At 56.8% G+C, this 57,049-nt stretch carries 53 protein-coding genes and 1 tRNA gene (1 of these 54 cut by a window edge); 35 read left to right on the forward strand and 19 right to left on the reverse strand.

Annotation, left to right across the window (positions count from 1 at the left end; translation table 11 throughout):
* Positions 1–1,151: 1,151 nt before the first annotated feature.
* The 13 genes from L8V01_RS00005 to L8V01_RS00065 all read left to right on the forward strand — a co-directional run bounded on the left by L8V01_RS00005 (position 1,152) and on the right by L8V01_RS00065 (position 12,868).
* Positions 1,152–1,961, forward strand: a complete 810-nt coding sequence (locus L8V01_RS00005) for a tetratricopeptide repeat protein (protein ID WP_269945143.1) — start codon at positions 1,152–1,154, stop codon at positions 1,959–1,961.
* On the forward strand, positions 1,961–2,944 hold the full coding sequence (locus L8V01_RS00010; RefSeq protein ID WP_269945144.1) for an HAD-IIA family hydrolase: 984 nt from the start codon (positions 1,961–1,963) through the stop codon (positions 2,942–2,944). The genes L8V01_RS00005 and L8V01_RS00010 overlap by 1 nt, the downstream gene beginning before the upstream one ends.
* Entirely contained in the window at positions 2,935–3,096 is a 162-nt protein-coding gene (locus tag L8V01_RS00015; RefSeq protein WP_269945145.1) for a hypothetical protein, read from the forward strand. Before L8V01_RS00010 ends, L8V01_RS00015 begins: the two co-directional genes overlap by 10 nt.
* Complete coding sequence (locus tag L8V01_RS00020; RefSeq protein WP_269945146.1) at positions 3,096–3,902, forward strand: TlyA family RNA methyltransferase; 807 nt, start codon at positions 3,096–3,098, stop codon at positions 3,900–3,902. The genes L8V01_RS00015 and L8V01_RS00020 overlap by 1 nt, the downstream gene beginning before the upstream one ends.
* Positions 3,899–4,783, forward strand: coding sequence for an NAD kinase (locus L8V01_RS00025; RefSeq protein ID WP_269945147.1), 885 nt, complete (start codon positions 3,899–3,901; stop codon positions 4,781–4,783). The genes L8V01_RS00020 and L8V01_RS00025 overlap by 4 nt, the downstream gene beginning before the upstream one ends.
* Positions 4,783–6,453 carry a DNA repair protein RecN gene (recN, locus tag L8V01_RS00030; protein WP_269945148.1) on the forward strand — a complete coding sequence of 557 codons (1,671 nt, stop codon included), beginning with the start codon at positions 4,783–4,785 and terminating at the stop codon, positions 6,451–6,453. The genes L8V01_RS00025 and recN overlap by 1 nt, the downstream gene beginning before the upstream one ends.
* A 19-nt stretch (positions 6,454–6,472) precedes the next feature.
* Positions 6,473–7,624 carry a putative cytokinetic ring protein SteA gene (steA, locus tag L8V01_RS00035; RefSeq protein ID WP_269945149.1) on the forward strand — a complete coding sequence of 384 codons (1,152 nt, stop codon included), beginning with the start codon at positions 6,473–6,475 and terminating at the stop codon, positions 7,622–7,624.
* Between the two features lie 3 nt (positions 7,625–7,627).
* Positions 7,628–8,530, forward strand: coding sequence for a copper transporter (locus tag L8V01_RS00040; RefSeq protein ID WP_269945150.1), 903 nt, complete (start codon positions 7,628–7,630; stop codon positions 8,528–8,530).
* Positions 8,531–8,533: 3 nt separating this feature from the next.
* Complete coding sequence (locus L8V01_RS00045; RefSeq protein ID WP_269945151.1) at positions 8,534–9,172, forward strand: NUDIX domain-containing protein; 639 nt, start codon at positions 8,534–8,536, stop codon at positions 9,170–9,172.
* Positions 9,169–10,056: a site-specific tyrosine recombinase XerD gene (gene xerD / locus L8V01_RS00050; protein WP_269945152.1), complete on the forward strand. Its 888-nt coding sequence runs from the start codon at positions 9,169–9,171 to the stop codon at positions 10,054–10,056. The genes L8V01_RS00045 and xerD overlap by 4 nt, the downstream gene beginning before the upstream one ends.
* A gap of 12 nt (positions 10,057–10,068) precedes the next feature.
* Positions 10,069–11,082, forward strand: coding sequence for a hypothetical protein (locus L8V01_RS00055; RefSeq protein ID WP_269945153.1), 1,014 nt, complete (start codon positions 10,069–10,071; stop codon positions 11,080–11,082).
* Positions 11,083–11,191: 109 nt separating this feature from the next.
* Positions 11,192–12,064 (forward strand): ParA family protein, encoded by an 873-nt coding sequence (locus L8V01_RS00060; RefSeq protein ID WP_269945872.1) that lies wholly within the window; start codon positions 11,192–11,194, stop codon positions 12,062–12,064.
* A 6-nt stretch (positions 12,065–12,070) separates the two neighbouring features.
* Positions 12,071–12,868: a segregation and condensation protein A gene (locus L8V01_RS00065; RefSeq protein ID WP_269945154.1), complete on the forward strand. Its 798-nt coding sequence runs from the start codon at positions 12,071–12,073 to the stop codon at positions 12,866–12,868.
* On the opposite strand, the gene L8V01_RS00070 is transcribed toward L8V01_RS00065, so the two are convergent.
* Positions 12,865–13,431, reverse strand: a complete 567-nt coding sequence (locus L8V01_RS00070; RefSeq protein ID WP_269945155.1) for a GNAT family N-acetyltransferase — start codon at positions 13,429–13,431, stop codon at positions 12,865–12,867. The genes L8V01_RS00065 and L8V01_RS00070 overlap by 4 nt on opposite strands.
* 88 nt (positions 13,432–13,519) lie before the next feature.
* On the opposite strand from L8V01_RS00070, the gene scpB reads away from it, so the two are divergent.
* From scpB to L8V01_RS00095, 5 genes are all read left to right on the forward strand, one after another.
* The gene (scpB, locus tag L8V01_RS00075) at positions 13,520–14,074 is read left to right on the forward strand and encodes an SMC-Scp complex subunit ScpB (protein WP_269945156.1); all 555 of its coding nucleotides are present in this window, start codon (positions 13,520–13,522) and stop codon (positions 14,072–14,074) included.
* Positions 14,075–14,129: 55 nt separating this feature from the next.
* Entirely contained in the window at positions 14,130–15,041 is a 912-nt protein-coding gene (locus L8V01_RS00080) for a pseudouridine synthase (protein ID WP_269945157.1), read from the forward strand.
* Positions 15,041–15,736 (forward strand): (d)CMP kinase, encoded by a 696-nt coding sequence (cmk, locus tag L8V01_RS00085; protein WP_269945158.1) that lies wholly within the window; start codon positions 15,041–15,043, stop codon positions 15,734–15,736. Before L8V01_RS00080 ends, cmk begins: the two co-directional genes overlap by 1 nt.
* Complete coding sequence (der, locus tag L8V01_RS00090) at positions 15,729–17,309, forward strand: ribosome biogenesis GTPase Der (RefSeq protein WP_269945159.1); 1,581 nt, start codon at positions 15,729–15,731, stop codon at positions 17,307–17,309. Before cmk ends, der begins: the two co-directional genes overlap by 8 nt.
* 157 nt (positions 17,310–17,466) lie before the next feature.
* Positions 17,467–18,852 carry an anaerobic C4-dicarboxylate transporter gene (locus L8V01_RS00095; RefSeq protein ID WP_269945160.1) on the forward strand — a complete coding sequence of 462 codons (1,386 nt, stop codon included), beginning with the start codon at positions 17,467–17,469 and terminating at the stop codon, positions 18,850–18,852.
* Here L8V01_RS00095 and L8V01_RS00100 read toward each other — a convergent pair.
* Positions 18,849–19,655, reverse strand: coding sequence for a class I SAM-dependent methyltransferase (locus tag L8V01_RS00100; RefSeq protein ID WP_269945161.1), 807 nt, complete (start codon positions 19,653–19,655; stop codon positions 18,849–18,851). The two genes, L8V01_RS00095 and L8V01_RS00100, sit on opposite strands and share 4 nt — an antisense overlap.
* Before the next feature lie 37 nt (positions 19,656–19,692).
* Between L8V01_RS00100 and L8V01_RS00105 the strand changes: the two genes are divergently transcribed.
* The 3 genes from L8V01_RS00105 to L8V01_RS00115 are packed head-to-tail and all read left to right on the forward strand — an operon-like array spanning position 19,693 to position 23,821.
* Positions 19,693–21,123, forward strand: coding sequence for an ABC transporter transmembrane domain-containing protein (locus tag L8V01_RS00105; protein ID WP_269945162.1), 1,431 nt, complete (start codon positions 19,693–19,695; stop codon positions 21,121–21,123).
* Positions 21,123–22,865, forward strand: a complete 1,743-nt coding sequence (locus L8V01_RS00110) for an ABC transporter ATP-binding protein (protein ID WP_269945163.1) — start codon at positions 21,123–21,125, stop codon at positions 22,863–22,865. Before L8V01_RS00105 ends, L8V01_RS00110 begins: the two co-directional genes overlap by 1 nt.
* Entirely contained in the window at positions 22,862–23,821 is a 960-nt protein-coding gene (locus tag L8V01_RS00115) for a CE1 family esterase (RefSeq protein ID WP_269945164.1), read from the forward strand. Before L8V01_RS00110 ends, L8V01_RS00115 begins: the two co-directional genes overlap by 4 nt.
* On the opposite strand, the gene L8V01_RS00120 is transcribed toward L8V01_RS00115, so the two are convergent.
* Positions 23,818–25,077 (reverse strand): site-specific DNA-methyltransferase, encoded by a 1,260-nt coding sequence (locus L8V01_RS00120; protein WP_269945165.1) that lies wholly within the window; start codon positions 25,075–25,077, stop codon positions 23,818–23,820. The two genes, L8V01_RS00115 and L8V01_RS00120, sit on opposite strands and share 4 nt — an antisense overlap.
* 299 nt (positions 25,078–25,376) lie before the next feature.
* Between L8V01_RS00120 and L8V01_RS00125 the strand changes: the two genes are divergently transcribed.
* Positions 25,377–25,550 (forward strand): antitoxin, encoded by a 174-nt coding sequence (locus tag L8V01_RS00125; RefSeq protein WP_269945166.1) that lies wholly within the window; start codon positions 25,377–25,379, stop codon positions 25,548–25,550.
* A gap of 195 nt (positions 25,551–25,745) precedes the next feature.
* Positions 25,746–27,134: a hypothetical protein gene (locus tag L8V01_RS00130; protein ID WP_269945167.1), complete on the forward strand. Its 1,389-nt coding sequence runs from the start codon at positions 25,746–25,748 to the stop codon at positions 27,132–27,134.
* A 30-nt stretch (positions 27,135–27,164) separates the two neighbouring features.
* Here L8V01_RS00130 and L8V01_RS00135 read toward each other — a convergent pair whose 3' ends face one another.
* From L8V01_RS00135 to L8V01_RS00150, 4 genes are read right to left on the reverse strand one after another with little or no spacing between them, the layout of a single operon-like run.
* Complete coding sequence (locus L8V01_RS00135; protein WP_269945168.1) at positions 27,165–27,773, reverse strand: response regulator transcription factor; 609 nt, start codon at positions 27,771–27,773, stop codon at positions 27,165–27,167.
* Complete coding sequence (locus L8V01_RS00140; RefSeq protein ID WP_338081032.1) at positions 27,766–28,974, reverse strand: sensor histidine kinase; 1,209 nt, start codon at positions 28,972–28,974, stop codon at positions 27,766–27,768. The genes L8V01_RS00135 and L8V01_RS00140 overlap by 8 nt, the downstream gene beginning before the upstream one ends.
* The gene (locus tag L8V01_RS00145; RefSeq protein ID WP_269945169.1) at positions 28,911–29,702 is read right to left on the reverse strand and encodes an ABC transporter permease; all 792 of its coding nucleotides are present in this window, start codon (positions 29,700–29,702) and stop codon (positions 28,911–28,913) included. Before L8V01_RS00145 ends, L8V01_RS00140 begins: the two co-directional genes overlap by 64 nt.
* Before the next feature lie 39 nt (positions 29,703–29,741).
* Complete coding sequence (locus L8V01_RS00150; RefSeq protein ID WP_269945170.1) at positions 29,742–30,665, reverse strand: ABC transporter ATP-binding protein; 924 nt, start codon at positions 30,663–30,665, stop codon at positions 29,742–29,744.
* 92 nt (positions 30,666–30,757) lie between these two features.
* Between L8V01_RS00150 and L8V01_RS00155 the strand changes: the two genes are divergently transcribed.
* Both L8V01_RS00155 and L8V01_RS00160 read left to right on the forward strand, forming a co-directional pair.
* Entirely contained in the window at positions 30,758–31,330 is a 573-nt protein-coding gene (locus L8V01_RS00155; RefSeq protein WP_269945171.1) for a cadmium resistance transporter, read from the forward strand.
* 343 nt (positions 31,331–31,673) lie between these two features.
* Positions 31,674–32,384, forward strand: coding sequence for a DUF3800 domain-containing protein (locus L8V01_RS00160; RefSeq protein ID WP_269945172.1), 711 nt, complete (start codon positions 31,674–31,676; stop codon positions 32,382–32,384).
* Between the two features lie 368 nt (positions 32,385–32,752).
* Here the strand turns inward: L8V01_RS00160 and L8V01_RS00165 are convergent, their stop codons facing one another.
* The 3 genes from L8V01_RS00165 to L8V01_RS00175 all read right to left on the reverse strand — a co-directional run bounded on the left by L8V01_RS00165 (position 32,753) and on the right by L8V01_RS00175 (position 38,207).
* Positions 32,753–35,350, reverse strand: coding sequence for a DEAD/DEAH box helicase (locus L8V01_RS00165; RefSeq protein ID WP_269945173.1), 2,598 nt, complete (start codon positions 35,348–35,350; stop codon positions 32,753–32,755).
* A 3-nt stretch (positions 35,351–35,353) separates the two neighbouring features.
* A complete protein-coding gene (locus L8V01_RS00170; RefSeq protein ID WP_269945174.1) occupies positions 35,354–37,357 on the reverse strand; it encodes a site-specific DNA-methyltransferase in 2,004 nt (667 codons plus the stop codon).
* A 181-nt stretch (positions 37,358–37,538) separates the two neighbouring features.
* Complete coding sequence (locus L8V01_RS00175; RefSeq protein WP_269945175.1) at positions 37,539–38,207, reverse strand: hypothetical protein; 669 nt, start codon at positions 38,205–38,207, stop codon at positions 37,539–37,541.
* Between the two features lie 614 nt (positions 38,208–38,821).
* Between L8V01_RS00175 and L8V01_RS00180 the strand changes: the two genes are divergently transcribed.
* Entirely contained in the window at positions 38,822–39,817 is a 996-nt protein-coding gene (locus L8V01_RS00180) for a tyrosine-type recombinase/integrase (protein WP_269945176.1), read from the forward strand.
* Positions 39,818–40,086: 269 nt separating this feature from the next.
* On the opposite strand, the gene L8V01_RS00185 is transcribed toward L8V01_RS00180, so the two are convergent.
* Positions 40,087–40,398 (reverse strand): helix-turn-helix domain-containing protein, encoded by a 312-nt coding sequence (locus L8V01_RS00185; RefSeq protein WP_167315508.1) that lies wholly within the window; start codon positions 40,396–40,398, stop codon positions 40,087–40,089.
* Positions 40,399–40,563: 165 nt separating this feature from the next.
* Between L8V01_RS00185 and L8V01_RS00190 the strand changes: the two genes are divergently transcribed.
* Together L8V01_RS00190 and L8V01_RS00195 are read left to right on the forward strand one after the other, a co-directional pair.
* Positions 40,564–41,448, forward strand: a complete 885-nt coding sequence (locus tag L8V01_RS00190) for a hypothetical protein (RefSeq protein WP_269945177.1) — start codon at positions 40,564–40,566, stop codon at positions 41,446–41,448.
* Positions 41,449–43,182, forward strand: coding sequence for a hypothetical protein (locus L8V01_RS00195; protein ID WP_269945178.1), 1,734 nt, complete (start codon positions 41,449–41,451; stop codon positions 43,180–43,182).
* A 223-nt stretch (positions 43,183–43,405) separates the two neighbouring features.
* On the opposite strand, the gene L8V01_RS00200 is transcribed toward L8V01_RS00195, so the two are convergent.
* The 3 genes from L8V01_RS00200 to L8V01_RS00210 all read right to left on the reverse strand — a co-directional run bounded on the left by L8V01_RS00200 (position 43,406) and on the right by L8V01_RS00210 (position 45,091).
* Positions 43,406–43,479, reverse strand: a tRNA-Pro gene (locus L8V01_RS00200).
* A gap of 71 nt (positions 43,480–43,550) precedes the next feature.
* Entirely contained in the window at positions 43,551–43,940 is a 390-nt protein-coding gene (locus tag L8V01_RS00205) for a YchJ family protein (RefSeq protein ID WP_269945179.1), read from the reverse strand.
* Positions 43,940–45,091: an alpha/beta hydrolase family protein gene (locus L8V01_RS00210; RefSeq protein ID WP_269945180.1), complete on the reverse strand. Its 1,152-nt coding sequence runs from the start codon at positions 45,089–45,091 to the stop codon at positions 43,940–43,942. Before L8V01_RS00210 ends, L8V01_RS00205 begins: the two co-directional genes overlap by 1 nt.
* Before the next feature lie 87 nt (positions 45,092–45,178).
* Between L8V01_RS00210 and secA2 the strand changes: the two genes are divergently transcribed.
* The 5 genes from secA2 to L8V01_RS00235 all read left to right on the forward strand — a co-directional run bounded on the left by secA2 (position 45,179) and on the right by L8V01_RS00235 (position 50,179).
* A complete protein-coding gene (secA2, locus tag L8V01_RS00215) occupies positions 45,179–47,470 on the forward strand; it encodes an accessory Sec system translocase SecA2 (protein WP_269945181.1) in 2,292 nt (763 codons plus the stop codon).
* A gap of 85 nt (positions 47,471–47,555) precedes the next feature.
* Positions 47,556–47,990: an oxoglutarate dehydrogenase inhibitor Odhl gene (gene odhI, locus L8V01_RS00220; protein WP_269945182.1), complete on the forward strand. Its 435-nt coding sequence runs from the start codon at positions 47,556–47,558 to the stop codon at positions 47,988–47,990.
* A gap of 100 nt (positions 47,991–48,090) precedes the next feature.
* Positions 48,091–48,837 carry a transcriptional regulator FtsR gene (ftsR, locus tag L8V01_RS00225; protein WP_259887139.1) on the forward strand — a complete coding sequence of 249 codons (747 nt, stop codon included), beginning with the start codon at positions 48,091–48,093 and terminating at the stop codon, positions 48,835–48,837.
* A gap of 38 nt (positions 48,838–48,875) precedes the next feature.
* The gene (locus tag L8V01_RS00230; RefSeq protein ID WP_269945183.1) at positions 48,876–49,469 is read left to right on the forward strand and encodes a bifunctional nuclease family protein; all 594 of its coding nucleotides are present in this window, start codon (positions 48,876–48,878) and stop codon (positions 49,467–49,469) included.
* Positions 49,470–49,615: 146 nt separating this feature from the next.
* Entirely contained in the window at positions 49,616–50,179 is a 564-nt protein-coding gene (locus tag L8V01_RS00235; RefSeq protein WP_269945184.1) for a MerR family transcriptional regulator, read from the forward strand.
* Positions 50,180–50,453: 274 nt separating this feature from the next.
* Here the strand turns inward: L8V01_RS00235 and L8V01_RS00240 are convergent, their stop codons facing one another.
* From L8V01_RS00240 to gndA, 4 genes are all read right to left on the reverse strand, one after another.
* Entirely contained in the window at positions 50,454–51,296 is an 843-nt protein-coding gene (locus tag L8V01_RS00240; RefSeq protein WP_269945185.1) for a VWA domain-containing protein, read from the reverse strand.
* Positions 51,297–51,336: 40 nt separating this feature from the next.
* The gene (locus L8V01_RS00245) at positions 51,337–52,185 is read right to left on the reverse strand and encodes a 3-methyladenine DNA glycosylase (protein WP_269945186.1); all 849 of its coding nucleotides are present in this window, start codon (positions 52,183–52,185) and stop codon (positions 51,337–51,339) included.
* Positions 52,186–52,204: 19 nt separating this feature from the next.
* Entirely contained in the window at positions 52,205–53,503 is a 1,299-nt protein-coding gene (locus tag L8V01_RS00250; protein ID WP_269945187.1) for a DEAD/DEAH box helicase, read from the reverse strand.
* Between the two features lie 107 nt (positions 53,504–53,610).
* On the reverse strand, positions 53,611–55,062 hold the full coding sequence (gndA, locus tag L8V01_RS00255; protein WP_269945188.1) for an NADP-dependent phosphogluconate dehydrogenase: 1,452 nt from the start codon (positions 55,060–55,062) through the stop codon (positions 53,611–53,613).
* Positions 55,063–55,121: 59 nt separating this feature from the next.
* Here gndA and L8V01_RS00260 point away from each other — a divergent pair, with 59 nt between their 5' ends.
* Positions 55,122–55,568, forward strand: a complete 447-nt coding sequence (locus tag L8V01_RS00260; protein ID WP_269945189.1) for a PaaI family thioesterase — start codon at positions 55,122–55,124, stop codon at positions 55,566–55,568.
* 82 nt (positions 55,569–55,650) lie between these two features.
* Here the strand turns inward: L8V01_RS00260 and L8V01_RS00265 are convergent, their stop codons facing one another.
* On the reverse strand, positions 55,651–56,724 hold the full coding sequence (locus L8V01_RS00265; protein WP_269945190.1) for a magnesium and cobalt transport protein CorA: 1,074 nt from the start codon (positions 56,722–56,724) through the stop codon (positions 55,651–55,653).
* 108 nt (positions 56,725–56,832) lie between these two features.
* Here L8V01_RS00265 and L8V01_RS00270 point away from each other — a divergent pair, with 108 nt between their 5' ends.
* On the forward strand, positions 56,833–57,049 hold the 5' end (the start) of the coding sequence (locus tag L8V01_RS00270) for a class I SAM-dependent methyltransferase (RefSeq protein WP_259887149.1). It continues 386 nt past the right edge of the window; the window shows 217 of its 603 coding nt (coding positions 1–217); its start codon is at positions 56,833–56,835; its stop codon lies beyond the right edge, outside the window.

Here is a 57,049-nt window from a genome sequence, read left to right on the forward strand (position 1 = left end):
ACACAACAAAATAAAGGAAGAATGAAGCCGTAGTCGAGCACACCGAAAGGTGCAGCAACCACTACGGCTTAATTTTTGGTTTTGTGGCCATTTTCCTAGATACAAAGTTTATGCATTATTCCGACCGTATGGGATTGATAGATTAGCTATCCTGAATGACAGTTCGCCCTGGCTGTCAGTTCTTTATGATGTACCAAGGGACAGACTTTTTCGTTTTATCTTCGATACCCTGCATACTTGAAAGCCTGGGAGGAATCTCATGCGGTTCGATGGATATGATCAACAGTTTGGTAATCGTCTAGAGGTCTTTCATGCGGTCGTGATTCCCGCGATGTTGGCGGAGCTTTCGCCGGAGCAGTAAGAACAAGTTACCAAGGGGATCAAAGAATTTCCGTTCGAAGCGGTGCTAGGTGTCTTGAACTCCAGGCACAGTCACGAGGAGAAGGTTTCCCGAATACTGGCTATCAGCGGTACATGGATGAATGCTGCTTCCGGTAGTCAGGGGGCACTAGGCCCATTGAGCAGCACACCGTGCTCCGAACGGTTAGGCATAGGCATTAGATGGGGTGAGATTGCTTTTTCACCATTATTGAATTTTGCAGAGAAACTTATTGGTGGATTTCCGACTTGGCCAGGCGTGCTCAGGGAATTTGCTGACAATCAAGAATTTAACCGTGACCATTTTTCGCAGCGGCTTAAGGAGATTTCGCGGTGTCTGACTTCGTTTCTGATAGACCGCTAGATGTTTCTGGATCTAGGGTCTTATTCGGTATCGGTACTGCGCTGCCGGGCTCTTTGCTCTTGTCTATTTCGTGTGATGGTGACAATGAAGGCTGGTGAGACGTTGCGCGACCGGCGTGGTTTTGATTGCGTTTGCGGTGGTGTTTCTCGGTGGGGCTGCATTGAGGAAGTCGGGGCGTCGTCAAGCGCTGTGGGGACTGCTGTTTGTTGCCTACAGCGTTCTAGGCGCGCTGCTTGTCCCTAGTGGTACCAACCGCTTTTTACGGTTTGTGTTTGGGCTGGTGTGATGGGCAATATTTGGCTCACGCTGCGGCAGCCCGACAGGATCTAAATTCCGGCTTTTTGTTTGAGGGTTGTAGAATAGGGCCGGTATTTCTGTGCTAGTTCCAACCAAGAAAGGGTAGGGCTGAATGTCGGAGCGCAATCACAACGGGCAAGGCGGCCGTGACCGCAAGCCACGCAATAACAAAGGCCGTGATTTCAAAGGCGGGTCTCGGAAGAAGAAGTCTTTTTCGCCGCAGCGCTCCGGTTACCGTGAGGAACGTATTAATCGCCGCATGAGTGATCCTGATATTCCCGCGGAAGTTGACGTAAACGACCTGGACCCGATGGTTTTGCAGGACTTGAAGTCTCTGTCGAAAGAGAACTCCGAGGCCGTCGCCAAGCATATGATTATGGCTGCAACGTGGATGGAAGATGATCCTAAGCTGGCCCTGCGCCACGCACGCGCTGCCAAGGATCGTGCAGGCCGTGTGGCAATTGCCCGCGAGGTCAATGGAATCGCTGCGTATCGCGCCGGCGAGTGGAAAGAAGCATTGGCTGAGCTGCGTGCCGCGCGCCGCATTTCCGGTGGGCCTGGAATGCTAGCGGTGATGGCTGATTGCGAGCGTGGCCTCGGTCGTCCCGAGAAGGCCGTTGAGCTGGGTCGCACGGATGAAGCGGCAGATCTCGACGAGGAATCCAAGATTGAGCTAGCTATTGTTTTAGCCGGCGCCCGTCTCGACATGGGACAAGCTGAGTCCGCGGTTGTCACCATCCAGCGCGCTAACCCGGATCGTGATGCCCGCGGGGTGAGCGCATGTCGCCTCGCTTATGCCTACGGTAATGCTTTGTTGGAAGCAGGCCGAAAGGATGAGGCCAAAGAGTGGTTTGAGCACGCGGTTTCGATTGATGAAGGCGACTGGACCGATGCTGGCGAACGTCTAGAGGAGTGCAAATAGTGACGGTTTTAAGCAAGCATGACGCTCTTCTTCTTGATTTGGATGGGACTGTGTGGGAAGGCGGCCGACCCCTTTCCAACGTAGTGGACGTTATCAATACGTGCGGAGTGCCGGCGGTGTACGTAACCAACAATGCTTCGCGTAGCCCAGAGGCAGTGGCGAAGATGCTGGCGGACATTGGGCTAAAGGCCGGCACTGAGCAGATAGTTACCTCTGCTCAGGCGGTACTTCAACTAGCGGCGGAAGAGGTTCCAGCTGGCTCAAAGCTCCTCATTATTGGCGCAGATTCCTTCCGTGATTTGGCTGGAGAGATGGGCTTCAAAGTCGTCTCCAGTGCTGATGATAAACCTGCTGCCGTCTTGCAGGGCTTTGATCGGACTGTTGGCTGGGAACAGCTTACGGAAGGGGCCTTGGCCATCCGCCAAGGGGCTAAGTTCTTTGCCTCGAACCTAGATACCTCTCTGCCTATTGAGCGGGGATTGGCTGTGGGTAATGGTTCCTTGGTGGCTGCAATCCAGTCCGCGACCGGCGTAGAGCCGGCGTCCGCGGGGAAACCGGAGCCGGCCATGTTTACCTTTGCCGCGAAGCAGATCGGCGCGAAGAAGCCGCTTGCTGTGGGTGACCGCTTGGATACTGACATCGCAGGTGGCAATACCGCTGCAATGGATACATTCCATGTCCTCACCGGCGTTTCAGGCGAGTTGGAGCTTATTGAGGCTCCTGTAGAGGCTCGCCCTAACTTTATTGGCGCGGGCTTGCACGAGCTGGCCTTACCGGTATCCGTTGCCCGGCCCGGAGCACAGGGCGGATTTACGGCGCGGTGTGATGGTCACGATCTCCTGTTGGAGGGCGGCGAGGAAAAATCTACTTCGGTGCAGGCACTGCGTACTGTGCTGGAGGTAGCGTGGGCAATGCCGAAACCGCCGCGTTATATCCAGCCACGCAGTGAGTATGCAGAAAAGGCAGTGGCTCAATGGCGGTAAAGCCCCATGACTTTCGAGCAGTCAAGGAACCGGCAGCCATCGATGTTGAGGTAGCTGAGATTCTTGGAGAAGACGCAACTGACTTGGCCGCTGAGGTGGACCAGCTTGACCGCGCCCACAATGTGTTGCGAGATGCTTTGCAGGAGAATTAATGCCCCCACAACGTCGTAGGCTAGACGCGGAGCTCGTGCGCCGAAAGATTGCGCGCTCTCGTGAGCAGGCCCGAGAGATGATTAAGTCCGGCCGTGTGACGGTAGCCGGCTTCAAAGCGCAGAAGCCGGCGTCAATAGTCGAGCCCGAGGTCTCCATCAAGGTAGAGGAAGCCGAAGAGGACAAGTGGGCTTCCCGCGGCGCGCATAAGCTTTTGGGCGCCTTGGCGGCGTTCGACGTCGACATGAATGGCCGCATCCTCGATGCCGGCGCTTCTACTGGTGGTTTTACTGACGTGTGCCTGGAACACGGTGCGCAGGAAGTGCTGTCTGTTGACGTGGGCTATGGGCAGCTGCTCTGGCGGCTGCAAAATGATGATCGCGTGACAGTTTTAGACCGCACCAATATCCGGAATTTGACGCTCGAGCTTACCGACGGCCCCTGCGACGGCATGGTAGGCGATCTGTCATTCATTTCCCTCCGCCTAGTATTGCCAGCCATTGTGGATTGCCTGAAGGACGGCGCCTGGTTGCTGCCAATGGTGAAGCCGCAGTTCGAGGTCGGTAAGGAGCGCCTCGGAAGCGGCGGCGTGGTTCGTTCACCGGAACTGCGCAAAGAAGTAACCAAAGAAGTGGCGGAATTTGCTCTGTCCTTGGGCCTGAGCATGCATGGAGCTGTAGCGTCCCCGCTGCCTGGGCCGAGCGGCAATGTGGAGTACTTCCTGTGGCTGAAAAAGGACGGCCAGCCCACGGATCTGTCTAAAGTGGAAGAGATGATTGACCGCGCAGTCGAGGAAGGCCCACAATGAACCGTGAGATTCTATTGGTTCCCCATGCCAACCGCCAAGAGAATCTGCGGGCGACCTCGCGCGCGGCAGAGCTATTGCAGGATGCCGGCATTACCGTCCGGGTGTGCGCCGACGATAAGGTGCTTCCAGGGCTCAAGCACGTTCCACATACCGAAAAAGCGGCAGCGGGCTGCGAATTGGTGCTGGTACTGGGCGGCGACGGAACATTCCTCCGCGCAGCCGATATGGCGCGCGCCGTGGATATTCCGGTGTTGGGCATCAACCTAGGCCACGTGGGTTTTCTGGCCGAGTGGGAGGTTGAATCCCTCGATCAAGCCTTGGTGCGGGTCATCGAAAAGAGGTACCGCATCGAGGACCGGCTTACCATCGACGTGTCCATTTTCGATGAGGAAGGGACCCTTCTGAACCGTAGCTGGGCGTTGAACGAAGCCTCGGTAGAAAACCAAAACCGGTCCGGCGTATTGGACGCAATCTTGGAAATTGACCGCAGGCCGGTATCCTCCTTTGGCTGCGATGGCGTGTTGATTTCTACCCCGACCGGGTCGACTGCCTACGCGTTTTCTGCGGGCGGGCCGGTGTTGTGGCCGTCGCTTGATGCGATCTTGGTGGTACCGAATAATGCGCACGCGCTGTTTACCAAGCCACTGGTTGTTTCGCCTAACTCTTTGGTGGCGGTCGAATCAACGATGCGTACAACGCCAGCCGCTGTGATTCTGGACGGCTTCCGTGAGTTCGCGATGCCACCAGGGGCACGCGTGGAGGTAGTGCGGGGCGAGCGTCCAGTGCGGTGGGTACGCTTGGATGACCAACCTTTTACTGACCGTTTAGTGTCGAAGCTGCGCCTGCCCGTAGAAGGGTGGCGCGGGCCGAAGGAGAAGTAGTGCTCGTCGATATTTCCATCAATGATCTGGGCGTCATAAGCCAAAGCTCCGCGGAGCTATCCGCCGGGTTGACCGTGCTTACTGGTGAGACCGGTGCAGGTAAGACCATGGTGGTTACCGGACTGCGACTCTTAGCAGGCGGACGCGCAGATGCTTCGCGTGTACGTGACGGCGCAAAGAAGGCCGCAGTGGAGGGGCACTTTTCTTCGGCGAAGGACTCTATCAGCGAGCTGGTGGAATCGGTAGGCGGGGAGCCCGACGAAAATGGAGAATACATCGTCTCCCGCACGGTTTCTGCCGCAGGAAGATCGAGAGCCTATTTAGGCGGTCGGGCGGTCCCCGCGGCAACCTTAGGCGAGTTCGCGCGCGAGCTCATTACGGTGCATGGGCAAAATGATCAGCTGCGGTTGCTAGCGCCGGAGGAACAATTGGGCGCGGTTGATCGTGCGGATCCGAAGTTGGCGGGCGTGCGCCAGCGCTACACCGAGGCATTCAAGAAATGGCGCGGCCTCGCCAAGGACTATAAGCGGCGCACCGAGCAGCGCCGTGAACTCGCACAGGAAGTCGACCGCCTGCAATTCGCAGTCGATGAGATCGATGGTATCGACCCAGAACCTGGCGAGGATGAAGAACTAGTGCAGCTGGTTCGCAAGCTGCAGGACGTCGATGGGCTGCGAGAGTCCGCGGAAATTGCGTTGGCGGCCATTGACGGCACCGAGGAGCTGGAGGAGGCTGCCTCGGCCTTGCTGGGCCGGGCGGTTTCTGCATTGGCGGGTTCCACCGATAACGAACTGGCGGCCTTGGGAGAGCGGCTCAGCGAGATCACTTCGCAGCTGGGCGATATTTCGGGTGAGCTTGGTGGATATCTGGCTGGGCTGCCGGCGGATCCACACCTATTGGAAAAGTCCCTGCAGCGGCAGCAAGAATTGCGCACTTTGACCAGGAAGTACGCGGGGGATATTGATGGCGTCGTGGCCTGGCGCAATGAGGCGGCGGCAAAGCTCGAGTCCATGGATACCTCCACAGAGGCCCTAGAGGAACTAAAGAAGCAGGTTAAGGACGCTGAATCGGTGATGATTGAGCGGGCGGGGGAGCTTACAAAGGGGCGTCGGAAAGCGGCGAAAGCTTTGGGGGAGCAGGTGACGCAGGAGCTCCATGGCTTGGCCATGCCGAATTCGACGTTGACGGTTGAGCTTACGGAGGCAAAGTATTCTAAAACTGGCGCGGACGCGGCCGAACTGCAGTTGAATGGCAAGCCGATTGCGTCTGCTGCCTCGGGTGGCGAGCTTTCCCGTGTCATGCTGGCCCTAGAAGTGGTGCTGGCGGATGAAGACGGCGCCACCTTGGTCTTCGATGAGGTAGACGCCGGCGTGGGCGGGCGCGCGGCGGTGGAGATTGGTCGCCGCCTAGCTCGCTTGGCGGTACACAACCAGGTGATTGTGGTGACGCACTTGCCGCAGGTAGCGGCGTATGCTGATGCGCATCTTCATGTGTCAAAAGAGAAATTCACCTCTGGCGTGGCTGAGCTATCACAGGAGGAACGCGTGGAGGAACTGGCCCGCATGCTGGCAGGTTTGGATGATACCGAAACCGGCCGCGCGCACGCGCAGGAGCTTTTTGACCGCGCACAGGAAGAAGCTTCCGCGCGCCTCACCCACTCGAAACGATAATCACGCCACAATAGGGTCCATGGCTCTGTTTTCCCGTAACCCCGAGCAGCCTGGTGCACTGCGTGATTGCACTCCAGGCGCTAAGGGGATGAAAAAGTTTAGTGAAGGCGATGTCGCCGTAATTGATGCGGCCAATATCTCTCGCCACGAGGCCCAGACTCTCGTAGACCTCAAGCCTTCCGCCGTAATTAATGTGGCGGAGTTTTCTACCGGTTCGATCCCTAACTACGGGCCGCACATGCTTCTCGACGCCGACATTACTCTCCTTGAAGGCGTTGGCCAGTCCTTTGTCTCCGAATTTAAGGAGGGAAAGAGGGCGTGCATCGGGGAGGATGGCACCGTCTTCAGCGGCGATAAGGCCCTTGGCACCGGCCGTATGGTTACCCGCGAACGAGCAGAGAAGAACTTCGCTTCGGCTCAGGGCGCATTGATTGATCACATGGAATCCTTCTTTGGCAATTCCATCGATTTTATTAACTCGGAGGGGCCTCTGCTTATCGACGGCCTCGGCGTCCCCGCCTCTGGGTCCGAGATAGCCGGCCGCAAGGTAGTCCTGTTTTCGCCGACGGATAAGCACCGCGAACAGCTCAAGCAGCTGCGGAACTTTATCCGCGAGTATGAGCCACTGCTTATCGCTGTAGGAGCGGCAGCAGATTCGCTGCTGGCCCAAGGATATAAGCCAGATTTCATTATCGGCGATCCCAATAGCGTAAGCGACGAAGCACTGCGTTGTGGCGCTCGCGTTATCGTGCCCGCCGATCCTGAAGGTGAGGTAGAAGGCCTTGATCGCATTCAGGACCTTGGCATCGGCGCCATGACCTTCCCCGCAGCAACGCATTCTGGCACCGACTTGGGCCTGCTCTTTGCTGATTATCACGGCGCGGATCTCATTGTGCAGGCCGGCGGTGGGGTAGATCTCGACGATATTTTCGAGGACCGCACCAACCCCTCGGCCGTGCTTTCCCGGCTCAAGGCCGGCACCAAGGTGGTCGACGCGGATGCAGTGATCAACCTCTACAGTGCGCCTTCCTCCAACCTTGGTTGGCTGTGGGCGCTGCTAGGAATCTTGGTTGCTATTGCGGTGGTTATCCTCATCGTCGGTTTCGGCGGCAACCAGGACTTTGCTAGCAACCTCAGCGAAACCTGGTCTAGCCTTTTTGGAGGCGCATAGGGCATGGCAAAGGCTGAGCTTGTAGCAGGCTTGGGTTTCGGTGCCGCGGTAGGCGTCGCGTTAGGTGCACTGGTGATCGCGCCTAACCTGACGACCAGTATGGCTGATGACGATCCCATCCGCGAGGAGCACCGCAAGGTGGTCCAAGACAATAAGATTCTGCAGACCCAAAATGAAGCTAGCGATAAGATCGTTGGGGATGTTGGTGCAGAATTGGTCGACGGCACTTTGTCGCAGCGCCCCGTGCTCATCGTCTCCACCGATGATGCCAACGGTGGAGACGTGAACGCGATCAAAAAGCTCTTGGAGTCTTCTGATGCCATCGAGGCTGGCGAAATTAAGCTGACCAAGGACTTCTTGCGCCCTGAAACCAAAGACGAGCTGCTGCCTATCTTGAAGGATACTGCGCCAAAGAAAGCAGACACCAAGGACCTAGATTCCACAGGAGCCCTCAGCGGCGAGGTACTGGGTACTGCATTGTCTATGGACCCGGAGAGCACCAAGCCGCTGGCATCGGTAGAAGAACGCGCAGATTTGCTCCATAAGCTGCGCGATGAGGGCTTCATTGACTACGAAGACGGCACCATCGTGCCTGCCCAGGCCATCATCGTGGTCTCCGGCAATGGCCTGCGCGGCTATCCTTCAACCGCCTTGGCGGAATTTGCCACCGGCTTGGATGATGTCAATGGCTCCGTAGTGTTGAGCGGGCGCACCAAGCAGACTCAGGATGATAAGGCGCTAGCCCAAGTGCGCGACCAGGATGCGAAACTGTCTACGGTCGACGGCACCGAACGGGCAGTGGAGCGCATCGCTGTTATTTTGGCTACCCAGGAACAACTCGATGGTGGCCAAGGCAATTATGGTTCCACCGAGACCGCAGATTCTGCCTTGCCCGGAAAGGAATAGACCATGGCGCATGACTTCAAGGTGCTCGGTTCGCAGCTGCTTGTCGACGCCCCCATTCTCGCTCTCCGCCGCGATGAAGTTCTCATGCCCGGCGGCGTTTCTGCTTCCCGCGAGGTAGTCGAGCACCTGGGTGCGGTGGCCGTAGTGGCGATAGACCCAGACGAACGTATTGCGATGGTGTATCAGTATCGCCATAGCGTGGGCAGGCGCCTGTGGGAGCTGCCGGCAGGTTTGCTTGATGTGCGAGGAGAAGATGAGCTGACCGGTGCGCAGCGCGAACTGCAGGAGGAAGCCGGGCTCAGTGCACAGACTTGGTCCGTGCTGACGGATTTGGTGACTTCTCCGGGCTTCTGCGAAGAGGCGGTGCGAGTATTCCTTGCCTCGGACCTTTCCGAGGTTCCGCGGATGGATGCCACTGGGGACGAAGAAGCCGATATGGAGGTGGCTTGGGTAGCACTGGACGATGCCGTCGATAAGGTGCTGCGGGGTGAAATCGTGAATTCGATTGCCTGCAGTGGCATCTTGGCTGCCTACGCGGTGCTTCGCGGCGGCAAACCGACCCGCAGCGTGGAGGAGCCATTTGAGCTGCGTCCGACGTCGATGAGCTCCCGCCGCTCAGGTGCGGATCTGAAGAAGCAGTGACCGCCGAAGATATAGCGCAGACTTGGCTCAATCACCTCGCGGTTGAGCGAGGAGTCTCTGCTAATACGCTGAGCAACTATCGCCGCGATGTCCGCCGCTACGTTGGCTGGTTGCAGGACAACGGGGTAGAGGATCTGCGCGCGGTGACGCGGCCGATGGTGGAGGCCTACCTCAAAGACTTACGGTCAAAACTGGCCACCTCCTCAGCCAATCGTGCGCTTATCGTGGCGCGCGGTCTGCATAAATTTGCCGTGGCGGAGGGCGTCGTGGACGTAGACGTCGCGGCTGAGGTAACCCCTCCGTCAACCGGACAGCATCTGCCAGAGACACTATCGGTGGATGAGGTTACCCGCCTTATCGAGGCGACTCCCACCGAAACACCGGTGGATGTGCGCGACCGTGCATTGCTGGAGATGCTCTACGGTACCGGTGCGCGAATCTCAGAAGTTATCTCTCTCAATGTCGATGACGTTTCCTCCGCACAAGAAGTAATTCGCCTCCGAGGCAAGAGAAATAAAGAGCGGATTGTGCCATTGGGCTCGCACTCCCGACAGGCTCTCGATGCGTATTTGGTGCGGGCACGGCCGGCGCTCAATAAAGGTAAAACCCCGGCACTATTTTTGAATACTCGCGGCGGAGCTTTATCCCGTCAAAGCGCTTGGGCAGTGCTGAAGACGGCTGCTCAGCGCGTTGAGCTTGGCAAGTCTATTTCTCCGCACACCCTCCGGCATTCTTTTGCGACGCACCTTCTGGAAGGCGGCGCAGATGTGCGCACCGTGCAAGAATTGCTGGGGCATTCATCCGTGACGACAACGCAAATATATACTCACGTCACTGCCGATTCCTTGCGTGAGGTCTGGCGTACTGCGCACCCTCGCGCCTAAGAAAGGACCTATATGCATTCAACTCGATTGGCCGGTGCGGTGCTTTCTACCGCATTACTTTTTCCAGCAGCGGCGCACGCACAGTTGCCGCCCGAGGTGGAAGCCGCTATTGCTTCTCCCATCTCGGTTCCTGCAGGCCAGACTACGACCGTGAGCCTGCCTGTGCCAGCCGAGGCTAACTACTCGGGCGATGGGTGGAAAGTCTCAGCGTCCGGGACCTCCGCTACCATTACCGCCCCAGCAGAGGGCGGCCAAATCTCAGTGCCTGTGTCTGCTGAAGGTATGAACGCAACTCTCACGCTCGTCGCCGATGGTTCAGTCGCGCAGGAGGATATTCAAGAAGAAATTGACGGCGCGGACGGCGGCCCAGCACCAGCCCCGGATCCGAACAAGCCGGCTGGAGGCGGAAATGCCCCAGCAGGCAAAGATGTCGAAGAAGAGGAAGGGAAGCCTGCTCCAGCACAGGAAAAGGGAAACCTACCGGTAGTCCCTGGGAATAAGCCTGAGCGCCAGCCGGCCGGGGAAGCCAATCTTGATGGTGCGGAATACGTCAACCTTGAGTCCCATATCGAAGGAAATACAATTACCGCGAAGATGGGCCTCAAGCAGGCCTATGATCTCTACCAGCAGTTCAAGGACACGGAAGAAAACGACGTCAAGCTGCGCTACCTCGATGGCGAAGGCAATATTATCCAGGGCGTAAAGCGTGATGTGGATGCGACCTCGCGGACCCTCACCTTGACCTATCCGGAGGGTGAGGCGCCTGATAATCCCTTCATTATGCAGTTGCTGCGCAACGATGGTTCTGGTGCTGCGCTAATCATCACTTTGCAGGATCCCAACTATAAATCTGCGGCGAAAAACCTCGACGAGCGGCAACGAGAAGCCCCCAAAGAAGAGGACGGGGATTCACATTTGGGCTGGATCATTGGCGGAGCAGCCGTAGCGGTACTGATTACGCTCATAGCTCTAGCGGCGGCGCTCAAACGCCATTCTAGTCAACGCCAAAAGCTTGATATAGACTAAGTCTCTGTACTTTTAAGCTGTAGCGGGTACGCTTTAATGACAACGTTGTAATCAACCCTAAGCCAAGTGTCATGGTCCGGAACTTGGCGTCAAGGAAGCAGGTGTGACTGTGAGCGAAGAGGGTCTCTTTTCTGCCTCTGACGTAGAGGTGGGGCTGACCGGTCGTCCTATCCGCGAGTTACCAGAACCCGCCCTCTTGGAAAAGCATGGACCGGCGACCATCATTTCGATGTGTAATCAAAAGGGTGGCGTCGGCAAAACCACCTCTACCATCAATATGGGCGCCTGCTTGGCCGAGTATGGTCGTAAAGTCCTCTTGGTTGACCTTGACCCTCAGGGTGCGCTTTCGGCGGGTCTCGGCCTCACGCATGATGATATCGAGGACACGATCTATGACGTGATGCTCGATAGTCACACCTCAATTCACTCCGCTATCCAGCACACTGGCGTTTCGGGGTTGGATTTAGTGCCGGCGAATATTGACCTTTCCGCTGCGGAAATTCAGATGGTCAATGAGGTCGGTCGCGAGCACACCCTTGCTCGGGCCTTGCGTCCGGTGCGCCGCGATTATGATTTCATCATCATTGACTGCCAGCCCTCCTTAGGGCTGCTTACCGTTAACGCTCTAGCTTGCTCTCAGGGCGTAATCATCCCCATGGAGTGCGAGTTCTTCTCCCTGCGCGGTTTGGCGTTGTTGACCGATACTGTGGAAAAAGTTTCTGATCGCATCAATTTCGACCTTGAGGTAATGGGCATCTTGGTGACCATGTTTGATCGCCGCACAAAGCATGCCCGGGAAGTTATGTCCCGAGTGGTGGATTACTTTGGCGATAAGGTCTTTGACACCGTCATCACTCGGACGGTACGTTTCCCCGAAACTTCAGTAGCTGGGGAGCCGATTACCACGTGGGCGCCTAATTCCCCGGCTACGCAGCAGTATCGGGATCTGGCCAAAGAGGTCATTGAACGCTCTACCGTCTAAGGCATCGTGACCCAGCCGGAGATTACGGGCTTTCGCATTGCCCTGCGAAATTTTGAGGGCCCTTTTGACCTGCTTTTGCAGCTTATCCAGTCCAAGAAGATGGACGTAACTGACGTTGCGCTATCAGAGGTAACGGATGAGTTCGTTGCTTATACACGTCAGCTGGGTGAATCCGCGGATCTAAACGAGATCACTGATTTTTTGCTGGTGGCAGCTACACTTTTGGATCTGAAGGCGGCACGGCTTTTGCCGCGCGGTGATGTCGACGATATTGAAGATCTAGAGCTGCTGGAATCGAGAGACCTCCTTTTTGCCCGGCTTTTGCAGTACAAGGCTTATAAGCAAGCGGCGGACCAATTCGCGGTACGGCAGCGCGAAGCGCAGCGCAGCTATCCGCGTGCGGTAGCAATCGAGGAGAAGTTTGCAGAACTCTTGCCACCAGTCTCGCTCGGTCATACGCCAGCCAGTTTTGCCGAACTTGCAGCGGGGGTTTTCCGCCCGAAGCCGCCGGAGGAAGTAGCTACTGGTCACGTGCACGCCGTCGCGGTATCCGTGCCAGAGCAGGCCGGCAAGATCCTAGAGACTCTCAAGCTACTAGGAGCTGGCCAATGGACTAGTTTTGGCGCGCTCACCCGCGATTGCACGGTATCAATGCAGGTAGTTGGGCGCTTTCTTGCGCTATTAGAGCTGTACAAGGCCAAGGCTGTGGATGCCCAGCAAGAAGAAGCGCTGGGCCAATTGGACCTATCGTGGACGGGCCTCGATGTCGACCCAGCGGTAGTGGCTGCCGCGAACTGGGATTAAGGGCGCTGCTGGATGAATTCCAGCGTCTCGGGGGAAAGCTCGCGGTCAGAGTAGACGCGTACATCTGGTTCCTCTGGGTTGTCCGCGGTGCCAACGCGGCGCCCTTCCCATACCTGTTGGAGCCCTTGCTTTTCGATGACCCGGATGGACGCCGGGTGGTTTGTCGTAACGCGGGCCGTGATGGGGGAGCCGGGATCAACTTGGCGGATACTCTTTAACGCCGCCGAGGTGATCTCTGTGGCTAAGCCTGAACCCCAATGGGCGGGGCGCAGGCGGTATTTGATGTCCCAGAAGTTTCCATCTTCGACGAAGATGGCGCCACCAACACCGACGAATTCCGAAGGATTGTGGCGCATGTAGGCGGCCCAGGGGCCGAAGTGGTGAGCATCCCACGACTGGGAGGATGCCTGTGCGAGTGCACGCGTGGTGCGGATATCGGCGAAGCGCCCGTTGGGTCGGTGGCTCCAAATTCGTCCGTCACTGTAGACCTTGTGGGTCTCTTCGGTATTGGCGGCGGACAATGGGATGAGAATGAGTCTGTCGGTGCGTGTGATAGTTTCCATAGCAATATGTTAGCCGAGTCACACCCCGGATTGAAAGTGATCTGGGAAAATCCAGTCAGCATTCTCTCCTGCAGTAAGCTTGGCTGCTATGGATCTTCCCCTCATCTCGCAGCTGCGTTCCCGCCTTGAGTCAATCCTGCTCGTGCTCGACTCCCCCGCTTCGGTGGAGTCCTTAGCGCGTGCGCTGGGAGCAGAAAGGGACGTCGTCAGTGATTGCCTGCGTGCAATTCAGAGAGAGTTGGACAGCCGCGGCTCTGGCATTGAGCTGCGCGAGACCCACGAGGGGTGGCGGTTTTATACGCGCACCGCGAATGCCGGTGCGGTTGAAGAATTTCTTTTGGATGGCGCCCAGACAAAGCTGTCACGCGCTGCCCTAGAGACGCTAGCGGTAGTGGCTTACCGCCAGCCCGTAACGCGCCAGCAGGTGGCAGCGGTTCGTGGAGTTAACGTCGATGGTGTCATGCGTACCCTGAACCTGCGCGGGTTGGTCCGGGAGTTGCCGCAGGATGATTTTGAAGGCGCCGCGCACCGGTATGAAACGACGGAATTGTTCTTAGAGCTTTTGGGGATTGATTCCTTGGAGCGTCTGCCGGATCTAGCGCCGCTGCTTCCTGACGTGGAGGCGATCGACGAAGAGTACTAACGTGGGGTAGGATTGCCCAGGTAATTTCATATCTTCGAGAGAAAAGGACACGTACGTGACTCCTCCCGCTCGCCGTGACGGCACACCGGAAAAGAAGCAGCGAGACAGTGACATCATTGTCTCCAATGCCAAACCGGCCCGCCACCAGCATGTGTCAAAGAAAAAGCAGAAGGCCACCGCGGAATCCGTAGCCCGCGATTTGGGTGCCGATTGGCTGGTAGATGGAGACAAGCCCAAGGGAGAGCGCCTCCAGAAGGTGCTCGCCAAGGCTGGCGTCGCTTCTCGTCGCCACGCAGAAATCCTCATCGATGCCGGTCGTGTTGAGGTCAATGGCAAGGTAATCACCAAGCAAGGCGTCAAGGTAAACCCATCTGTAGATGTCATCCGCGTAGACGGTGTACGCGTCAACGTCAATGAAGAGCAGGAATATTTCGTGCTCAATAAGCCACGCGGCATGCAGTCCACCATGTCTGATGACCTAGGCCGCCCGTGTGTGGGCGATGTGGTTTCAGAAAAGGTCGCTGCCGGCCAGCGGCTTTTCCATGTTGGTCGCCTCGACGCCGATACTGAAGGCCTGCTCATCCTCACTAATGATGGCGAGTTGGCTAACCGCTTGATGCACCCCAAGTACGAGGTGACTAAGACCTATCTCGCCACCGTTCTGGGTGAGGCCGATAGGAAGCTCGTGCGCAAGCTCAAGGAAGGTATTGAGCTGGACGACGGCCTAGCGAAGGCCGACTTTGCACAGGTCGTTGATACCAACCAGGGCTATTCCTTGGTGCGGCTCGAGCTCCATGAGGGACGCAAGCACATTGTGCGTCGCATGTTGAAGGAGGCGGGATTCCCCGTGCAGCGTTTGGTGCGCACCAAACTGCATACGGTGCAGCTGGGCGATATGAAGCCTGGTGGCCTGCGTGCGCTCAATTCCAGCGAGTTGACTAGTTTGTACAAGGCGGTGGAAATGTAATGATTTCTAATTTGCCAAACGAAGGCCTCATCCTAGCGGTAGATGGCCCTTCTGGAACTGGAAAATCGACTACTTGCCGTGCCCTAGCCAAGCAGCTGGAGGCAAAATACGTCGACACTGGTGCAATGTACCGTGTGGCAACGCTTGCCGTGCTGCGCAAAGGCGTGGACCCTGCGGACACCGCCGCGGTCATTGCAGCTACCGCGGATTTGCCATTGCAGGTATCCGATGACCCAGATTCCACCGAGGTTCTACTCGGCGGCGAGGATGTCTCGCGCGTTATTCGGGAAGACGAGGTTACTCGCAATGTGTCCGCCGTATCCGCCATTCCGGAGGTGCGTGAGAACCTAGTAGCCCTGCAGAGAAAGCTTGCCCGCGAGGCTCACCGCGCGATTGTAGAAGGGCGCGATATTGGCACTGTAGTGCTTGCCGACGCCCCCGCTAAGGCATTCATGACTGCTTCTGCCGAGGTCCGGGCTCGTCGCCGCCAAGCGCAAAACGAAAAGGCTGGGATCGCCTCGGACTATCAGACGGTGCTCGCAGACGTGCAGCGTCGAGATGCCGCGGATTCTTCCCGGGAAACCTCCCCGCTGCGCCCAGCGAATGATGCGACCCCAGTCGATACCTCTGATATGAGCCCAGAAGACGTCCTGCAGGCTCTGATTAACGTGGTAAAGGAGTCAGCCAATGACTAAACACGATCCCCAGGAAGAGTCAGAGACTCAATTCCACTATCCGGCCGGAAAGTTTGATGACGAGGTAGTGGAAGCCTCACCGGCATGGGCCGCCGACGATTTCAACACCGAGGAATTCGACTATGACTTTGATGAGTCAGAATTCGGTGAGGCTGATTATAGCGATGACGCACAGACCGAAGACGCACTGAGTGAAGAGGAATGGGAAGAGCTCTCCCGCGCATTTGGTGTGGAGTCTGACGATCACACCGAAGAAGCTTTGTGCACGGTGGCTGTGGTTGGGCGCCCCAACGTGGGTAAGTCTTCACTAGTCAACCGGTTCCTCGGCCGCCGCGAAGCGGTGGTAGAAGACCACCCAGGCGTTACCCGAGACCGAATCTCTTATGTTGCGGACTGGAACGGGCAGCGCTTTTTGGTGCAGGACACCGGCGGCTGGGATCCCAACGTGAAGGGCATCCATGCGGCAATCGCTCGTCAGGCAGAGGTGGCGATGGAAACCGCTGATGTCATTGTCATGGTGGTGGATACCAAGGTGGGTATCACCGAAACGGATGAGGTCATGGCCCGCCGCCTGCAAAAGTCCCCTGTGCCCGTGATTTTGGTATCGAATAAGTTCGATTCCGATAACCAGTATGCGGATATGGCGGAGTTTTATGCGCTGGGTCTTGGCGATCCGTGGCCTGTATCCGCCCAGCATGGCCGGGGTGGTGCGGACGTGCTCGATGAGATTTTGCGCATCTTCCCTGAAGAGCCCCGGCAAACCGCGATTACCTCGGGGCCACGCCGAGTAGCACTGGTGGGCAAGCCTAACGTGGGCAAGTCCTCGTTGCTGAATAAGCTCACCAGCGAAGAACGCTCCGTGGTGGACAATGTCGCAGGCACGACCGTGGATCCAGTGGACTCATTGGTACAGCTGGATGAGCAGCTGTGGAAGTTTATCGATACCGCGGGCCTGCGCAAGAAGGTAAAGAACGCCCAGGGGCATGAGTACTACGCCTCCTTGCGTACGCGCGGCGTTATCGATGCTGCCGAGGTGTGCATCATGCTTATTGACGCCTCTGAAGAGATTTCCGAGCAGGATCAGCGCGTGCTTAATATGGTGTTAGAAGCCGGCAAGGCCTTGGTGATCGCATTCAATAAGTGGGATCTCATGGATGAGGATCGCCGTTACTACTTGGACCGCGAAATCGATGAGCAATTGAGCCACTTGCCGTGGGCAACGCGCGTTAATATTTCAGCAGAAACTGGCCGCGCCCTGCAGAAGCTAGAACCGGCTATGATAGAGGCGCTGGAGAGCTGGGATCAGCGTGTCTCCACGGGCCAGCTGAATAACTGGATGCGTGAGGCTATCGCGGCTAATCCACCGCCAATGAAGAATAATCGCCTGCCGCGAGTGTTGTTTGCCACCCAGGCATCTACGCAGCCGCCGACCATTGTTTTGTTCACGACAGGCTTTTTGGATGCGGCGTATCGCCGCTACCTGGAGCGCAAGTTCCGCGAGCGCTTTGGCTTCCATGGAACGCCTATTCGCATTGCGGTTCGAGTAAGGGAGCGCCGCGGTAAAAAGCGCTAGCAGTATGCCCGTTACTCTGGGAGTATAGCACCGAGTCGAGCGAATCTGGCACCGGACACGGTGTGAGAATTCGCTCGCCTTTCCGTTTATGTCCGTTCATGTGAGCCTGGTTAGGATATAACCAGTTAATTGTTCTCTTTGTGACGAAAGGCGCAGTATGTTAGCTAGCGTAATTGCGCCAGACTCAATTCTGGCCATTGTCCTTCAAGTCATCATTATCCTGAGTGCCCTGCTATTGGGCACCCGCTATGGCGGCATTGGGCTAGGCCTGATTTCCGGCATCGGTTTGATGCTCATGGTCTTTGTCTTCGGCCTCGCCCCGGGTGAACCGCCAGTGTCCGTGATGCTGACCATCATTGCGGTTATCGGGTGTGCGGCTACCTTGCAACAGGCTCGCGGCCTAGAAGTGATGATGCAATTTGCCGAGAAGTTTCTTCGCGCGCACCCAGAACGCATTACCATTTTGGCGCCGCTGACCACGTGGTTCCTGACGGTATTGTGCGGTACGGGTCACGTGGTCTACACCATGTTTCCCATCATTGAGGATATTGCGCTGAAGAAGGGTATTCGTCCGGAACGTCCTATGGCGGTGGCATCGACATCGGCCCAGATGGGTATTACGGCCTCGCCAGTATCTGTGGCAACCGTGTCCTTGGCGTCTATCATCGCGGAAAATGCCGGCGCTATCGATCACGCCTATTCCATTCCGCAAATCCTGATGGTTGCTATGCCCGCCTCGCTAGCCGGCGTCATTCTAGCTGCGCTCTGGTCGCTGCGCCGTGGTAAGGATTTGGATGAGGATCCGGCATTCCAGGAGCGTATGAAGGATCCGGAGTTTGCAGAGAGCATCCACCAGTCCACCGGATCGCTTATGGATGAGGAATTTTCGCCAGAGGCAAAGCGCGCGGTGGTCATCTTCCTCGTGGCGATTGCCAGCGTTGTGGCCTTGGGAGCCTTTGAGTTCCTTCGCCCGTTAGTACCAGGGGAGGATGGCGAGTTGAGCCCGCTATCTATGAATCTGGTTATTCAGATGGTCATGTTGGTTGCTGGCGCAATCATCTTGTTGAGCTGTAAGGCTGATCCCAAAAAGATCGCGTCTACTCCCGTATTCAAAGCTGGTATGACCGCCGTGTTCTCGGTCTTCGGTGTGGCGTGGATGGCAGATACCTTCTTCGAAGCCCATATTGATGCTTTGGAGTCCAACTTGGGTTCTGTTGTTGAGGCTGCTCCATGGGCCTATGCCGTGGTTCTGGTCATCGTATCCAAGTTGGTTAACTCCCAAGCTGCAGCGTTGGTCGCGATCGCGCCTATCGGTTTGCAGTTGGGTATCGATCCCGCGATCATCGTCGGATTCTACGGCGCGGCCTATGGCTATTTCATTTTGCCGACGTACCCCTCGGACCTTGCCTGCATCGGCTTCGACCGCACGGGTACGACGCACATTGGCAAGTTCGTCATCAATCACTCCTTCCTTGTGCCTGGAGCGATTTCGGTATTCACCTCTTGCGTGGTGGGCTCGCTATTGGCTCAGGTAGTGCTTTAATCCGCTTCCCGTACCAGCACGAATGCATCCGTGCGGTACGGGATTTTAAGTTTTTGTCCGGGGCGAAAGCCTAGGTGCTCGTAGAGGTACCAGTCCAGGTTATGGGTCATGCGTTCGTGGATGGTTTCGCCATTGCTCAACCAGTAGGAGCGGGTGTGCATCAGCTGGTGAAGCTGCTCGGGGGTAAGTTCGTGTTCCCAGGTCAGGCGAAGTTCACGGTCTAAAGCCCACGGTGCGGTGTAGGTGGGGTAAAACCCCGGTTTGTGCACGTCGCCAGAGTGCATTATGCGCGAGAGCCGTAGGAGCCATGGGTCAGCGTTGACGTCGAGTGTATTCCACGCCAAGAGGATCTGCCCGCCCGGCGCGAGGACTCGGTCAAGCTCCGCGCAGGCGGCAGGCACGTCGACCCAGTGCCATGTTTGGGCAAGGCAGGCTGCATTGAGGGAGGCGTCGGCAAGCGCGGTATTTTCGGCCGTAGCTCGCAGGACGGGTAGGGGCAGGTGGGTGGCGAGGAGCCCGGCCATATTGGCGGAAGGCTCAATCGCCAAGACCCGGGCATTGGTCAAGCTTTCGGTTAGTTTTCCAGTGCCAGCGCCGATATCGGCAACAGTGTGGGCGTCAGCAATGAGCTCGGCCACCTCACCGGGATAGCCTGGGCGCACGTCGTGGTAGGTGCCTGCACCGCTGCGAAAGGCCCGTGCGGAGGTCTTGCGCTGCGTGGCGTCGCGGAAGGCAGGGCCTTGCTTTGTGGAGGCCCTGCGGTAGCTAGGGAAGTGGCGGGGATCCGGGTGGCGAGTCGACATAGCCCATCTAACCTACCTCGAATTAGAATTGCTGCCTATGTCGACACTTCCCGCTCCATCAGATCCGCGGTGGTTGCTGAAAACTGTCTTCTCTCGTCCCCGGCTGACCTTGCCAGCGGCAGTGTGCATGGTAGTATCGTTCCTGCTAAATGGTTCTACACCGGTCATCGTTGGGCATGCCCTCGATGAGGCGGTGGCGCAAGGTTCTCCACAGCGCTTGTGGTTTTGGGTTTCGGTATTGGTGGCCGCTTTTGGTCTCAATGCCATAGCGGCGTGGTGGGGGCGCGGGCTAAATTCGCGGGGCATGTTAGAGGTTGGACACGATGTACGCATGGCCATTGCGGACAGGATTCTAGACCCACGTGGTATCGCCGGTAGTCGCCGTAGCGCTGGAGAGCTGGTAGCTATCGCTTCCACGGATGCACAGCGTATTCAAAATGCAGTGATGATGACGGTCTTTCCTGTGGCAGAGATTAGCGCCATTGTCTATGTTGCGGTAATGGCTAGCCGGGTCAACCTCGCCTTGGGCGCTGCCATTCTTTGCGGCGGGCCATTGGTGGTGTGGGGCTCTTTGCAGGCAGCGAAACCACTGCGCGCGCGTTCGGGTATTCGCCAGGCGGCGTTAGCAAAGGCCAGTGCGATGGCCACCGATGTAGTTCAGGGCTTGCGAATCTTGAAAGGGCTAGGCGCAGTGACCACGGTTAGCAAACGCTATGCCGCGGTTTCCGACGCCGCCTTCGAACGCACCATTGCAGCTAATGCGGCCCAGGCTCGCCTTAACGCTATAACGGAAATTCTCGGCTCGGTCTACGTCATTGCCGTGGGCATCGGAGCGGGTTTTATGGCGCTGCATTCCATAATCAGCATGGGCGAATTGATTACCGTGATTGGCCTGACACAGTTCATCATCACGCCGATGACCATGCTCGGCCGCAATATCGCCTCGCGTTGGGCGGCAGCGAAGGCGAGTGCTGAGCGCATTAGGGCAGTACTTGCTGCCCCCGGGGTGGACGCGGAGGAGCCGCAGCTTCCAGCGCTAGCGGCTGGCGTGAACGTACTAGGTGAGCCCGCCCCTGCGGATCTGGAATTTCTACCACGCGAGCGCTTCCTTGTTGCTCCCCATGAAACAATTCTCTTTGAAGGTTCCGTGGGAGACAATATCCATCCGGATGACAGGATTGCGCAAAACGCCCTCTATGTTGCCGCTGGGGAGGATATACCGGGCGGGCTCGGCCGCGAGGTTGGAGAAGCCGGGCGGAACCTGTCTGGTGGTCAACAACAGCGCGTGGCACTTGCGCGAGCAATTGCAGCAAACCCAGAGGTCTTGGTTCTAGCAGATCCAACTACCGCCGTGGACTCGGTAACTGAGCACACTATTGCCCAGCGGATAGCAGAATATCGGGGTAGCAAGACAACGCTCGTCTATACCACCTCACCGGCCTGGGGTGCTGTGGGGGTCAGGTTATAATGCGGTTTCCCACAGCTTCTTGGTCCCAAACGCGCACGGTAGTAGGCCAGCAGCTTTCCCACATCCCGCGTGCATGGTCTCAGGCTTTTGTAGCTTTAGCCTTGCTGACTGCTGGTGCATGCGCCAATGTAGCCATACCCATTTTGCTAGGAAAGGTTATTGACACGGTCATCGTTGGCGGCGCTATAACACCCGTTGCGATCTCGTTGGTGCTCATGGCCGCAGTCTCCGCGTTGCTCTCCGCGTCAGGGTTTTATATTCTCTCCCGGCTTACGGAGCGAGTAATTGCCAACCTGCGCGAGGACATGGTTGCTACTGCTCTTCGCTTGCCCACTCACCGCGTAGAAGAAGCCGGCACCGGAGATCTGGTGTCACGGTCTACCGATGACGTTGCAGAGCTTTCTGCGGCTGTAACTGACAGCCTACCTGTGCTGGCAAAATCGCTATTCGCTGTCGTGGGCACTGGGCTAGCGTTAGTGAGCCTGAATTGGCAATATGTGATGGTCGTAGCGGCTGTCACGCCGCTGTATTTCTTTGCCGCCCGCCGCTACCTACACCGTGCACCACAGCGCTATACAGATGAGCGTGCATCCATGGCAGAGCGTGCGCGTCGGCTTCTCGAGTCCATACGTGGGCGAAAAACAGTGCGGGCTTTCCGCTTGGAAGAGTACATGCATGGTCGGATCGAGCGCGCCTCCCAGGCGGTAGTAGACAATGGATACGCAGCGCGAAGAACGATGATGGTCTTGCAGCTGTGGATGACCGGCATCGAGCTGGTAATGCTCATCATTGGGCTCGTGGTCAGCTTCTGGGCTGTAAGATCGCAAGTGCTTAGCGTAGGCACCGTTACTGCCGCGATGCTGCTACTTATACGATTGCGGGGCCCGCTTATGGGCTTGATGCGGGTCATTGACACTGTACAGTCCGGCTATGCCTCGCTGTCGCGCATTGTTGGAGTCGTCATCGATCCACCTCGGGCAGTGCCTGCCAGCGGAGCCCCAACGCCACGCGGTGTGGCCGAGATGCGGGATGTGAGCTTTAGCTACGACGATGGTGGCTGGGCCGTACAAGACGTCAGCCTCGAATTGCCAGCCGGGCACACAGTGGCTTTGGTAGGCGCCTCCGGCGCGGGAAAGACCACCGTTGCTGCACTAATGGCAGGATTGCGCGTCCCTGAGGAGGGGAAGGTTACGGTTGATGGGGTAGAGGTATCTGCCCTTTCGGACACTGAGCGCGTGGCGCGATTAGCGATGGTTACCCAAGAGGTACACGTCTTTTCAGGCACCCTCCGCGCGGACCTCTCTTTGGCTGCCCCACAGGCTAACGACGAACAAATGCTCCAGGCGCTCGAGCGCGTGGGAGCGCGGTGGTATGCGCAATTGGAAGAGGGCCTAGATACGGTCATTGGCTCGCAAGGTATCCAGTTAGATCCTGTGGCGTCCCAGCAACTCGCGCTGGCACGAATTTTGCTTTTGGATCCGAAACTCGTCATTATGGATGAGGCCACTGCTGAGGCAGGTTCTGTGGGAGCCGAAGCCTTAGAACAGGCCGCTACTGAAGTCACCTGTGGGCGAACCGCGTTGGTCGTGGCGCACCGGCTCGACCAAGCGGCGCGGGCGGATAGGATCGTGGTGATGGATAATGGCCGCGTGGTTGAACAAGGAAGTCACCACGAACTGCTAGATTATGGTGGCCGTTATAAGCAATTGTGGGCCGCATGGCAGAAGGGACGACAAAGATGAACGCGAGGTCACTACGGGCCGTGCTTGGTGCGGTAGCTGTGTGTTTCCTTGCGTTTGCTGGCAGCTCGTGTTCTAGCGAATCAGCAGATTCCCCGAACCCGGCAGATTCCACTGACACCGTTAACCTAGGAATTCCCACCTCCGCACCGTTGAGCGGCCCTGAGCCGGGTTCCTATAGCACTATCAACCTGCCATCAGGGCGTTCCTTTATCCTCAGCGTGCCAAAAGACTATTCCGGAGATAAAAAATGGCCGATCGTTCTCGCCTTTCATGGGTGGGGGCAATCTGCCGAAAATCTCCGCGGTTATTCGCGTCTCGATGCCGCTGATGCCATCACCATTTTCCCAGAAGGTAAGAAAAAGGCGTGGAGCCCTGCACCGTATGCCAAGACCTCAACAACGGAAGACAAAAAATTCGTTCGCGAAATAGTTGACGCCGTTCGCGCTACCTATCGGGTAGATGACGCCCGAATTTTTGCGACCGGCATGTCTAATGGCGGCGGATTCGCTGCCTATCTGGCCTGCCAAATGCCCGATACATTTAAATCCGTTGCTACCGTATCGGCCGCCTATTATGAAGACATTTTGAAAAACTGTGCGCATTCTCCCGTAGGGCGGTTGGATATGCATGGCACGGTAGACCCCGTGGTGGGCTATTACGGAGGCACTCGCCATAAGACTAAATACTATTCCGTGGAGTCTGTGCTGGAGCAGGATCGCAAACGTAACCGTTGCTCCACGAAGGTCAATACATCCCGCCTAGTAAATAATGCGCTCGACATGAAGTGGAGCGGATGCACCGCGCCGCTCGAGCACATTCGTATTGCAGGCGGGTCCCACGTGTGGCCGGGCGGCACCGCAGATGCGCACAACGAGGTAGGCAAGTTCTTTGCTACCGATCGCGTCCTTGACTTCTTCGGAATTCCAGGACGCCCCACCGGTACCGCGCAGACCTAATACTGCTTAAAGACGTGAAATTCGGAACCCGGAACCATTCGTACCCTTTCGATGCAGATATCTGCCACCGTCGAAAAACCGGCGCGATAAGCAGCGCTGCGGGGAGAGGTTGGCTCCGGAATCTGGACTAAATGGAAAGACCGCGAACCACCATCCTCCTTGTTGAGCTCCAATACCGCCTGTGCAGTAGTCCCAGAACCAGCAAAGAAATCCAATACTCGGGCATTTTTAGGCCCTGCAATGGAAATGAGGTGCTTGATGAGGCGTACCGGTTTAGGGAAATCAAAAATTCCCTCTAGACCCATGACTTCTTCAGCATCGCGCCTCCCTGTGCGCGTAACGCCAAAGCGTTCCCCATCCAGAATGGAGCGTGGGCGGGCACCGACTTTTTGATAGTTCTTGGTGTAGACAAATCCGCGGCGGAATACCAGCTCATCGTAGTGCGTCGCCACCTTTTCTTTGCCCCACCGCCAACGTGCAACATGGTTCTTTCCTGGCGGTTGGTCGGGCCAGTATTGCGTTCCATCTGGTCCGGAGATGGGAAAATCTAGGGAAGGAAGGTAGCCCAGTGTTTTGGAATCTAGGCGTACAAGGGAGTATTTCCCTTTCTCATCTTCATGGTTGTACTTCGTGGTGGTATGGCCTTGGGAATCAATATTGAAGCCCGGATTGTCTAGAGTGCGGGCATAGCACAGGATGTATTCGTGCTCTACTACAGCATATTTGGAATCGTTCTTTCCGGTTCCAGCTTTTTTCCAAATCAACTGGCCGGCAAAGCAACCTTCCCCAAAGACTTCATCGAGCACTTTACGGGTATTGGCTACCTCGTCCTCGCCGATGGAGACAAGGATGAAGCCTTCGGTAGACAGCACCTCACGGGCCAAGATGAGGCGTGGAAGCAGCATCGATAGCCATTCTGAGTGCCATTCTGCGTAGCTGCCAGAGCGCATCTGACGGCGCAACCGGTAGTTATCACGGTAGACAAAGTCCTTGCCAGTGTTATACGGCGGATCGATATAGAGGACGTCGAAGAGCTCCCCTTGAGCTACCAGCTCCTGCAGGGCGGGGAGATTATCTGCTACGAAGATGGCATTGCGGGTGTCAGTAGTTGTACTAAGGGCCGAATCTCGTGTGAAGCTGCGAGGAATGGGGGCGGTTGCAGCAGCGCGGGCGGCTTCCTTTCCCGGCCAAACTAGGCCAAAAAACTCCGTGTCGTTCGCCTCGTCGGGCGTGGATGACGGATGATCAGGAGTCATAGAGCGAAGCCTTTGCTATGAAGTAGGTAATACGGTCTAACGCTATCATCTGGACGGATAAGCAATCCGTTTCATCTACTTGGTGATGAGGATGCACAAGAGGTTGAGTGAATCTAGCATTGGTGGGGGTGATCCGCTCTTGCAAGTAGTGCACTCCAAGATTTGCGCCCAAGATTATTTGGTCTATCAAGCTTGAAGAATTTTCGGTGGCACGTTCACGCAATTGTAGGTACGTTGGGGTGTGTTGCCGGACACGGCAGCGGTTAGATAAAGCTAGAACTAGAAGAAAGGATAACCACATGGGTATCTTCGATAAGGCAAAGGACGCACTGAATTCCGACAAGGGCGAAGAGCTCAGCGATAAGGGCTTGGACAAGGCCGCTGACGCAGCTAAGGGCAAGCTGGGTGACGATAAGGCAGACCAGATTGATAAGGCCCGCGATGCTGCTGACGACAAGATCGGCAACGAGTAAATTGCTCCACCCACTTAATCGGGTGAAAATTTAATAGCAACTGTGGCCCCTCGTCGAGCTAGACGCGGGGCCACAGTTATGCAAAATCTGTCCGCTAGTTGCTGGGATTGGCCTATGACTCCGCTCTCACCTTTTTGTGGGTGAAAAGAAGCCAATAACGATCTACTCTAAGCATTTCTATATGGAATCGCTAGGATGACATTTGTGAACAATCTTGAAGGCACCGTTTCCCACTCGGGCTCCACTAAGCAGCGTTTGCTAGAGCACAGTGCTCGAATTTTGGCCAAAGGTGGACGCGAGACCTTGCAGGTTTGTAATGTTGCGGAACAAATTGATGTGCCCATTGATGAGGCTAAATCCTACTTTGAGGATGACCAGGACCTCTATATTCAAACTAGCCGGTTCTTAGATGAGCGGATTAGAATAGCAACGTTTGAAGCACTAGATAAGTTGCCGGAAGATGTTTCGCCGATTGGGAAAATGCGCGAATCGGCCCGCGTTTACTTCAATCTCGCGATCGACAACCCAGCCTATTTTGCGGCATACAATAACTGCGAAACGGCAACGAGCTTTCCCAATTTCGAGGACGGAATTGAGCAGGCCAAAAGCTTCGATGCCTTTCCACCTATTTTCCGCTGGCTCCTTGCACACATGCGGGAAGCAGCTATAGCTGCACGCGGTAGTTTTGACCACCGCCTAGTTGTCATCCAATCCTTGACATTCCTGTCTGAACTGCAGGGAATTACCCACCTCGCCACTTTCGGCATTATGCGTCACCTTTCGCCTGCGGCAAAAAAGCAGACCTTCAATGCGTGCATGGAAACAATGTTTTCTGGGCTGGAGGTGAGCCTGCGCAAAGGAGAAATTATCAGCTATGAGCCGCAAGCCCGCGTAGGGGAGCAGCCGGTACCGGTGACCACTGCGGCCAAGGATATGCCAAAGGACACGTCGGCAGATAAGCGCGCGGCCATCTTCCGCGGTGCAGCCGAGGAAATTGCTAATAATGGTCTGCCAAGCTTGCACCTTGGTTCCGCTGCCGCACGAGCAGGCGTTTCCATCGCGGATGCTGAGCATCTTTTTGATGGTGATACTCACTTTGTCCGGTCCTTGGAGGAATCTTTGGATGAGGCAAATACGCGGGCGATCATGCGGCAAAATGCAGCAGTTCCTGAAGGCTCGCACGGGCTCGCCTATATCAAAGCCACTGGTTTCGGATACTTGGAGTTTGCGCTTGCGGATCCCGTCGGTTTTGTAGCGCTCATAGAGGTATCGAGCCGTTCGATCGTCCCAGTTTCGTTCGATGATTCTGGTGATAGCGAACAGCCCTTTGATATGGGCAAGGCATTTAGCTTCATCATGAATTTGGTGCGGGATGCCATCTCTGAGTCCAATGGGCCGCGTTCGTCGTGGATCCTCTTTACCCAAATCGCAGCGCTGTGGGCCTCAATTCACGGGCTGTCGCAGCTAAGCACAGTTGGCGCATTGCGCTACCACTCGGCTGACTTTTATTTCGACCTAGCGTCTAAAGTCATGGATATAGTCATTCAGGGAATGGTCAACGTTCTTGAACTCGAGACTACGTAGAAGAACCTCAACTTAGGAAAAGACGCTTTACTAAATCCACCCATGGGTTTGCGCGGTGGTCGCTGCCTCATAGCGATTGCCAGCACCGGTCTTTGATATGAGGGAAGATACGATATTGCGCACGGTGCCATTGCTAAGGTGGATTTTGTTGGCTATTAGACGAGAGCCAGCGCCATCCAAAATGAGTTGTGCTACCTCTTGTTCGCGGGGGTTGAGCGGGTTATCGGGAATAAAAACTGTCTCTTGAGCGAGTGCGGGATCAATCACCTTGAGCCCCGAGTGGACCCGCCGTATAGCTTCGGCTAGTTGTTCCGGCGGGGTGTCTTTGACTACGAACCCTGCTACGCCGGACTCTAGCGCACGTTTAACGTATCCGCCGCGGCCAAACGTCGTGACAATAAGGCTGCGGCAGGCGGTTCCGGCAAGTTCTGCCGCAGCGTCTAGCCCATTCTTTCCGGGCATTTCTATATCCAACAGCGCCACATCAACGCAATGCTTGGCGACGAGCCCCGCAACCTCGATGCCCGTTGCGCACTCAGCTACAACGGCAATGTCCGGTTCTGTCTCTAGGAGAGCTTTAAGCGCCCCGCGTACCAATGATTGGTCCTCCGCAATGAGAACACGGATACTATCAGTCAATGTGCGGGCCTCCGGCAGGTTCGAGAGGGAGAAAGTTTTCCTCGCCATTCATAGTAACCAAGGCTATTGTGCAGCTATTTCTGCGCGCGAAGAGGAGCTGACCCCCAGCATCGTTGACGCGTTGGCGAAGACCAGCAATCCCACCTTGGGAATGTGGAAGGCTTTTATCAGCATCAAACCCACAGCCGTCGTCTGCTACCTGCAGTTGGTGATCCGTTACGCTGACCCAGCAGTGCGTGGCGCCCGAATGCCGCACCACGTTAGTGGTTAGCTCGCGTAGGGCCCAAGAAAATACGGCGTCGTAAAGCCCGGCGGCCGTCGTTGTTGAAGGCAAGTATGCCGCAATACCAGCGGTTTCGAGAGCTCTTTGGGCAGCGTGGATTTCTCCTTCAAAGGTGGGCATGCGCATGCGCGTGACCGTAGAGCGAACCTCCGCCAAACTCTTTCGGGAAAGATCACTGACCTCCTGCAGCTCGCGCTTAGCCCGCTGCGGATCCGAATCCACTTGTCGACGCGCCAGCTCCGATTTGAGGTTGATAACGGTCAGAGAGTGCCCTAGGAGATCGTGCACATCCCGGGCTATGGCTTCACGTTGGCGAGCCAATTCCAGTTCGTGTTCTAGCTCAGTGCGGCTGTCTTCGCGCTGGGAAAATGTACCTAGCAGCACGAGGAGAATCGGCCACGCGAAAAGGATGATCGAGGCCCATCCTATGTTCTCAGGTGCGAAATACCAGCAGATTGCCGCCAGCATTGCACCAGTCAGCAGGGTAAGTGTCAGAGCGCGGCGTAGCGAAAGATTAAACCCGAGCAGCGCCGCAAGATAGGGCACGAAGGTGGTGGCCAATATTCCTAGGAAAGGAATGGAAAGCGCCGCTATCGAGGCAAGGACGATCCAGCGAAGTGCTACACGCTGTTCCGGGCACCATCCGCGCGGAAAATAGCCTATAGAGCCGAAAGCGAAAAAGTAGAAGCCGCCAAAAGCTAGGACACAGGCAGTGGCCCCGATTTGATCTACCAGCCCGAAGCCCGGCGCGAAGTAGATTGCAACAAGATTCGGAATTAGGAAAATTAACCACACGCTTGCGAAAAGCGCGTTATTTAGGACAAAGCTGCGGCCAGGATACCGAGGTTTAGCCATTAACTGCGCGCCTTGTCGCGAGTGCGCAGCAGCAGGCAAGCGGTTAGGAAGATTGTCGTCCATACTGCGAAGTTTAGCCATGCGGCCCAGAGCGGGTGTACAACTATGCCTTCGTCGCCGTTGAGAAACTGCATGCCCTCCGCTAGAGGCCATTGAGCTAGCACGACTGGCCCAAAAAGGGGAGTAAAGCGGCCCCATTCCATTAGCGGCTCGGTAAGCGGAGTGAACACATTCGCGGCGAAGAGGAAAAGGACAACAGAAGTCGAGGCGATCGCAACAGAATTGTCGGTGGGCAGAGCCATTGCCCACACCAAGCCATAGAAGCCAAAGGGAATGGAAACTAGGAGGCAGGCAATGAAACTTTGCGCCCATTGTTGTGGCTGCATCGTCGCTTGCGTCGCGGCGCCGGTGATAAACACCGCGGTGATGGGGAGCAGAGCTTGAAAGCCGATAGAGATAAGGTTTGCCCACAGCAGTTGGTGTGGGCGCATAGGGGTGAGTGCTAGTTGGCGCGCCCAGCCGGTCTTTGCATCGGTAACGGCTGAGCCAGCCGCGGAAACGGAACCAGCGACGCCGCCGTAGAGAGCCATGCTGATCACTTCTAAGGCGGCGAAGTTGCCTCCTTTAAAGGGGGTATCGCCAAAGTCCATCATGGCGCCAAAGAGAAGGTAGAAAAACACCGGCAAGATGGTGCTGAAAAAGAGCGGGGTAAGGTTACGTCGCAGGCGCAGCAGATTATGGGCGGCAAACCGCAGGGTACGTGTACTAGTCGAGGTAATTTTTACGGACATGGGATCTTCCTTTCGCGAAGCACCAATGGAGCTGGGTAATTAAGACTGGGGTGCTGTCAAAGCTAGAAATGCATCCTCTAAGGAGTGGTTGCGAATAGTAAGGTCGTGAGCCGAGGTGCGGCTAAGGAGGTATCTCGCCAGTGCGTCGGAGTCACTGGTGATCATGCGGGCGTAGCCGCAGGAGTAGGAAATTTCGGATACGTTTGGTAATGCGTCCGCAGAAGGAGCTGCGCCTTTAAACTTCGTCTGGACAATGCGCTGAGCCGACTGCTCACGCAAATCCTTGGCGCTAGCATCGGCGCGTAGCTTGCCTTCATGGAGGAGAACAATCCTTTCTGCGAAATTGTCTGCTTCTTCTAGGTAGTGGGTAGCAAAGACGATGGTTCGTCCGTGCTTCGCTTGCTGGCGCATGGTGGACCAAAACTCGTGGCGAGCATTAGCATCCATTCCAGCAGTAGGCTCATCGAGCAACAGGACGTGGGGATTGCCTAGTAGCGCGAGGGCGAAGCGCACTCGCTGCTTTTCACCACCAGAGCATTTGCCCACTCGCCGGTGAAGGATCCTGTCCAGGTTGGCCTGTCTAGCTACCTCCCCGATTGTTAAGGGATGAGGAAACGTGGAGGCAATCATTTTTAAGGTGTCAAGGACCGTGAGCTCGGGGAGGAGTCCACCCGTTTGCAGTACGGCGCCGATTTCTGAAGCTTGGATGGCAGCGCGCGGCGTGCGGCCAAGCACGGAAATGCTGCCAGAGGTGGGGGTGGTGAGCCCGAGGATGAGGTCGAATAGTGTGGTTTTGCCCGCGCCATTGGTTCCTAGAAGGCCGACGATCTCGCCTTGGGCGATACTGAAAGAAATATCGCGGAGAGCATGGACGGGTTCGGAACTTCCCGTGGTGAAGGTCTTACTCACTCCTGAAACTTCTATCGCTGGCGTTTGCGTAGTCAATGGGTCCGTAGTGTTCATACCTGGAAAAGTATTCGTAGCCAGCAGGGAAGGTAAATAAGGCATGTCATTGAATTTCCATGACAAGTGTCATGGCGCGATAGGGTGGATGAATGCTTGCTACTCTCGCAGCAGCTACTGGACTATTTGTGGCCACCAAATTCGATGACATTGTGGTGTTGTCCCTCTTCTTCGCCTGTGGTGCAGGGCACAAAGACACAACGGCTGCGATTCTGATGGGACAGTACTTAGGCTTCCTAGGGATACTGGCGGCCTCTGCTGTTGTCGGCTTGGGCTTTAACGCTGTCCTACCTGAAAAGTTAATTCGCTACTTTGGGCTCATTCCATTGTTGCTGGGTCTGTGGGCAGCCTGGCAGGCATTCCGCGATGAGGACGACGATGACGACGTTTCCAGTAATAAGCTGAGCACACTGGTGGTAGCCGGGGCGACCTTTGCCAACGGAGGGGACAATATCGGTGTATACGTGCGGGTGTTTACCACCTCTACGCCGGCTGAGGTAGCGATTTATTGCGCAACCTTCCTCGTCCTCGTGGCGCCGCTGGTGTGGGCAGCACGATTTGTGGCGACGCGACCGAGTATTGCAGAAGTGCTGGAAAGGTGGGAAAGTGTGCTGTTTCCGGCGGTACTCATCTTGTTAGGTATTGCGATCTTGCTCGCAGTATGAGAAAAGCCGGCACCTTGTAGGTGCCGGCTGGAGAGTCTTTTGCGAAACTACCCACCTACCTGCAACGACCCGAACCACAGCTATGGTTTCCGTCGGTTTCCGTGGCCGGTTCCGTCGGTGCGGGGACGCGGGCTGGGGTGTGATGGTATTTTGGTTCGCCCGAGTTAGTTTCTATGTACTGTGGCAAAGCGGCGAAGCCTTGAATGGAGCGCTGAGCTAGTTTGGTGTCAAGCGCGCTGCGAAGCCGTTTTCCTAAAGGGTGGGAGGAGTAATGTTTCTTTTCGCTCGCGTTGGGGTGCTTTAGGAAAATAGAGGTGCTTTCGCCTCGTTGTATTATGGATGAATGACTGCTCGGAAGAAGGCTTACTCTCTACCTAATCGAGTCGATGTCTCGACAATTTATATTGATGAATCGGGCGCAAAGAATTCGAGAGGTGGATTCTTTGTAGTTGGTTTCGTTAAAGTTCGGGAGCCGTATGTCTTGGCTCGTGCTGTTAGACACCTGCGTCAAAAACACCGATTTTATGGAGAAATTCATTTTGCGCAGATTTCCAAGAATCAATTGCCGTTTTACTTCGATCTAGTTGAAGAGCTGACAAGTGCCAACGTTAGGGTGGGTGGTTCGGTCTATGACTCACAACAATCGTTTAGCGATGATTTGGCGACTTGGGAGCAGCAGTCGTTAATGGCAGCAAAGCTGATACGCGGAAATATTAACAGGGGCGAACTCGTCAATGTTTTCCTTGATTTAGTCCAGACTCCTCAAGGTAAGTCCGCCGCAAAGGTGGTAAAAGAACAGGTAAATAGGCGAATGGGGTCTAGGAGTGTCATCGAAGCGTATGACGTCGATTCAAGGTCAACAGACTTGATACAGCTTGCTGATGTCGTCGCAAGCTCAATTAACTACGAACGATGCCATTCAGAGGGACGCGTCACTGCTAAGGCTCGCGTATCATCACGTCTCCGAAGAGCACTCGATCTGGATGCTTTCGACGATGTTCAGGCTGGAAAAGTTAATATTCTAACTATCAACGACAAACTCAAGTACACATAGATCGATCTTGACTTGCCCAAAAGCGAGTGCATAGTGATATAGTTGTCGATGTGCTGAGACTTGGGTTCACCTCCCACTACCTCGGCACCTGGTTGCGGTTGGTTACCGCTGTCCCAGACTAGCGCATGGTTTCGTTGCGCATTCAGACTTGACTGGCCCTCCTGCATCTCGTATGCAACGGGGGCCAGTCTTCGTTTTGTAAAAATTGAGCTTAAGAGACATTTCGCCGCTTGGGCGGTCTCCGTTTCCGTGCTACGTCAAGGAGGCCATGGGAACAACCCCACAACCTTCGGGGACAACGACCACGGCCTCCACACTAGACCGCGGCAGTGGCCCGGCCAAGCCCCGGCCCTGGCACATCCCTTGGCCTAATTGGGCGACTCGATAGGGTCGGACACGTTCAGCAGCTTGCGCCAGGAACCGGCCGATTCGATGGTGTCTTCGTAGGCAATCACGTAGCCGATCTTCATGTTCATCATGTCCGGGTGGCTAGCCATGAGATTGATGGCCTCTTCGGCAGCGGCGCGCTTCTTTTGTACCTCGTCGTTAGCTCGGCCACCGGCATCCTTGCCCTCAACGATCCAGGTTCTACCCTCCTTATCGTGCACGATGAAGTCCGGGTAGTAAGACCGCCGCGCGGCATACCCGATGCTTGCTTTATCCTCTGGGTACAGCCGCGTCCACCACTCAACGTCCGGGGATACGTCCAGGTCACTAGCCAGCTGCGCTTCGCCCGAGTAGGAGTCAAAGGCGGCAGCGTTATAGAGTCCTTTCTTCCAGCCGGAGTAGTACTGGCGGCGCACAAACTTCGACTTGTCCTCCGTGCGCGGAATAATGTCACGTCCCTTGGGCAGCTGGTAGCTACGTCGCTGTTCATGGGGCAAAAGCAGGGGAACCAGACGTACCGTTGGCTCCAGTGAGGCCGTGAACTCAGCCACGGCGCGAGAAACCAACATCCGCAACGTCTCACTGGCGGTGGCGAGCGCGTCCACCGTCCACTCGGTCACCGACACGGCGTTCATAAAGGCCGGGACAATGCGGTTATCCAGCTGGCTAAGATTCTCCCTGTTGCGGTCAATGAGTCGGTTGGCCAGGATAATCGCCTTAATCTCACGCCGGGCGGTATCTTCCTCGATAGCCACAGACTGTATCTGCATTTGCTCCAGACGGCTCGTGGAGATGGTGTGAGCGGTGAATTTGAGCTTGTAGCGCTCCATCTCGCTGGTTGCTTCATCCGTCACCTTGCCCGCGGCTGCAACAATGTCAGCGTTAGTGAGCTTGTGCAGCGGGAAGAACTCGTCTTCGCGCATAAAGGTCGTGTGTGGGAACCAGAAGGAGACATCCCTAAAGCGCTCCACCAATTCCACCACCGCAGGAGTGGTGTCATCATCATGCCAGTGGTCCAGGTCGCTGCCGTCACCGCCTAGCTCGCGTAGCTTGCCTACAGGCTTATCTGTGGCGTTCTCACCAGCTAATTCCGTGTCCCCCTGAGCCGTCGTGTCTGGGTCGGTGCCAGTTCCTGGATCAGTTGCCACGGTTAGTTCTGGGCCGTTGCCAGGACGGGTTTCGCCGTCGCCGCCGGTATCGGTGTCCGGCTGTGGTGGCTCGGTATCAGTATCGGTGTCCGGCTGTGGTGGTTCGGTATCAGGAATCGGCTCCGAGGTTTGCGGCCGGGTGTCCACACCGAAGGAGTGCAGCACCTTCTCGCTTTTGAGCAGTCGCCTAAACGAGTCGTGGGCTACCACCTCTAGGGTGTCGATAGCTTCCACGCCGGTGTAGCGCTTAAACGGCAGTCGCAGGCCGCGACCAAGGGTTTGCTGGGTGAGGATGTCGGAATCCATGGCGCGCAGCGTGACCATCACTGCAATCGACCGGGTGTCCCAGCCCTCTTTGAGCTTGTTCACGCTTACCACCGCGCGTACCGGGGAATCCGGGTTATCCAGCCCTGCCAGCAGCGCGGTCTTTTCCTCAGTCATGGAGTCCGAATCCACACGCAGCACCGCGTACGGGTTGTTGAAGAACTCCGGGCCTGCCAAAAGCTCTTCGACCTCAGTGGCGTGTGCGATGTTTTCGCACACCACCATCATCACCGGATTAATCGGGGACGTGCCATCGTCGGCGTGGCGCGCGGCGTACTCGTCATAGAAATTCTGCTTATAGGCATGCAAGGTGGCTGCGTCTTTGAGCTGCTGGTACTGCTCGCGCTCGCCGTAGCCGTCGCGGCGGTAGACAATGACCGGAGTCTTTACGGACTTGTCACCAATGGCTTCGCGCAGGGTGTAGCGGAAGATCACATCGTCGTCCTCGTCGGCAGAGGCGGTAAGACCTACCAGCATGGCCGGGCTGAGGTCTGCAATCGCGGCGTGGAAGGAGGCCGCGGACGCGGAATACAGGTGGTGCTCGTCGGCAATGACTACCAGGTCGTCGCGGGCGGCGAGGTCGTCGTAGAGAACTCCTGCGTATTCGGAGAATTTGCGAATACCGCGCGCGGTGGCTTGTTTTCCACCACCCTTGGTTTCGCCCTCCATCTTCTTCGGGGCGATAAGCTGCTGGATGTTAAAGACGAACACGCTAGAGGACGACTGCTGCTCGGCCTCGGTACGCCCTGCGGCCATGGACTTGTAGTTGTCCGGGGTGACCACAACCGGATCCAGAGCTGCGCCCTCGATGAACTTGCCGGAACCGCGGGTGAAGTTAGCCACGGTCTTGGTCTGCACCACCAAACCGGGTGTTACCACCACGACGTTGCGCACGCCATGGCGGCGCAGGTACTCGATGAACGCGGCCATGACATAGGTCTTGCCCGCGCCCGTAGCCATGTCCATAACCAGCGCGTTCGCGCCGTCTACGCCGCTATCCATGCGGCGCGCGAGTGTGTCGAGTGCTCGGGTATTAGCTGCGCGTAGTCCAAAGCTCGCGGAGAGTTCGTCCACGAGTGCTGGGTCATAAGTCAGTTGCAGGGTCATGGCTTAGGCCTCCTTATTCGTCGTCGAGAGGGTACGGGTAAACAGCCCATCGGGCAGGTGGATGATCCGTGATCCGGGGCAGGCCTTGTGCAGGTAGCGCCCCAAGTCAGAATCAGCGGAGGTGGCAGCAACGGTCACTGCTTCACCATCGGGTACGTAGTACACCAGTTCGTCGATGAACTCCTGCGTTAGTGGCTGGCGGGTGACAAACAAGTTCATCTTCTCCCGCTTAGCCGGGAATACCGGGTTGTCCGGTGTCATACGAAACCGCAGGTGCGCGGCGACTGCTGCGGACAGGTTGCGCGCGGTGGCATCCTCGGTAAGGACGACCAAGCCGGTGTCCTCGTCCACGTCGAAACAATCCCTAGACAGCCGCGCCACGGTGAATCTTCCGCCGCCGCGCCAGTTGATCGTGTCCGGTGACTTCTTGGTCTTGACCAGCTGTTTAATCGTGCGCAGGTCGGCGGACTTCTTCAGCTCTGGTTCGTCCCTGACTGCCTTGTTGAGAAGCGAGGTCAGCTTCTGCGCGTCCTCGGGCGTTAAGCCGTCTGGCAGACCATCGGTGCTAGCGTCAACGCGCTCGCCCTTGGTCACGGTGATACCGCCCATGTCCTCGCCGCGTACCACCTTCTCCAGACGCGGCCGGGTAAAGCGGTCGAACGTGTCCTCGTTCAACTCACATGTAACCCAGCGCCTGCCCATCTTGTGCGCCACCGCCGCGGTGGTTCCCGACCCGGCGAAGCAGTCCAACACGATGTCGCCGGGATTGGTAGCGATGTGGATTACGCGCTCTAGCAGGCGCTCGGGCTTGGGGGTGGCGAAGGCAGCGGTGCCGGGGAAGAGGGCTTTCAGTTCAGACTTCGCAGCGCGGTTGTGGCCCACGTCCTCGTTCGTCCACCACGTACGCGGTGGCTGGCCCTCCTTCGGCGGGTAGGACTTACGGCCAAAGGAAGTCTCCGTGACAAAGAACTCCGGCCAATTGCCCTGCTCCATTCGCTTGCGTGTGCGCTGTGCAGCGGTATCTGCGTACTGAGGATTAATGATTAGGTCGCCAACGTCCTCACGCAGAACGTCCTTGGACAGTCCCGTCTCCCTGGCGCGCAGCTCCAAATCTGGGGACTCCCACTTCAAGACTCCGTACTGGGACAGTGAATCGAAAAGTCGCTCTTGCCCAAAACACCAGTGACGGCCGCTCGCGGGATACATCATTTCCCCCGTGAGTGGGTGTTGAATGGCAAACACGGCGGGGTGCTGCATTTTCCCGCTCATATTTCCCGGTGCACTTCGGTTATCGGAGAACCAGATACCGCGTTCGTCCCCGTCCGGGTTGGTGAACCGCGCGTTATCTTCGGCGGTTCGCTCCATGCGGTTAAGTGCGCACGCCGGTGACTTTCCGTACACCAGGATTACGTCGTGGTCAGCGGAGAACCCAGTCACATCGTTTCGCGCCGAGTCTGCCTTCTGCCACACAACCTCAGCCACGAAGTTCTCCGCGCCAAACACCTCGTCCATCAGCAGGCGCATACGGTGATTTTCCACGTCGTCCAGGTGTACCCAGATGGAGCCATCGGCGCTCAGCAGTTTCTTCAAGTGCAACAGTCGGTCGCGCATCATGGTCAACCACACGGAGTGCTCTAGGTTGTCCTCGTAGTTGGCGAAGGTCTGCGCGGTGTTAAAAGGCGGGTCGATGTAGATGCACTTGACCTGGCCTACGTACTTATCGGTCAGTTCCGGTACACGGGTGAGTGTTTCTAGTACGTCGCCGGACTCGCCCAGAATCAGCAGGTTGTCGTCGGTGGGCGTTAAGTCGGCGCGCTCGGAGTAGGTTCGTCCCTCTTCCTTAGGCTTCTGCTCGCCGCGCACCATATCGCCGTAGTCCAAAAAGTGGGTCTGGCAATAGCGCGGGTCGGTTGGATCAACCCACGTGTAGCCATATTTACCCTGCTCAGTGGGGATAAGGGCCTGGTCCTTGTTGTACCACGTTAGCTCTAGACGCTGTTTCGTCATAGGCTGCGCACTCCTTTTGTGTACCGAGGATAGAACGGATCCAGTCTATCCAGCAGGGGCTGGTTTCGGGGCCGCGGTGGTGCTTTAGTCCAGCACGTCCCCCTTGGGGATTGGGTAAAAGGAAAGCCCCAGCCACAGCATTACACCGCGGCTGGGCCTGCGACCTCCTCACTAACCTCAGCTACAGCCGATCGATGTCTACGTCACCGTCGAGAATCCGCGGCGATACCTCCATGTGGATCCCGCGGTAGGGAAGTAGTGCGCGGATAATGTCGTGGGTGATGTCGATGCCTGGAGCTGGTTCGTCCCGCAAAAGGTGGTACAGGCTAGGGCAGTAGTCCACGCCGGGAAACTCGTCCTTTGCTTCGGGAACGCACCCGTCCGGGTCAAAAGTCGTGCAGCGAATGATCAGGTCGTCGTGGACACTATTGGGCAGATTGATGGTGAGTCCTGGTGTGGTGGCAGACATGTCTGCAACCGTGGCCTCGTTTACAGACCGGGTAAGCGGGATTAGGCCGCGGGCGGACTCACCGCCTTGGATGCGGGTGAGTCCCGCACGGTTTCCGTAAGTGTCGGCCAGGGTGACAAACGTGACGCGCACCGGGGCAGTGGCCACCGACATGGAGTTAAACGCGGTGAGGACGTTGATTTCGCGCTCGGTGATAAGCCCCTGCGGGCCTGTGAAGCTAATGACGTGGTTGTAGAGCGCGGCGGTGGACATGGACAAGATGGTGTCGGCCACCTGTTTTCCCTGTTTCAGGGTTTCGGTGACTTGGGCGAGGTCGTCTACCTCAAGCTCGGTGGTGAAGTACTGGCAGTACAGTGGTGTGCTCATGTCGAGTGTGGACATGGTTCGTCCCTTTCCTTCAGGGTGTGTGCAGTGGAAATGTAGAGTGTCGGGCACGGTATCGGGTAGAAATTTGCGGATACGCAAACTGTCCGCGCGGTGGTCTTCTGGTGTGCACGGTGTGGTAATAAGCCGCGTGGGCTAAGGCAGAATTGCGGATACGCAATCGCGCTCGACGGTGGTCACGCTAGCCGGTGCGAGGTGTGGTTGAGGCTCCGCGCAGGTCGCGCACGCATCGGTTAGCCACAACCGGGGGCAGTGGATCTACATGTTGTGGTGGACATAGCTGTGGGCCACAAAGCGGGGCCTTGAAGGACTTGGTGGGTAGGGTTAAGGCTGTGTCCGAGGCTCGGGCGGGGGTACTAAATATGACATGTCCCTTTTTGATCTCCACAACATGATGTGGTGGTTCGTCTGGTAGATGTTTGCGGAACCGCAAACACGCAGGTCATATAAGGAGTTTGTGTGCTGTTGGCGGCATGAGACCACCTGCTTGCCAGATTGCAGATCGGCAAACAAGACTATGTGTAGCGGGGTGCACTGTGTGACCTCACCACGTAGCATCTGGTGCACCCGCCCCCATTCCACTTGCAGTTCCGCCGCCAAAGGAAAGGCCCATGTCCAGTAACTACACCACTGCCGACTACGAGGCGATCATCGCCAACTACACACCACACGCCGTGCGCTCCGAGCCGTGGAGCCACGTCGCCGACTTTACCCGCGAGTGCGTGCGCGCACTTGACCTCACCCCGGACAACACCAGCCGCGACGCGCTGCGCAACACTCTGAACTGCGTGTCCAAGCTCGCCGCCTGGGTCTGGGTGAGCTACGGTGTGGTGACTGTTGAGACCGTCTTCCACCCCGACATCATCGGCAACTACTTCCTTGCCGGAGATGGCGCAAAGCTCAGTCCGTCCACCGCTGGAACCCAGCGCTCGCTGCTGTGCCGGGTGGCAGAAGCGATCAACGACGACTGGAACCCTGACTACCAGCACCCGATCGCTTACGAGCCAACCCTTGAACCCTATGACAGTTATGCCTGTGACCGGCTGTGGGACTGGGCCGAGTCGCAACCCACCGCTGCCCGCCGCCGCAACTTCACCACAGTGTTGGCCCTTACCCTGGGTGCCGGGCTGCGAGCGGGAGAAATCTGCACGCTGCGCGGCAAAGACGTGCGCGTTGACGGCGACGGAGTACTGCTGTTTCCGCACGGCTACCGCGGGGCTGGCCCGCGCGAGGTGCCACTTTTAAAGTCTCATACCGAGCTGATACAGCCGGTCATTATGGCTACCGGCCCGGAGGACTACCTGTTCAGGCCGGGCCGGGACAACGAGAACGTTAGTCAGCTCTCGGCCTACCTGCGCCGGGTAACGCCCAGTACGTCGCCGGACATGGTACCGGATACCCGCAGGTTGCGTAACACCTGGATTATTGGCCGCATTGCGGCAGGAGTTCCCACTGATGTGCTGTGTGCTGCGGCAGGACTGAAGTCCTTGCACCAGTTTGAGGACTACGTGGTCGAGGCCGGAGCTAACCGCCGCCATGCCTACCGGCTTCTTCTAGCCGGAGGCTCGACCCATGGCACCCCAGGTGGAGGCCTGTACGTGCTGTAGCTCGTCTCACGTAGACTCCCTGAGCTATCCCTGGCGATTGCATATCTGCAAAGTTGAATTGCGGATACGCAAAACTGGTCTCATGGCGCACAGAACCCACCAGGGACGAACCACCCTGTGACCTGTGGGTTTACTCATGGCCTGAGGTAAGAAGGCACCGCCACCTATTTCGTGGTGTAGGTGTGCTCACCTCTCTAGCCATGAACGACACGCCTGTAACTAATACCCGACTCACCAGTGTTGGAAACATGCAGTTTCCAACACTCGGGTCACTGACTGCCGTATCGGTTGCTGCGATGGTAAGGCCACAAGGCCTTGCCTGTAGTGACCTCGATATTGGCAATGACACGTCCCGTCGGGATCATCTCGCCGCGGATGATTCGGGTGATGGTGGAGGCGGGGATACCGCAGGCATCAGCCAAGTGCTTGGCACTGGGGTAGCTCCCGTTCAGGGTGAGCTGCTGGACGTTGCGGGCAAAGTCCTGCAATTTCCGCATGACCGGATCGTGGGCCTCGATATGGGCATTAGGCCAGTTGGCGTAACGCCTGACCGGAGCTTCGGCGGGAAGGTCGGAAGCCACGAGACCACTTCCTTTGAACCAGATGAAAAAGACGAACCACCTCAGTCTAAATACAGTGAGGTCTACGCTGTGATCGACACACTGACGACACGCGGATTACTCCCACCCACAACTCCTACCGTTGAGCGCAACCGCAAGCGAGTACTCGCGACATACTTTTGCTACATGCGCGATCGCTGGTACGACGACATCGACGTGGATGGTTGCATCTACCTGCTGCGTGATGGCGGGAAGATCCGCACCTACCTGCAAGCCCGTACAGCAGATTTATCCAAGCCCAGCCTCAACGCCACCCGTCGGATCCTTAACCGCTGCGCAAGCCATGTCATTGGCCAAAAAGGCGCGCTGGAGTGGGCAGAAGAATTGCCGGAGGTCTTTTACCCGGCAGCTAAGGCTCCGCGCCGCGCCTACAACGCCAGCGAACTTATCCCCATTGATGATTGGGTTCACTCCCGACCGCGCCGCGAGTCGCGGCGCGTGGCCTGCATCATCGTGTCACTGGCTTTAGGTGCTGGCATGTCCACCGAGGAAATTTATCACTGCCGCTATGGCGACTTCACCGACTTTGGCGCGGTACTGGCAGTACATGCACGCGGTGGTCGTGGTATTACACCGCGTACTGTTCCGCTCACGGCACCTTTCGACGACCTCATGCGCCGGGTGCTTGATGGTGTGGGCGAGGATCGCAGGGACGAACCACTGGTCAAGCCCAACTCAGCGCGCCGCCGCAATGATGCCACAGGCCCACACCTCATATCTGACTTCATTCACAGGACGAGCGAAAACCCATCGAGTACCGGCCACGCCCCGACACTTCCTAGGCTGCGCTATACCTGGATCGCCGACCACGCCGCCGAACGCGTTGACTTTAACCACCTGGTCTATGCCACCGGAAGCATCCAGCCGTTCACCCACACTTTTCGGAGCATGATTATCGAATCCGGCGCACTGACTGAGGTCGAGTACCGCGAGTGGGCCAAGGGCAACAGGGACGAACCAGACTACCCGCCGCTTCGAGTCGTCGAACCGAGAGCAGGAGGCGAAGTCTAGGTGGCCCACTTCAACACCACACCCACCCCGCTGCTTCGCCTGGACGGAGCCAGCGTCTCCTGGGCATTGACCATCATCGACCGCACCGACATCTGCCACCACCTTGACACCTGGCGGCGCGTAGACGGCTACGACCCCACCAAAGGAGGCAGGCCCAAATCCGTTAACGACCGCACCATCCTTGCGCTCTACCTGATTCTGGCGCGCTCTGGTCAACCCATGCACTTGACCACCATGACGACACTTTTGGCCTCGCCTGACACGACAGACAAGGCCTTAGAACTCCTTAACCTGCCCAGCCGCGATAGGGCACGACGGGTAGGTGACTCTTACGCAACTCAACACAACATCTGGTACTACCGCCTGTGGCGCGCGCTGCACAGCTTCTTAGGTGTCGTTGACCCATTCGACAACATTCCGCACCACGCCAGGCTTACCCGTGCTGAATTCAACCGGCTGATCGGAGAACAAGACTCTGAGCGCCGCGAGGAAAAATGGGAGCGCGCCACCTACGTGTTCAATGAGCTGGTTATGGCAAGTACCGAGGACATGCCCGAAGAATACCGAGCCAACTGGCAGGGAGACCTCACCTTAGACGGCACGCTGATTCCAGGAGTGCGCCGTGGTAACAACCGATGGACGAACCGACCGGACGATCTCATGTCCTCCGAGCCGGAAGCAGGCTGGTACTCGCGAGACGAGCGGCAAGAAACACATGGCGAATCAAAGCGAAAGCGAAACGCCAAGCATGTGTGGGGTTGGGAGGCCACACTTGTTGCCGGTGTCATTCAAGACCAAGGCCCATATGCACAGCCACACCTGATTATGGGCATGGCCTTCGACCGGCCCAGCCACAACCCTGCGATCCGTGGGTTGGAAGCCATGCGGCATTTAACGGATGATCCTGAGACACCTAAGGGCACAGTGGTGGGCGATCGTGCTTACTTCGCGGTGGCTAAGACCAAAGACTTCCATGAACCACTGCGTAAAAAGGGATACACGCTGGTGGGGGACTACAAAACCAACCAGCTGGGAAAGCGCGGATCCTATGAAACCATGGGGTTAGTTGAAGGCCACTGGTATTGTCCTGCCATGCCGAAACCTCTGGTGGAAGCCACCGAAGACTTCTATGCCGGACGTATTGATGAGGCCACCTACAACCAGCGGATCAACGAGCGCCGCGCCTTTGCCATGCGGCGAAAAGGCAAGGATCTCTCCGGTGAGAGTCAGAGGTTTATGTGTCCGGGACGAGGTAAAGGAAAGACACTGGCATGTCCCTTGGTGGAAAAGAGTCAGCGCCAGGACGCGAGAGACAGAGGACTACCCTCCATCTCCGGGCCAAATCTATCTACTGCGCGCAACGGAAAAGGAAAGTGCTGTACCAATAGGGCCTCGGTAACCATTCCCAATAAGGAAGGAATGCGCTACCGCCAAACTGGCCCTGCTTTTAAGACACCGGAATGGAAGAAGGTGTATGGCACGTGGCGCAATGTGATTGAAACGCGCAACGACTATGTAAAGAACAATCGCGGCGGTGCTGCTATTAGTGACCATACGAGAAGACCTGTACGCGGTTTTGCTGCGGCCTTCTTCTATACAGCTCTTGGTGTGGTTGCGGCCAATGTATCTATGATTCGGCGTTTTCTTGGCCGGGTGGATCGGGATGAAAAGACTCCGCTACCTGGCACGCGAGATCCGCAGCCGCCGCGCGATCCGGCGCGCGAGGCTGCTTAAGACCAACTGAATACATTTCTCACATCTAGCTCGGAAAACCGATAAAGGGTTCCGGGCTATTAGTCGTTTTAGAGGGGACGAACCATGCTGTGTTCCTTATTAGTCAACGACTGGATCAGAGCGAAAACGACTAAACCCACCGCGGTGAAGCGGTGGGTTTAGCTATGCGGAGCAGTTTCGCAAATGATTTAAGCTAGATTCGCAAAACCGTCCTGGAATTTTGTCGGGCTAACAGGATTTGAACCTGCGACCCCTACACCCCCAGTGTAGTGCGCTACCAAACTGCGCCATAGCCCGCCGTCGAACTGTGCGACTTGTCTAGATTACATCAGTAGGATTCTACTGTGAAATCTGGGGTGTAACCTGCGTTAAAACTCGCCGGTGGAGTACACCCAAGCGCCACCTAGACGGCGGAATGAGGAACGCTCTCGCTGCGAACCGACGGCTGCTCCCTTATAAAAGGCCTCAAACTCCACCACTCCCGAATTATCCAATAGACCGCCGCCTTGCGTGCCGAGGATATCGAGTCGGTAAAACCTAATGGGAGAATCCGCTAAGTCGAGGGTCGCAGGGCGAGTATCGGGATCCCAGGTGCGCAGCAGGTAGTCCTCGTCACCAGTAACAAAGGCGCTAAACCGCGAGCGCATGAGCGATTCCGCGGTAGGTGCATTGGAACCGGAATGGTACTTGCCGCAGCACTCGCCGTAGGAAAGTCCGGTTCCGCACGGGCAGCGGCGCGATGGATCGTAGTCCGGCATCAGGGAACATCCACAATGGTGACGTTGCCGAGCATGCGCTCGATATCGGTATCCTTCCCGGCAGAGCGCAGTGTGGATTCTTCCTTCGCGGAGAGGTTGCCGGCAAGCTCGATGCGGCGCTCAAAGGCGGTGGGGCCCGTTTGAGTGACACTTACGTGGACGTCGTCAAGCGCAAGCTTTTTACCGGCCTCCTTGATGGCCTGGGTGGAGGCAGTGGCTAGCGCGGACATGACTAGGCCTTCCGCCGTGAAACCCTTGCCCTTGCCGCCGTTCTTCTTGGTGCGATCGGCGCTGAGGTTATGGTCGTTATGGCGCACTACCACGCCGAACTTAGTGCCAGTTGCCGGTTGCGCAACAGCGGCATCGGTACCAACTTCTGCAGGCCGATAATCTGGGACGATAAACTGCTCAGCCCAAGCGCCAATGAGATCCGCGGCCCTAGCAGCGGTACCTTGCTTCGTGAGCAGGTGATCGGCCTTGTCGAGAGATACCAAAGATTTAGGGTAACGGGTGAGCAAGAAGATATTTTGAGCATTATCAATGCCCACGGTTTGGTCAATGGGGGAATGCAGCACCATCAATGGCTTACGTAGCTTTGGCAAGTATTCCTCGGGATTAGTATCCGCCAAGTCTTCCAAGAACTTCCTGGAAATGATGAGGCCGCGGCCGCCGAGCACGACTTCAACCTCACCATTGGCGTCGACCTCGCCAATCTTATCCGCATAATGAAGCACGGAGTGAGCTGGGTCAAAGGGCGCACCAATGGTAGCTACCGCCTTGAGGGACTTTATAGTGGTGGCTGCTTTTAGGGCAGCGGCGCCGCCTAGGGAGTGCCCCATAAGCAATTGCGGCGCAGAATAGTTTTCCGTCAGCCACGCGGCGGCGGCGTGGATGTCGTCGACGTTTTGGCTAAAAGTGGTATCTCCAAATTCACCGGCGGACTGACCCAATCCCGGAAAATCGAAACGCAGGGTAGCGATGCCGAACTCGGTGAGCTGCTTCGCGGTGCGGGCAGCGCCGGGAGTATGGCGGGAGCCGGCGAAGCAATGGGCAAAGATGGCATAGGCGATGGGGGGAGAATCCGGGAAGTCGATGGTTCCGGCCATCTCGGTTCCCCGGCTCGAAGGCAGCTTTACATTGACGGATTGCATGAGAACTAGAATAACGGGCCTCTTACCCGCAAGCCATACAAGGTTGACTACAGTCGGAATGAGCAATCCAATTAAGGAGGATGAGGTATGGGCGCGTTTGATTGGTTCTGGAAAGCGATGGGCTCACAAAGCGAGCGCAACGATAAGAAATCCAAGGCCATTGTGGGTTCGGCTGATGATGCAGCCCGCACTTTGAGCCAGAAGGATGACGCAACTGTAGCCCAAGCCGCACGCGATGCCGTCCAAGGCGGTGAAATCGCGGATAAGGCAAAGTTCCTCGCGGCTCTAGCGGTGGCGTGCGAGCGCACCTTGGGCATGAATCCCTTTAACGTGCAGTCACAGGCGGTGTTGCGCCTTTTAACCGGCGATGTCATCCAAATGGCGACCGGCGAGGGTAAGACCCTAGTGGGTGCGATGGCCGCTACCGGCTTCGCACTTACCGGAAAGCGCGTCCATGTAGTTACCGTAAATAACTATCTTGCCGCCCGTGACGCTGAGTGGATGCGTCCCGTGGTGGAGTTCTTTGGCTTAAACGTTGCCTCGGTGACCGAGGGAATGACTCCGGAAGAGCGCCGTGTCGCCTACACCCAGAATATTGTGTATGCACCTGTTAACGAGCTCGGCTTTGACCTCTTGCGCGATAATCAGATCACCGACCGCTCCCAAACTGTGCAGGCTGCTGGCGATGTTGCCCTCGTCGATGAGGCCGATTCCGTGCTCGTCGATGAGGCCCTAGTGCCCCTAGTCCTAGCCGGCAACCGGCCGGGTGAAGCTCCAACAGGGCACATCACCAACGTGGTCTCCCGACTGCGCGAGAAGCTAGACTACTCCATCTCGGAGGACGGCCGCACCGTCCAATTAACCGAGGCCGGTGCACGCCGTGTGGAGCAAGAATTGGGCATCGATTCGCTGTATTCCGAAGAGAATATTGGCACCATCTTGGTGAAAGTTAACCTCGCGCTACACGCAAAGGCACTCCTTATTCGAGATATTCACTACATCGTCGTCGATGGCAAGCTGCAGCTTATCGACGCCTCCCGGGGCCGCGTAGCCGACTTGCAACGGTGGCCCGATGGCCTCCAGGCGGCAGTAGAGGCCAAGGAAGGCCTAGAGGTTTCCGAGGGCGGGCGTATCCTCGATACCATCACGCTGCAGGAATTGATGCGGCGCTATCCACTTGTGTGTGGCATGACCGGTACCGCGGTGGAGGCGACCGACCAGCTGCGGCAGTTTTACGGACTCCATGTATCCGTAATCGATCGCAATAAGCCGCTGCAGCGCTTTGATGAGCAAGACCGCATTTTTGCGACGGTGGATGATAAGTCTGCTGCCATTGTGGAGGAAATTGCCACCATCCACTCCACGGGCCAGCCCATTCTTGTAGGTACACAGGATGTTGCCGAGTCCGAAGATCTGGCAGATGCTTTGCGGGAGCGGGGCATTGAGGTAAACGTACTCAACGCCAAAAATGATGAGCAGGAAGCGCAGATAGTCGCCGAGGCCGGAGATATCGACCGCGTTACGGTCTCTACTCAGATGGCCGGACGCGGCACTGATATTAAGTTGGGCGGCGCTAACGAAGCCGACCATGATGCAGTTGCGGAACTGGGCGGTTTGGCGGTGATTGGTACCTCACGGCACCGCACCGCCCGCCTGGATAACCAGTTGCGTGGCCGCGCGGGCCGCCAGGGCGACCCAGGATTGTCGCTATTTTTTGTCTCACTCGAAGATGATGTGGTCCAACAGGGTGGCGAAGGCGAAACTGTCCGTGCCCAACCGGCAGAAGACGGGCGTATCGAATCCAAACGGATTAGTGACTTTGTGGCACACTGCCAGCGCGTGACCGAGGGTCAGTTGCTCGAGATCCATGCGCAGACGTGGAAGTATAACCAGCTACTGGCCGATCAGCGCATCATTATTGATGAGCGACGAGCCAAGCTGTTGGACACTGATCAAGCCTGGCAGGAGCTTTCCCAACGGGCACCCGAGCGTGCAGCGGAACTCGCAGACCTCCCAGAGGATGTGCGGATAGGGGCCGCGCGCGAAATAATGCTCTATCACTTGGACCTAGCATGGGCCGACCACCTGGAGCTTATGGATGATGTTCGTGAATCCATCCATCTCCGTGCCATTGCCCGGGAGACGCCGATTGATGAGTACCACCGCATTGCGGTGCGAGAGTTTAAGGACTTGGCTCAGCGGGCTGTCGATAAGTCAGTGGAAACCTTCCGCACCGTGCTTATCGACGCCGCCGGTGCACACCTTGATGATGCCGGCCTAGCCCGCCCTAGTGCTACATGGACCTACATGGTCTCCGATAACCCCCTTGCGGGAAAGGGAAACTCCGTGCTGAGCGGCATTGGAAACATTTTCCGGTGAAATATTTCCCCGCGAAAAGGTCACAGACTCAAGTGAGTCGCTAGTATTGTTATAAGTAACTCGTAACTAATCCCCGGAGGTAACAATGAGCGAGAACACCGGAACCCCGGAACCACAGGTAGAGACTACATCTGTATTCCGCGCAGACCTGCTCAAGGAGATGGAAAACGGCGCTAACGGGGCCGATGCTGCGGCCACCGGCACCGATAACCTGGAAGAAGGCCAGGCTCTATTGGTGGTCAAGCGTGGCCCTAACGCAGGAGCCCGTTTCCTATTGGATCAGGCAACCACTACCGCCGGCCGCCACCCCGAGGCGGATATTTTCCTCGATGACGTTACGGTATCCCGCCGCCACGCAGAGTTCCGCAAGAACGATGACGGCCAGTTTGAGGTCGTTGACGTAGGATCCCTCAACGGCACCTACGTTAACCGAGAGCCCCGTAACTCCCAGGTCCTTGAGGTGGGAGATGAGATTCAGATTGGTAAGTTCCGTCTAGTATTCATTGCTAACCAGAACTAACTCCAATTAGTAGACCAGCCGCGCTTCCATAGAGGGAAGGGCGGTGTAGTCTGCTTATGGCACGATAAGAACGTTTGAGTACCCCTAAGAGATAGACACAGTGAGCGCAGCAAATTCTTCGGCAGCAGCAGTACGCCGCACCAGCCCAAAAGCTAAGAAGTCTAAGACCATGTCCATTGGCGTGGTCTTAGAGACGCTGAATCAGCAATTCCCCGACGTCACTGTGTCAAAGATTCGGTTCCTCGAATCTGAGGGACTCATCAGCCCGCAGCGTACAGCCTCGGGCTATCGCCGCTTCACGCAAGAAGATGTTGATCGCCTGCGCTATATCCTGACTACGCAGCGCGATAACTACACCCCGTTGAAAGTGATCCGCGAACAGCTGGAAGCAATGGATTCCGGCCAAGTCACTGCCATCGTCTCTGCGGGAAACGCGGAAACATTGGTTTCCCCGCAGCAGTTTAAAGCCCCTGTGGTCACGCGTTTGACCGATGTAGAGGTAGCTACGCAAGCGGGTGCCAGCGAGGAAGATGTGGCTTCTTTGGTCAAATACGGCCTCATCGGGCCTGATGCCGCCGGCTTTTTCAATACCGATGACGTGGCTATTGTCTCTGCTGCTGTGGCGCTTAAGGCCTTTGGCTTCGGCGCACGTGAGTTAAAGTCGCTGCGCAATAATGCGCGCCGGCAGGCGGATCTAATTTCTCAAGTGGCCGCTCCAGTAGCTCACTCCAACTCGGATACTGCGCACCAGAAGGCCGAGGAGATTTCTCAGCAGATGACCGCCCTTGTAGTGTCTTTGCACGCTACGTTGGTGAAATCGGATCTGCGCGACGAATACCACGCCTAATACACACTGGTTACTGACTTTGTGGGAGAGTGGTAGACATGAGTGATGTAACCCTAGAGTTCCACGGCATTCACCAAGTCGGCCCCGAAGATGATGTGTGCGCCTTGTTGCGCTGGCCGGAAGAGAATCGGTTAGTTCCCGTATGGATTTCTCCCATTGAAGGCATGCAATTGGCCGCAGTTTTGGACGGCCACCAGCCTAACCGCCCGACCTCCCACGATCTGATTTGCGAGGTCTTAGAAGGCTCCGGCGGGGTAGAGGTTATTGAAATCGCTAACTACCACCAGGGCACGTTCATGGTGGATATTAAGGCTCCGAATGGCGAAGTTTACGATTCCCGCCTGAGTGACGCGCTTGCAGTCTCCGAATATTTCCATGTTCCCATTACTGCAGAGCCTGATCTTCTTGCGCAGGTATCCGTATACGCCAGTGACGCTGATTTGAAGGAGTACTTCGACCTAGAGATTTCTACTCCCTCTTCAAGTGATTCCGGTCCGAGCAGCGAAAACGCTCAATCTTCCACGTCGGCATCAGGAAATGCGCAGGCAGATGCGGATTTCGAAGCCATGATGAGGTCATTGGGTATGGAGGAAGAGGACTTCCTTTCGGGGGATGATGACGAAAAAAGTTAATGACACGCGTGTGACTAATGGTGACAATGTGGTTAGAGAAGTCTAAAGTTGTACTTGATGGTTAAGCAAGCAGCGCTTGACGGGCGTATGCGCTTGGCTTTTAATTGATCTTTAGAACTTCCAACAAACCCCATTGGAGTAATTACGTGAGCATCAACGAGGACTCTCAGTCTGAATCCACCTATGTACAGGAATCTCTCTTTGACGTCGGACCAGACGAAGAAGTGGGCTACCGTGTCCCCATTGCCTGCCAAGTCGCTGGCATCACTTATCGCCAGTTGGACTACTGGGCACGCACTAACTTGGTGAACCCATCCATCCGCACGGCACGCGGTTCGGGCTCCCAACGCCTGTACTCCTTCAAGGATGTCTTGGTTCTTAAGATCGTCAAGCGCCTTCTCGATACCGGAATTTCCTTGCAGAATATTCGCTTGGCAGTTGAATCCCTGCGGGATCGCGGAGTGAATGATCTGGCAGAGCTTACCCTCGTTTCGGATGGCACCACCGTCTATGAGTGCCGTTCCAACGATGAGGTGATTGACTTGCTTGCCGGGGGCCAAGGCGTCTTTGGTATCGCGGTTCCGGGCATCCTCAAGGAACTGTCCGGCACCATTTCTTCCTTCCCTTCCGAGCGCATCGAAGACTTCGCCGAGGACAACGTGGTCGGCCTCGACGAGCTGGCGGCTCGCCGCCAGCGCAAGAGTTCCTAAACAAAGCTCGATAATATATCCACCCGACTTCCCAGCTCACGGGGAAGTCGGGTGGATTTTGTCTTTGCCGTACCTCAGGCCGAATGGGCATAGCCCCCAAGAGTTCGTCGGGCCCTAGCTTCAAATCTCCTACGATGTGCCAGTTCCCATTCCGGACTCAGCACTGACCGAAACTCATTGACTCACTGCACCAGGGCGGCCGTGTCAAAAGTAAGGGAATAAAAAGGCACCGGCCACTTAAGCCGGCGCCGGTAAGAGGAGAAATTGCGGTGGATTAGATGCCTACGGCCTTATTAAATGCACCCGAAAGCTTGGCTTCATCTGCGGAATCAACAGAGGCAAAGTCATCCGCTGCAGACTTAAGAGCATCATCGATGCTGCCTTCGCCCACATGTACAACGCTTAAGGAAACGTCCTTGGAGGCGGCGTCCTTAAGCGCTGCCGTGAACTGGGTATCGTCCATATCCTGCTGCGTACCAGTAGTTACCACTAGCACGCGTGCTTTCTCGCCGCTGCCAGCGGCTTGATCAGCAGCATTGGCCACTGCGGCTACCACGGCGCTGCGAGTTTGCGGTACACCGCCAGTGCCAAAGCCACCGAGCGTGGCGGCTACAGCATTGCCATCACCAAAGCCCAAATTCTGGCGGAAGCCAACTGTTGCGGTCTCTGAAATAGGGGAGGAGTAGTTCCACAACGAGACTGTGCTTCCGTCGTTGGCCAAGTCGGACGCGGTGGTGCCCAAGGCTTGGGAGACGGGGCCAAAAATTGGGGTCATAGAGGAAGAGGTATCCAGAAGCAGTAATGTATTGGCTGCCATGGCTACACTGGGTTTGGGCGCCGGAGCGGAACTGGACTTAGGGGAGGAACTCTTCGTCGCGGAGGCGCTCGTTGTGGTAGCAGAAGTGACGCTGGAAGCAGCCGATTCGGTAGTATCTGGCGCTGTTTCAGAGCCGCTTTCTACTGCCGCTGGGGCAGCAGAGGAGTCGCTGCCGTCATCGCTGCCACCTCTTAGAAGGAACGCAACCAGGGCGACGATGGCCAGCAGCGCGATAATGGCCACTGCAATAACCCATCCCGCTACTGCGAAGCTATTTTTCCCGTTTGAGTGCCGTGCCATGTGGTGTAGTCCTCCCAAGCAAAATGCCGTTGTTAGTGGCTCATTGTAGCGGGGCGAGTGCCTGATCTATCACAGCGACAAGCCGCTCGCGCAGTGGTTGGGCTCGGTGGGCTAGTTCGCGCTGCCGCGATACATATTCTGCCTTTCCCTCGGGTGTTTCAATCGGCACAATGCCAAGGCCCCAATCCCGGCAATCGTAGGGAGAGGCCTCCATATCGAGGATGCGTGCCGCGATTGCCAAATCTAAGCACTCGAGAAAGAGTTGTCCTGGTACTAAAGGGCCGAGCTTCCACGCCCATTTATAGAGGTCCATGGTGACGTGAACACAGCCAGCCTGATCATTGGCGGGTTGATCCTCACGGTGAAGAACCGTCAGATTGAGGGCTCGAGCGGGTGGGGTAAAGAAGCGAAAGGCATCATAGTGAGAGCACTTAATTGCGTGCTCGTCGACGACGCGGTTAGTCCCGTCCGCGCCGAGACGCAACGGCAGCGAGTGGCGCGGGGAGTCTGTGTGGTAAACCATTGCCCATTCATGGAGCCCAAAGCAATCAAAGTGCGCCGGGTTGCTTGTAGAGCTGCGCAGGAGGTTGGAGATATAGCGAACCGAACTGCCACGGCGCTGCAAAAAGCTGGCAAGGTCTACGGTTACACCGTCTTCGGTGGTGCGGTAATCGCGCCACTCGGTGTGGGGCGGAGTGCCTTCTAGGGCAATGCCTACACCCGGATGCCAGCGTTTCAAATGGGAAGGCCGGACTGGGTAGTACTCAAAAAGGAAATCGAAGACAGGGTGGTAGCTGCCAGGATGCCGGAAGCGTTCCAAGCGGTCCGTAGCTTGCTTTTTATGTTCATGCAGTTGAGCAGCCCAGTCATCCGGGCGCAAGATATGCATAAGTGTCTTCCTCCTTGTCTTAGCGGCGCCGGCGACGAGCACCTTTAGCACTGGGACGGCGGCGTTGGGAATTGGAGCTCTTTGCTGCGTTCTTCGGTTTCTGCGGGGCGACCTGCCCAGGTGGGGGAAGGGCAGGACCATTAGGTTTGCGAGCTCCCGTAACCTCCTTGAGCGCCGGCGCGCCTGCAGGATTGTCACGCTCGGAAATATCGTGCTCAGTAGCTGTGACGCCAGCTTTCTTAATGAGCGTTGCTACTTCCTTGCGTTGTTCATCCATCGCCAAAGTAACCACTGTGCCCGCTGCTCCGCCGCGCGCGGTGCGGCCAGCGCGATGGAGATAGGCTTTGTGCTCTGCGGGGGGATCGACGTGAACGACAAGGGAAACGTCCGCAATATCGATACCGCGAGCAGCAATATCGGTCGCGACCAATACAGGCACGCTACCATCGGCAAAGCCTTCAATAGCGCGGGTACGCGCTCCTTGGCCTTTATCGCCATGCAGTGGATAAGCGTTAATACCAGCGCGCCGCAATTTTTTGACCTGTCTATCCACGCCGTGTTTCGTGCGCATGAACATGATGGTTTTGCCCTGGCGAGCAGCAATGCGCAATACTACTTCGTTTCGGGCGGGGCGGTCGCCGACGAAGAAGAGATGATGGGACATGGAATCCACGGCGGCCCGAACCGGGGCGGTGGAGTGGACAACTGGGTCGTGAAGGAATTGTTCCACCAGCTTGTTGACATCCCCGTCGAGTGTTGCGGAGAACAGCAAGCGCTGCCCACTAGCCGGAGTCAGGCGCAAAAGTTTGCGTACCTGGGGCAAAAAGCCCATATCGGCCATTTGGTCGGCCTCGTCAAGCGCGGTAATCTGCACCGCATCCAGGTGTAGCTTGTGTTGATTAACGAGGTCTTGGGCACGTCCAGGGGTGGCAACGAGAACATCGACGGGGCGCGCGAGTGAGCGGATATGGTGATTGATATTTACACCGCCTACTACGGCCAGCACTCGTAGACCAAGCGTTGCTGCAGGTTCTTCAAGGCGTTGGTAAATCTGGGTGGCCAACTCGCGGGTCGGGGCGAGAATTAGCCCCCGGGGATGCGCGGGTGTGGAGGCGCCTGCTCCGGCGAGACGCGCTAGCATGGGCAGACCAAAGGTATAGGTTTTACCAGAACCTGTAGGGCCGCGGCCGAGCACATCTTTGCCCGCGAGGGCGTCGGGAATCGCTGCGCGTTGAATTGGAAACGGTTCGGTGATGCCTTGGTTTTGCAGTACGTGCACCAGGCGCTGGGGTAAGCCGAGATCGGCAAAGGTAGTCATCGTCTTTCCATCCTATCGGCAAGAAGACTGATCGCCGCATTGGAGTGGAAAGGCCAGCTAGAAAAGAAAGAGGGGCCCTGAAGGGCCCCTCTTTAGACGACGCAAGCCTAGTCGGTCTGGGTCAATCCGCGGTCGCCGGACCATTCAATATGGAAGGTTCCCGACTTATCGGTGCGCTGGAAGGTGTGTGCACCGAAGAAGTCGCGCTGGCCTTGGATGAGGGCGGCGGGCAGGCGCTCTGCGCGCAGGCTGTCGTAGTAGGAGAGGGAAGATGCAAAGACTGGGGCCGGCAGGCCCAGCTGGGTAGCAGCGACGACCACTCGGCGCCATGGGTCGATGAGGTCTTCCAGCTCGCCCTTGAAATAGGGGTCGAGAATGAGGGCGGGCAGGTCTGCATTATTGTCGTAGGCTGCGCGGATGCGATCTAGGAACTTGGCGCGGATGATGCAGCCGCCACGCCAGATAGTGGCAAGATCGCGCGGGTCAACATCCCACCCGAATTCCTCAGAGCCAGCCTTGATCTCATCAAAACCCTGGGAGTAGGCGATGAGCTTGGCAGCATAGAGGGCTCGGCGTACGTCTTCGATGAACTCGGCCTTGTCTACGTCCAGCTCCGTGATGGTGCCGGAGGGCAGATGGCCTTCCTGGGCGGCGCTGCGCTGAGCGGTGGAAGAGGAAAGCGCACGGGCGAAGACGGATTCGGCGATTCCGGTAATCGGAACTCCAAGCTCTAGGCCGTTGATGGCGGTCCAGCGGCCGGTGCCCTTCTGGCCGGCGGCGTCCACAATGACGTCGACAAGCGGAGCTCCGGTCTCTGGGTCCTTTTGCGCCAGAACCTCGGCGGTGATTTCAATGAGGTAGGAATCGAGGTCGCCAGAATTCCATTCGCGGAATACCTCTGCGATTTCGGCTGGCTCCATGCCTGCGCCGTAGCGCAGCAGCTGATAAGCCTCACCGATGACCTGCATATCGGCGTATTCGATACCGTTGTGGACCATCTTGACAAAATGGCCGGCGCCATCTGGGCCAATGTGGGTCACACATGGAGTTCCATCTACGTTGGCAGCGATGGATTCTAGAATCGGGCCGAGGGTCTCCCAGGATTCCTTAGGGCCGCCGGGCATGATGGCGGGTCCATTGAGTGCGCCTTCCTCGCCGCCGGAAATACCGGCACCGACGAAGTGCTTGCCGCGGGCGGCTACTTCCTTTTCGCGGCGGATGGTGTCAGTGAACAAGGCATTGCCGCCGTCGATGATGATATCGCCCTCATCCATGGCCTCAGCAAGCTGATCGATGACTGCATCAGTAGCCTTGCCCGCCTTGACCATGATGATGGCTTTGCGCGGCCGCTCCAAGGAAGCCACGAAATCCTCGATGGTCTCGGAAGGCACGAAGTTGCCTTCTTCACCGTGGGCCTCAATGAGCGCGTGGGTCTTTTCAGGGCTGCGATTATATACCGCGACGGTATTGCCGTTGCGGGCAAAGTTACGGGCCAAGTTAGAACCCATTACCGCCAATCCCACGACGCCAATCTGAGCAAGTTCATTCTTATCAGTCATGGTGCCCATCCTACGTCACTGCGATGCGGCGCTGGCATCAATGGCTAGGCTGGTGGACTATGTCGGATACGCAGAAACTCAATGACTTGCTCCATCTTGCACATACACGCGTGCTCAATGCGGAAGAATTAGAGTCACTCAATGCTTTAAACGGCGGCCTGGCAGAACTACTTGGTCTGCAGTTTACCCACGTTGGCCCCCGAGAGGCTCGCGCGAAACTGCAGGTCCTCCCAGAGCACCACCAACCCTGGGGCGTGGCCAACGGAGGGCTGTATTGCTCCATTGCAGAAACTGTGGCCTCCATTGCCAGCGTGGCGGCTGCCGACGCCCCCGCGGTCGGCGTGAATAATTCCAGCGACTTTATCCGTTCCACTGGAGAAGGAGAGCTGGAGGCGGTGGCCACCCCGGTGCAGCTAGGTAGCCGCACACACTTGTGGAGTGTTGAGATGCTCCAGGGGGGCAAGCTCATTGCCCGCACCACTCTGCGCACCATGATCTTGGGCTAATCCACCCGTGCGGTTTTAAAGTTCATTCCGTGAGTGGAAAGCCGTTTAAGTTACGGCTCACCGAGTCCAGTGACCAGAGGCATTAAAGCCAGTGGTTCTTACGGAACCAAGCCCAGAGCCCTACGACGACCAAGATCATGATGATAATCGCCATCGGGTAGCCCAGAGACCAGTGCAGCTCTGGCATAATATCGAAGTTCATACCGTAGATACCGGCCACCAAGGTAGGCGCGGCCCACATGCCAACGACTGCGGAAATGGTGCGCATATCGGAGTTTTGCTGCATGGTGACCTTGGCTACCGAGGCGTCGATAAGCGAGGTGAGGCGCTCATCGAAGCTGGATACTTGGTCTTTGACCACGAGCTCATGGTCGTTGACGTCCCGCAGGTAGGAGCGCAACTGCTTAGAAATTAAATCCTTGTGATCTGAAACCATGGATTTAAGCGCCACCGATAAAGGATCGATGGCATGCTTCATCTCCAGCACCTCACGCTTAAACATGTAGATGCGGTCCACATCAAATTTGAGATTAGGTGTAAAGATTTCCTCTTCTAGCTCATCAACCTCGATGCTAATGAGGCGGGAAATCTCCGAGTAACGGTCCACCATCATATCCAGGATCTTCCAAGCCATGGCCACAGGACCGAGCTCCACCAAATCCTGCTCATCTTCCACCGTGTACGCAAGGTTGGGCAGTTTTGCGCCGTGGCGCACAGTAATGATGAAGTTAGAGCCCATGATCATCTGGATCTCACCAGTGGAAATGATCTGGCGCTTATCCGTCACCTCATCATGGTCGCGGTAGTTAACGGAGCGGGCGACGACGAAGAGCTGATCGTCGTAGCGCTCGAGCTTGGGACGCTGGTGGGCCATAACGGCGTCTTCCACGATAAGTTCGTGGATGCCAAACTGGGAGGCCACTTTGGTCATCTGAGACTCATAGGGCTCGTGCAGGCCTACCCAAATGAAGCCGCGTCCATATTCCTCGATAGCTTCCAAGGCAGAGCTGGTGGAGTACTCACCGGGAAGCGCCTCACCATCGACAAAAACGCGGCAGTGTTCGATAGCACGCTCCGGCGGCACCGGCAGGGAAGATGGCTTACTGGGAGGTCCGGGTTTCTTGCGGCCCCTAAAGGGTGAAGGTACGGATGGCATCGTTTCAGCCTCCTTTGCGCGGTAGAGCGGACAAGTTCGCAGAATTTGGATTGCGATTTTTAGCAGCGGGTAAATCTTACACCGAGGACGGGTAATATAATCGAATCTATGCCTACGTGGAAAGAAGTAACCCAAGCTAATCCCGAGCACTCCCATAATTTTGCACGCAAATGGAAGCTGCTTGCCGCACAGGGCAAGGACATCAATGGTGAAGCTCGGCTTATCGACGCCATGGTGGAACGCAACTCCACCATCCTCGACGCCGGCTGTGGCACCGGCCGCGTAGGCGGCGAGCTACTTCGCCGCGGCCACAGCGTCGTGGGAG

The sequence above is a fragment of the Corynebacterium curieae genome, assembly GCF_027570035.1.
GTDB classification, from domain to species: Bacteria; Actinomycetota; Actinomycetes; order Mycobacteriales; family Mycobacteriaceae; genus Corynebacterium; species Corynebacterium curieae.

What these genes read in the sequence shown, in the direction of transcription:
- L8V01_RS00005 (WP_269945143.1), top strand. Translation starts at nt 1,152, where the DNA reads ATGTCGGAGCGCAATCACAACGGGCAAGGCGGCCGTGACCGCAAGCCA.
- L8V01_RS00015 (WP_269945145.1), top strand. Translation starts at nt 2,935, where the DNA reads ATGGCGGTAAAGCCCCATGACTTTCGAGCAGTCAAGGAACCGGCAGCC.
- L8V01_RS00020 (WP_269945146.1), top strand. Translation starts at nt 3,096, where the DNA reads ATGCCCCCACAACGTCGTAGGCTAGACGCGGAGCTCGTGCGCCGAAAG.
- L8V01_RS00025 (WP_269945147.1), top strand. Translation starts at nt 3,899, where the DNA reads ATGAACCGTGAGATTCTATTGGTTCCCCATGCCAACCGCCAAGAGAAT.
- steA (WP_269945149.1), top strand. Translation starts at nt 6,473, where the DNA reads ATGGCTCTGTTTTCCCGTAACCCCGAGCAGCCTGGTGCACTGCGTGAT.
- L8V01_RS00040 (WP_269945150.1), top strand. Translation starts at nt 7,628, where the DNA reads ATGGCAAAGGCTGAGCTTGTAGCAGGCTTGGGTTTCGGTGCCGCGGTA.
- L8V01_RS00045 (WP_269945151.1), top strand. Translation starts at nt 8,534, where the DNA reads ATGGCGCATGACTTCAAGGTGCTCGGTTCGCAGCTGCTTGTCGACGCC.
- L8V01_RS00055 (WP_269945153.1), top strand. Translation starts at nt 10,069, where the DNA reads ATGCATTCAACTCGATTGGCCGGTGCGGTGCTTTCTACCGCATTACTT.
- L8V01_RS00070 (WP_269945155.1), bottom strand. Translation starts at nt 13,431, where the DNA reads ATGGAAACTATCACACGCACCGACAGACTCATTCTCATCCCATTGTCC.
- scpB (WP_269945156.1), top strand. Translation starts at nt 13,520, where the DNA reads ATGGATCTTCCCCTCATCTCGCAGCTGCGTTCCCGCCTTGAGTCAATC.
- cmk (WP_269945158.1), top strand. Translation starts at nt 15,041, where the DNA reads ATGATTTCTAATTTGCCAAACGAAGGCCTCATCCTAGCGGTAGATGGC.
- der (WP_269945159.1), top strand. Translation starts at nt 15,729, where the DNA reads ATGACTAAACACGATCCCCAGGAAGAGTCAGAGACTCAATTCCACTAT.
- L8V01_RS00095 (WP_269945160.1), top strand. Translation starts at nt 17,467, where the DNA reads ATGTTAGCTAGCGTAATTGCGCCAGACTCAATTCTGGCCATTGTCCTT.
- L8V01_RS00100 (WP_269945161.1), bottom strand. Translation starts at nt 19,655, where the DNA reads ATGTCGACTCGCCACCCGGATCCCCGCCACTTCCCTAGCTACCGCAGG.
- L8V01_RS00105 (WP_269945162.1), top strand. Translation starts at nt 19,693, where the DNA reads ATGTCGACACTTCCCGCTCCATCAGATCCGCGGTGGTTGCTGAAAACT.
- L8V01_RS00110 (WP_269945163.1), top strand. Translation starts at nt 21,123, where the DNA reads ATGCGGTTTCCCACAGCTTCTTGGTCCCAAACGCGCACGGTAGTAGGC.
- L8V01_RS00115 (WP_269945164.1), top strand. Translation starts at nt 22,862, where the DNA reads ATGAACGCGAGGTCACTACGGGCCGTGCTTGGTGCGGTAGCTGTGTGT.
- L8V01_RS00120 (WP_269945165.1), bottom strand. Translation starts at nt 25,077, where the DNA reads ATGACTCCTGATCATCCGTCATCCACGCCCGACGAGGCGAACGACACG.
- L8V01_RS00125 (WP_269945166.1), top strand. Translation starts at nt 25,377, where the DNA reads ATGGGTATCTTCGATAAGGCAAAGGACGCACTGAATTCCGACAAGGGC.
- L8V01_RS00130 (WP_269945167.1), top strand. Translation starts at nt 25,746, where the DNA reads ATGACATTTGTGAACAATCTTGAAGGCACCGTTTCCCACTCGGGCTCC.
- L8V01_RS00140 (WP_338081032.1), bottom strand. Translation starts at nt 28,974, where the DNA reads ATGGACGACAATCTTCCTAACCGCTTGCCTGCTGCTGCGCACTCGCGA.
- L8V01_RS00145 (WP_269945169.1), bottom strand. Translation starts at nt 29,702, where the DNA reads ATGTCCGTAAAAATTACCTCGACTAGTACACGTACCCTGCGGTTTGCC.
- L8V01_RS00150 (WP_269945170.1), bottom strand. Translation starts at nt 30,665, where the DNA reads ATGAACACTACGGACCCATTGACTACGCAAACGCCAGCGATAGAAGTT.
- L8V01_RS00155 (WP_269945171.1), top strand. Translation starts at nt 30,758, where the DNA reads ATGCTTGCTACTCTCGCAGCAGCTACTGGACTATTTGTGGCCACCAAA.
- L8V01_RS00160 (WP_269945172.1), top strand. Translation starts at nt 31,674, where the DNA reads ATGACTGCTCGGAAGAAGGCTTACTCTCTACCTAATCGAGTCGATGTC.
- L8V01_RS00165 (WP_269945173.1), bottom strand. Translation starts at nt 35,350, where the DNA reads ATGACCCTGCAACTGACTTATGACCCAGCACTCGTGGACGAACTCTCC.
- L8V01_RS00170 (WP_269945174.1), bottom strand. Translation starts at nt 37,357, where the DNA reads ATGACGAAACAGCGTCTAGAGCTAACGTGGTACAACAAGGACCAGGCC.
- L8V01_RS00175 (WP_269945175.1), bottom strand. Translation starts at nt 38,207, where the DNA reads ATGTCCACACTCGACATGAGCACACCACTGTACTGCCAGTACTTCACC.
- L8V01_RS00180 (WP_269945176.1), top strand. Translation starts at nt 38,822, where the DNA reads ATGTCCAGTAACTACACCACTGCCGACTACGAGGCGATCATCGCCAAC.
- L8V01_RS00190 (WP_269945177.1), top strand. Translation starts at nt 40,564, where the DNA reads ATGCGCGATCGCTGGTACGACGACATCGACGTGGATGGTTGCATCTAC.
- L8V01_RS00205 (WP_269945179.1), bottom strand. Translation starts at nt 43,940, where the DNA reads ATGCCGGACTACGATCCATCGCGCCGCTGCCCGTGCGGAACCGGACTT.
- L8V01_RS00210 (WP_269945180.1), bottom strand. Translation starts at nt 45,091, where the DNA reads ATGCAATCCGTCAATGTAAAGCTGCCTTCGAGCCGGGGAACCGAGATG.
- secA2 (WP_269945181.1), top strand. Translation starts at nt 45,179, where the DNA reads ATGGGCGCGTTTGATTGGTTCTGGAAAGCGATGGGCTCACAAAGCGAG.
- odhI (WP_269945182.1), top strand. Translation starts at nt 47,556, where the DNA reads ATGAGCGAGAACACCGGAACCCCGGAACCACAGGTAGAGACTACATCT.
- L8V01_RS00230 (WP_269945183.1), top strand. Translation starts at nt 48,876, where the DNA reads ATGAGTGATGTAACCCTAGAGTTCCACGGCATTCACCAAGTCGGCCCC.
- L8V01_RS00240 (WP_269945185.1), bottom strand. Translation starts at nt 51,296, where the DNA reads ATGGCACGGCACTCAAACGGGAAAAATAGCTTCGCAGTAGCGGGATGG.
- L8V01_RS00245 (WP_269945186.1), bottom strand. Translation starts at nt 52,185, where the DNA reads ATGCATATCTTGCGCCCGGATGACTGGGCTGCTCAACTGCATGAACAT.
- L8V01_RS00250 (WP_269945187.1), bottom strand. Translation starts at nt 53,503, where the DNA reads ATGACTACCTTTGCCGATCTCGGCTTACCCCAGCGCCTGGTGCACGTA.
- gndA (WP_269945188.1), bottom strand. Translation starts at nt 55,062, where the DNA reads ATGACTGATAAGAATGAACTTGCTCAGATTGGCGTCGTGGGATTGGCG.
- L8V01_RS00260 (WP_269945189.1), top strand. Translation starts at nt 55,122, where the DNA reads ATGTCGGATACGCAGAAACTCAATGACTTGCTCCATCTTGCACATACA.
- L8V01_RS00265 (WP_269945190.1), bottom strand. Translation starts at nt 56,724, where the DNA reads ATGCCATCCGTACCTTCACCCTTTAGGGGCCGCAAGAAACCCGGACCT.